The sequence below is a fragment of the Mesorhizobium sp. B2-6-2 genome (assembly GCF_006440615.1).
Classification (GTDB): Bacteria; Pseudomonadota; Alphaproteobacteria; order Rhizobiales; family Rhizobiaceae; genus Mesorhizobium.
Genome location: NZ_VFUG01000006.1, coordinates 168445 through 226115, shown reverse-complemented (window position 1 = coordinate 226115; position 57671 = coordinate 168445). Strand labels below are relative to the sequence as shown.

At 62.8% G+C, this 57671-nt stretch carries 49 protein-coding genes and 1 tRNA gene (2 of these 50 only partly in view); 19 read left to right on the top strand and 31 right to left on the bottom strand.

Translation table 11 applies throughout. The features are described 5' to 3' along the window. Together FJ419_RS15515 and FJ419_RS15510 are read right to left on the bottom strand one after the other, a co-directional pair. Positions 1–1047 carry the 5' portion of an ABC transporter permease gene (locus FJ419_RS15515; RefSeq protein ID WP_140694628.1) on the bottom strand. The gene continues 15 nt to the left of window position 1, outside the view, so the window shows 1047 of its 1062 coding nt (coding positions 1–1047); its start codon is at positions 1045–1047; the stop codon falls past the left edge of the window. Between the two features lie 162 nt (positions 1048–1209). Further along, positions 1210–2244 (bottom strand): sugar ABC transporter substrate-binding protein, encoded by a 1035-nt coding sequence (locus FJ419_RS15510; RefSeq protein WP_140635179.1) that lies wholly within the window; start codon positions 2242–2244, stop codon positions 1210–1212. A gap of 212 nt (positions 2245–2456) precedes the next feature. Here FJ419_RS15510 and FJ419_RS15505 point away from each other — a divergent pair, with 212 nt between their 5' ends. The 4 genes from FJ419_RS15505 to FJ419_RS15490 all read left to right on the top strand — a co-directional run bounded on the left by FJ419_RS15505 (position 2457) and on the right by FJ419_RS15490 (position 6436). Beyond that, positions 2457–3680 carry an ROK family transcriptional regulator gene (locus tag FJ419_RS15505; protein ID WP_140694625.1) on the top strand — a complete coding sequence of 408 codons (1224 nt, stop codon included), beginning with the start codon at positions 2457–2459 and terminating at the stop codon, positions 3678–3680. A 1-nt stretch (position 3681) separates the two neighbouring features. Next, positions 3682–4128, top strand: a complete 447-nt coding sequence (locus FJ419_RS15500; RefSeq protein WP_140541594.1) for an RbsD/FucU domain-containing protein — start codon at positions 3682–3684, stop codon at positions 4126–4128. Then, a complete protein-coding gene (locus tag FJ419_RS15495) occupies positions 4125–5048 on the top strand; it encodes a carbohydrate kinase (protein ID WP_140694622.1) in 924 nt (307 codons plus the stop codon). The genes FJ419_RS15500 and FJ419_RS15495 overlap by 4 nt, the downstream gene beginning before the upstream one ends. A 245-nt stretch (positions 5049–5293) precedes the next feature. Beyond that, positions 5294–6436 (top strand): DegT/DnrJ/EryC1/StrS aminotransferase family protein, encoded by a 1143-nt coding sequence (locus FJ419_RS15490; RefSeq protein WP_140694619.1) that lies wholly within the window; start codon positions 5294–5296, stop codon positions 6434–6436. Between the two features lie 20 nt (positions 6437–6456). Here the strand turns inward: FJ419_RS15490 and cysQ are convergent, their stop codons facing one another. Genes cysQ through cysD form a run of 3 tightly spaced genes read right to left on the bottom strand, consistent with a single transcriptional unit; the run spans position 6457 to position 10089 of the window. Beyond that, positions 6457–7236 (bottom strand): 3'(2'),5'-bisphosphate nucleotidase CysQ, encoded by a 780-nt coding sequence (gene cysQ, locus FJ419_RS15485; RefSeq protein WP_181170717.1) that lies wholly within the window; start codon positions 7234–7236, stop codon positions 6457–6459. Between the two features lie 7 nt (positions 7237–7243). Then, positions 7244–9181, bottom strand: coding sequence for a sulfate adenylyltransferase subunit CysN (cysN, locus tag FJ419_RS15480; protein ID WP_181170709.1), 1938 nt, complete (start codon positions 9179–9181; stop codon positions 7244–7246). A 2-nt stretch (positions 9182–9183) separates the two neighbouring features. Beyond that, the gene (gene cysD, locus FJ419_RS15475; protein WP_246679214.1) at positions 9184–10089 is read right to left on the bottom strand and encodes a sulfate adenylyltransferase subunit CysD; all 906 of its coding nucleotides are present in this window, start codon (positions 10087–10089) and stop codon (positions 9184–9186) included. Between the two features lie 454 nt (positions 10090–10543). Here cysD and FJ419_RS15470 point away from each other — a divergent pair, with 454 nt between their 5' ends. Both FJ419_RS15470 and FJ419_RS15465 read left to right on the top strand, forming a co-directional pair. Further along, positions 10544–11836 carry an O-antigen ligase family protein gene (locus FJ419_RS15470; RefSeq protein WP_140694610.1) on the top strand — a complete coding sequence of 431 codons (1293 nt, stop codon included), beginning with the start codon at positions 10544–10546 and terminating at the stop codon, positions 11834–11836. After that, the gene (locus FJ419_RS15465) at positions 11833–12777 is read left to right on the top strand and encodes an NAD-dependent epimerase/dehydratase family protein (protein ID WP_140694606.1); all 945 of its coding nucleotides are present in this window, start codon (positions 11833–11835) and stop codon (positions 12775–12777) included. The genes FJ419_RS15470 and FJ419_RS15465 overlap by 4 nt, the downstream gene beginning before the upstream one ends. Before the next feature lie 13 nt (positions 12778–12790). Here the strand turns inward: FJ419_RS15465 and FJ419_RS15460 are convergent, their stop codons facing one another. The 3 genes from FJ419_RS15460 to FJ419_RS15450 all read right to left on the bottom strand — a co-directional run bounded on the left by FJ419_RS15460 (position 12791) and on the right by FJ419_RS15450 (position 16367). Beyond that, positions 12791–13327 carry a sugar transferase gene (locus tag FJ419_RS15460; RefSeq protein WP_140694603.1) on the bottom strand — a complete coding sequence of 179 codons (537 nt, stop codon included), beginning with the start codon at positions 13325–13327 and terminating at the stop codon, positions 12791–12793. Positions 13328–13330: 3 nt separating this feature from the next. After that, positions 13331–14242 (bottom strand): glycosyltransferase family 2 protein, encoded by a 912-nt coding sequence (locus tag FJ419_RS15455; RefSeq protein ID WP_246679213.1) that lies wholly within the window; start codon positions 14240–14242, stop codon positions 13331–13333. A gap of 91 nt (positions 14243–14333) precedes the next feature. Further along, positions 14334–16367, bottom strand: coding sequence for a nucleoside-diphosphate sugar epimerase/dehydratase (locus tag FJ419_RS15450; protein WP_181170708.1), 2034 nt, complete (start codon positions 16365–16367; stop codon positions 14334–14336). Between the two features lie 572 nt (positions 16368–16939). On the opposite strand from FJ419_RS15450, the gene FJ419_RS15445 reads away from it, so the two are divergent. Genes FJ419_RS15445 through FJ419_RS15430 form a run of 4 tightly spaced genes read left to right on the top strand, consistent with a single transcriptional unit; the run spans position 16940 to position 20322 of the window. Continuing rightward, positions 16940–18070, top strand: a complete 1131-nt coding sequence (locus FJ419_RS15445) for a DegT/DnrJ/EryC1/StrS family aminotransferase (protein WP_140694597.1) — start codon at positions 16940–16942, stop codon at positions 18068–18070. Next, the gene (locus tag FJ419_RS15440; RefSeq protein WP_140694594.1) at positions 18055–19005 is read left to right on the top strand and encodes a glycosyltransferase family 2 protein; all 951 of its coding nucleotides are present in this window, start codon (positions 18055–18057) and stop codon (positions 19003–19005) included. The genes FJ419_RS15445 and FJ419_RS15440 overlap by 16 nt, the downstream gene beginning before the upstream one ends. Then, complete coding sequence (locus FJ419_RS15435) at positions 19002–19952, top strand: WxcM-like domain-containing protein (RefSeq protein ID WP_140694590.1); 951 nt, start codon at positions 19002–19004, stop codon at positions 19950–19952. Before FJ419_RS15440 ends, FJ419_RS15435 begins: the two co-directional genes overlap by 4 nt. Continuing rightward, positions 19942–20322: a hypothetical protein gene (locus FJ419_RS15430; RefSeq protein WP_140694587.1), complete on the top strand. Its 381-nt coding sequence runs from the start codon at positions 19942–19944 to the stop codon at positions 20320–20322. The genes FJ419_RS15435 and FJ419_RS15430 overlap by 11 nt, the downstream gene beginning before the upstream one ends. A gap of 380 nt (positions 20323–20702) precedes the next feature. Here the strand turns inward: FJ419_RS15430 and FJ419_RS15425 are convergent, their stop codons facing one another. The 13 genes from FJ419_RS15425 to FJ419_RS15365 all read right to left on the bottom strand — a co-directional run bounded on the left by FJ419_RS15425 (position 20703) and on the right by FJ419_RS15365 (position 34943). Continuing rightward, positions 20703–21566 carry a glycosyltransferase family 2 protein gene (locus FJ419_RS15425; RefSeq protein ID WP_181170707.1) on the bottom strand — a complete coding sequence of 288 codons (864 nt, stop codon included), beginning with the start codon at positions 21564–21566 and terminating at the stop codon, positions 20703–20705. Between the two features lie 46 nt (positions 21567–21612). Next, positions 21613–22659, bottom strand: coding sequence for a DUF6716 putative glycosyltransferase (locus tag FJ419_RS15420; protein WP_140694576.1), 1047 nt, complete (start codon positions 22657–22659; stop codon positions 21613–21615). Between the two features lie 45 nt (positions 22660–22704). Beyond that, positions 22705–23655, bottom strand: coding sequence for a hypothetical protein (locus FJ419_RS15415; protein WP_140694572.1), 951 nt, complete (start codon positions 23653–23655; stop codon positions 22705–22707). Continuing rightward, positions 23645–25063, bottom strand: a complete 1419-nt coding sequence (locus FJ419_RS15410) for an ABC transporter ATP-binding protein (RefSeq protein WP_140694569.1) — start codon at positions 25061–25063, stop codon at positions 23645–23647. The genes FJ419_RS15415 and FJ419_RS15410 overlap by 11 nt, the downstream gene beginning before the upstream one ends. Continuing rightward, on the bottom strand, positions 25053–25856 hold the full coding sequence (locus FJ419_RS15405) for an ABC transporter permease (protein WP_140694566.1): 804 nt from the start codon (positions 25854–25856) through the stop codon (positions 25053–25055). Before FJ419_RS15405 ends, FJ419_RS15410 begins: the two co-directional genes overlap by 11 nt. A 127-nt stretch (positions 25857–25983) precedes the next feature. Continuing rightward, positions 25984–26643, bottom strand: coding sequence for a class I SAM-dependent methyltransferase (locus FJ419_RS15400; protein WP_140694563.1), 660 nt, complete (start codon positions 26641–26643; stop codon positions 25984–25986). Between the two features lie 3 nt (positions 26644–26646). Then, positions 26647–27630 carry a glycosyltransferase family 2 protein gene (locus FJ419_RS15395; protein ID WP_140694558.1) on the bottom strand — a complete coding sequence of 328 codons (984 nt, stop codon included), beginning with the start codon at positions 27628–27630 and terminating at the stop codon, positions 26647–26649. After that, on the bottom strand, positions 27627–30599 hold the full coding sequence (locus FJ419_RS15390) for a glycosyltransferase (RefSeq protein ID WP_140694554.1): 2973 nt from the start codon (positions 30597–30599) through the stop codon (positions 27627–27629). Before FJ419_RS15390 ends, FJ419_RS15395 begins: the two co-directional genes overlap by 4 nt. Continuing rightward, complete coding sequence (gene rfbD, locus FJ419_RS15385) at positions 30596–31504, bottom strand: dTDP-4-dehydrorhamnose reductase (protein WP_140694545.1); 909 nt, start codon at positions 31502–31504, stop codon at positions 30596–30598. Before rfbD ends, FJ419_RS15390 begins: the two co-directional genes overlap by 4 nt. Continuing rightward, positions 31501–32679 (bottom strand): dTDP-glucose 4,6-dehydratase, encoded by a 1179-nt coding sequence (rfbB, locus tag FJ419_RS15380; protein ID WP_246679218.1) that lies wholly within the window; start codon positions 32677–32679, stop codon positions 31501–31503. The genes rfbD and rfbB overlap by 4 nt, the downstream gene beginning before the upstream one ends. A gap of 14 nt (positions 32680–32693) precedes the next feature. Beyond that, positions 32694–33248 carry a dTDP-4-dehydrorhamnose 3,5-epimerase gene (gene rfbC, locus FJ419_RS15375; protein WP_140694541.1) on the bottom strand — a complete coding sequence of 185 codons (555 nt, stop codon included), beginning with the start codon at positions 33246–33248 and terminating at the stop codon, positions 32694–32696. Then, positions 33241–34131, bottom strand: a complete 891-nt coding sequence (gene rfbA / locus FJ419_RS15370) for a glucose-1-phosphate thymidylyltransferase RfbA (protein WP_140694538.1) — start codon at positions 34129–34131, stop codon at positions 33241–33243. Before rfbA ends, rfbC begins: the two co-directional genes overlap by 8 nt. A 221-nt stretch (positions 34132–34352) precedes the next feature. Next, positions 34353–34943 carry a biotin transporter BioY gene (locus tag FJ419_RS15365; protein WP_140694535.1) on the bottom strand — a complete coding sequence of 197 codons (591 nt, stop codon included), beginning with the start codon at positions 34941–34943 and terminating at the stop codon, positions 34353–34355. 220 nt (positions 34944–35163) lie between these two features. On the opposite strand from FJ419_RS15365, the gene FJ419_RS15360 reads away from it, so the two are divergent. Next, positions 35164–36072 (top strand): MBL fold metallo-hydrolase, encoded by a 909-nt coding sequence (locus tag FJ419_RS15360; RefSeq protein WP_140694531.1) that lies wholly within the window; start codon positions 35164–35166, stop codon positions 36070–36072. Here FJ419_RS15360 and FJ419_RS15355 read toward each other — a convergent pair whose 3' ends face one another. Both FJ419_RS15355 and FJ419_RS15350 read right to left on the bottom strand, forming a co-directional pair. Continuing rightward, a complete protein-coding gene (locus FJ419_RS15355; RefSeq protein ID WP_140694528.1) occupies positions 36073–36858 on the bottom strand; it encodes a DUF1499 domain-containing protein in 786 nt (261 codons plus the stop codon). It lies immediately after the preceding gene. Between the two features lie 82 nt (positions 36859–36940). Next, on the bottom strand, positions 36941–38569 hold the full coding sequence (locus FJ419_RS15350; protein ID WP_140694525.1) for a fatty-acid--CoA ligase: 1629 nt from the start codon (positions 38567–38569) through the stop codon (positions 36941–36943). A 191-nt stretch (positions 38570–38760) separates the two neighbouring features. Between FJ419_RS15350 and FJ419_RS15345 the strand changes: the two genes are divergently transcribed. Further along, positions 38761–39117, top strand: coding sequence for a hypothetical protein (locus FJ419_RS15345; RefSeq protein ID WP_140694522.1), 357 nt, complete (start codon positions 38761–38763; stop codon positions 39115–39117). A gap of 201 nt (positions 39118–39318) precedes the next feature. Further along, on the top strand, positions 39319–39708 hold the full coding sequence (locus FJ419_RS15340) for a DUF427 domain-containing protein (protein WP_140694518.1): 390 nt from the start codon (positions 39319–39321) through the stop codon (positions 39706–39708). 82 nt (positions 39709–39790) lie between these two features. On the opposite strand, the gene FJ419_RS15335 is transcribed toward FJ419_RS15340, so the two are convergent. The 4 genes from FJ419_RS15335 to ppdK form a co-directional block, all read right to left on the bottom strand. Beyond that, on the bottom strand, positions 39791–40531 hold the full coding sequence (locus tag FJ419_RS15335) for a polysaccharide deacetylase family protein (protein ID WP_140694515.1): 741 nt from the start codon (positions 40529–40531) through the stop codon (positions 39791–39793). A gap of 134 nt (positions 40532–40665) precedes the next feature. Beyond that, on the bottom strand, positions 40666–41766 hold the full coding sequence (locus FJ419_RS15330) for a glycosyltransferase family 9 protein (RefSeq protein ID WP_140694829.1): 1101 nt from the start codon (positions 41764–41766) through the stop codon (positions 40666–40668). A 310-nt stretch (positions 41767–42076) separates the two neighbouring features. Further along, positions 42077–43180, bottom strand: coding sequence for a glycosyltransferase family 9 protein (locus FJ419_RS15325; RefSeq protein WP_140694512.1), 1104 nt, complete (start codon positions 43178–43180; stop codon positions 42077–42079). 118 nt (positions 43181–43298) lie between these two features. Further along, the gene (gene ppdK, locus FJ419_RS15320; protein WP_140694509.1) at positions 43299–45983 is read right to left on the bottom strand and encodes a pyruvate, phosphate dikinase; all 2685 of its coding nucleotides are present in this window, start codon (positions 45981–45983) and stop codon (positions 43299–43301) included. A 214-nt stretch (positions 45984–46197) separates the two neighbouring features. On the opposite strand from ppdK, the gene FJ419_RS15315 reads away from it, so the two are divergent. The 5 genes from FJ419_RS15315 to FJ419_RS15295 all read left to right on the top strand — a co-directional run bounded on the left by FJ419_RS15315 (position 46198) and on the right by FJ419_RS15295 (position 50499). Then, on the top strand, positions 46198–46542 hold the full coding sequence (locus FJ419_RS15315; RefSeq protein WP_140694505.1) for a VOC family protein: 345 nt from the start codon (positions 46198–46200) through the stop codon (positions 46540–46542). Positions 46543–46634: 92 nt separating this feature from the next. Then, a complete protein-coding gene (locus FJ419_RS15310) occupies positions 46635–48059 on the top strand; it encodes a phosphomannomutase (RefSeq protein ID WP_140694502.1) in 1425 nt (474 codons plus the stop codon). 99 nt (positions 48060–48158) lie between these two features. Beyond that, a complete protein-coding gene (gmd, locus tag FJ419_RS15305) occupies positions 48159–49142 on the top strand; it encodes a GDP-mannose 4,6-dehydratase (RefSeq protein WP_140694499.1) in 984 nt (327 codons plus the stop codon). Between the two features lie 95 nt (positions 49143–49237). Beyond that, positions 49238–50194 (top strand): NAD-dependent epimerase/dehydratase family protein, encoded by a 957-nt coding sequence (locus FJ419_RS15300; protein WP_140694496.1) that lies wholly within the window; start codon positions 49238–49240, stop codon positions 50192–50194. A gap of 230 nt (positions 50195–50424) precedes the next feature. Continuing rightward, a tRNA-Gln gene (locus tag FJ419_RS15295) sits at positions 50425–50499 on the top strand. Positions 50500–50586: 87 nt separating this feature from the next. Here the strand turns inward: FJ419_RS15295 and FJ419_RS15290 are convergent. Continuing rightward, the gene (locus FJ419_RS15290) at positions 50587–51096 is read right to left on the bottom strand and encodes an anthrone oxygenase family protein (protein ID WP_140694493.1); all 510 of its coding nucleotides are present in this window, start codon (positions 51094–51096) and stop codon (positions 50587–50589) included. A gap of 249 nt (positions 51097–51345) precedes the next feature. On the opposite strand from FJ419_RS15290, the gene FJ419_RS15285 reads away from it, so the two are divergent. Further along, positions 51346–53058, top strand: a complete 1713-nt coding sequence (locus tag FJ419_RS15285) for an HAD family hydrolase (RefSeq protein ID WP_140694487.1) — start codon at positions 51346–51348, stop codon at positions 53056–53058. Between the two features lie 31 nt (positions 53059–53089). Here the strand turns inward: FJ419_RS15285 and smc are convergent, their stop codons facing one another. From smc to FJ419_RS15270, 3 genes are all read right to left on the bottom strand, one after another. Further along, positions 53090–56548, bottom strand: a complete 3459-nt coding sequence (smc, locus tag FJ419_RS15280; RefSeq protein WP_140694484.1) for a chromosome segregation protein SMC — start codon at positions 56546–56548, stop codon at positions 53090–53092. A gap of 63 nt (positions 56549–56611) precedes the next feature. Continuing rightward, entirely contained in the window at positions 56612–57358 is a 747-nt protein-coding gene (locus FJ419_RS15275) for a DsbA family protein (protein WP_140694480.1), read from the bottom strand. 154 nt (positions 57359–57512) lie between these two features. Further along, a protein-coding gene (locus tag FJ419_RS15270; protein ID WP_140694474.1) for a DUF721 domain-containing protein crosses the window boundary here: on the bottom strand, positions 57513–57671 show its final stretch. 351 nt of this gene lie beyond the right edge of the window; the window shows 159 of its 510 coding nt (coding positions 352–510); its start codon lies off the right edge, out of view; it ends in the stop codon at positions 57513–57515.

Below are 57671 nucleotides of genomic sequence, written 5' to 3'. Positions count from 1 at the left end.
TCTGATCCATTGATCGATCGCCACGGCGCCGATGATCAGCACGCCGGTGAGCAGCACCTTCCATTGCGGATCGGCGCCCAGCATGTTGAGGCCCATCGAGACGACGCCGACGATCATGGCGCCGAACAGCGTGCCGAGGATCGAGCCGCGCCCGCCGAACAGCGAGATGCCGCCGATCACCGTCGCGGTGATGGCCTGCAGATTGTAGTCGGTGACAGCGGCCGACGGCGAGACCGAGCCGTTGCGGCCGATCGAGACCCAAGCCGCGAAAGCGGCGATCAGTCCGGCAAGGGCATAGACCGTCATCAGCACTTTCTTGGTCTGGATGCCCGACAGTTTCGCAGCCTCCTGATCGTCGCCGACGGCGTAGACATGGCGGCCCCATGCGGTGTGGTTGAGCACGTACCACAGGAGGATCACCAGCAGGACCATGGCAATGACGCCAAGCGTCAGCACGGCAGAGCCGACCCTGAAGCTCACCGCAAACAGATGCAGCAGCGGCGCCTGCACGTCGACATCGGTGTCGCGGATCGTCTCATTGGCCGAATAAATAAAATTCGTCGCCATGACGATGTTCCAGGTGCCGAGCGTGACGATGAAGGGCGGCAGCTTCATGTAGGCGACCAGGAGGCCGTTGAGCAGTCCGCAGGCGCCGCCGGCGGCAAGCCCAATCACCACAGCGAGAATGGCCGGCATCCCATAGGTCACCGCGCAATTGCCCATGATCACGGCCGAAATCACCATGATGACGCCGATCGAGAGATCGATGCCCGCGGTCAGGATGACCAATGTCTGCGCGGCACCGAGAATGCCGACGATGGCGATCTGCTGCAGGATCAGCGTCAGCGTGTAGGACGAAAAGAAACGCCCGCCGATGGCGATACCGAAGATGATGACCGACAGAACCAGCACGATCAGCGGCACCGCCGCCGGCGTGGAGTGCAGGAAGTGCTGGGCGCGCTTGACGGCCGATTTGTGCTCGTCGAAGGCGGCGACGCTGGTGTCGCTTCCCGTAAGTACTTTCTCGAATTCCTGTATCTGAGACATATGTCCTCCCGTCTGCATACGGCCTCTCATTGCCGCACACGCCGTCGACGCCTATTCCGGTCTTGTCGCCAGGATTGTCGCGCTTTGACGAAAGCGCATCGTCCACCCGATGCGGCCGGGGATCAAGCCCCCAGCCGCACGGTTCGTGGACCTCTCAGAGCATCAGCCCCAGCACTTGGCCAGGCCTTCCTTGGTGTCGATCGACTTGACGCCATTGGCCGGCTTGTCGGTGACAAGGTTGACGCCGGTGTCGAAGAAGTTCTTGCCTTCGGTCGGCTTGGGCTTGGTGCCGTCCTTGGCGAAGGCGGCGATCGCCTCGATGCCGAGCGCCGCCATCTGCAGCGGATATTGCTGCGAGGTGGCGCCGATGACGCCTTCGGTGACCGACTTCACGCCCGGGCAGCCGCCGTCGACCGAGACGATCAGCACCTGCTTCTCGAGGCCGACGGCCTTGAGCGCCTGATAGGCGCCGACGGCGGCCGGTTCGTTGATGGTGTGGATGACGTTGATGGTGTTGTCCTTCTGCAGAAGGTTCTCCATCGCCTTGCGGCCGCCCTCTTCGTTGCCGTTCGTCACGTCGTGGCCGACGATGCGCGGATCGGTTTCGTCTCCGATCTTGTTGGGGTCCTTCACGTCGATGCCGTAGCCCATCATGAAGCCCTGGTCGCGCAGCACGTCGACGGTCGGCTGCGAGGGGGTCAGGTCGAGGAAGCCGATCTTGGCGTCCTTGGCCTTGTCGCCAAGCGTAGCGGCGGCCCAGGCGCCGATCAGCTTGCCGGCTTCGAGATTGTCCGTTGCGAAAGTGGCGTCGGCGGCGTCGATCGGATCGAGCGGCGTGTCGAGAGCGATCACCAGCAGGCCGGCGTCACGCGCCTTCTTCACCGTCGGCACGATGCCCTTGGTATCGGAGGCCGTGATCAGGATACCCTTGGCGCCGTCGGCGATGCAGCTTTCGATCGCCGCGACCTGGCTCTCGCTGTCGCCGTCGATCTTGCCGGCATAGGTCTTGAGGTCAACGCCGAGTTCCTTGGCCTTGGCGGTCGCACCCTCCTTCATCTTGACGAAGAAAGGATTGGTGTCGGTCTTGGTGATCAGGCAGGCGCCTACGCCCGCGGCCGACGCGGACGAGGCAAATGCGAACAGGCCCAGCCCGGCCGCCGCGAATACGGTGGATTTCAGCAGCGATTTCTTGGTCACGATTTCCTCCCAGTGGAACCATTCCGGACGCCGGCCAACCCGGCGCCTCAAACGCATCCAACCATTTCTCCCAGCGTGGACGCCAGATCAAAAGACACCAGTCCGCAACGGCTGTCAATAATTAAATCACTCTTATTTATTATTGACAGCCTTGCGCTGTTCACCCATTCTGAACGAAAAGCATCGAGGGGAAACAGACGGGAGGAAACAGGGTGGAGACCGGCATTGCGAGGCACGGTTCGCCCGAGGCTTTGGAGAGCCGGCTGCACCGCGGCACCAACCAGAGCGGCATGCGCGACCACAATGAGCGGCTCGTGCTGTCCCTGGTGCGCCAGCACGGCAGCCTGGCCAAATCCGACATTGCGCGCATGACCGGACTGTCGGCCCAGACAGTGTCGGTGATCATGCGCGAGCTCGAGGAAGACAAGCTGCTTGTGCGCCAGGCGCCGCTGCGCGGCAAGATCGGCCAACCTTCGATTCCGATGGCGCTCAATCCGGAAGGCGCTTTTTTCATCGGCCTCAAGATCGGCAGGCGCTCGGCCGAGCTCGTGCTGATCGACTTCCTCGGCAATGTGCGCGCCATGCTGCAGCATTCCTACCGCTACCCCGCACCGCGCGAGACCGTCGAGTTCGTCACTGCCGGCATCAAGACGATGCGCGGCGAACTGACGCCGGCGCAGGACAAGCGCATTGCCGGGCTCGGCATCGCCATGCCGTTCGAGCTATGGAACTGGGCAGACACGGCCGGCGCGCCGCGCGAGATCATGGACGAATGGCGCCATCGCGACATCCGCGCGGACATCCAGGGGCAGTGCGAGTTCCCGGTTTACCTGCAGAACGACGCGACTTCGGCTTGCGGCGCGGAGCTCGTCTTCGGACGAGCGGGCGCAGCGCGCGATTTCGTCTATTTCTACATCGGCGCCTTCGCCGGCGGCGGTATCGTGCTCAATGGCCGCCTCTACAGCGGGCCGAACGGCAACGCCGGTGCGCTGGGCTCGATGCCGGTGCCCGGGCCGGACGGCAAGCCGACGCAGCTCATCGACGTCGCCTCGATCGCGATGCTGGAAAAGGCGCTCTCCGCCAAGGGCATCGACGGCTCCTATCTGTGGACCTCGCCGCAGGAATGGGGCGAGATCGGCGCCGAGCTCGACGAATGGATCGCCAGCGCCTCGCGGGCGCTGGCCTACGCCATTGTCGCTGCCTCGTCGGTCATCGATTTCGAAGCGGCGGTTATCGACGGCTGGATGCCGCTCGATGTGCGGCGCCGGCTGGTCGATGCCGTCACGGAAGCGATCGCCCGCGTCGATGCCGAAGGACTGAAACTGCCTGTCGTGCGCGAGGGAACGGTCGGCATTCACGCACGCGCCATGGGCGGCGCCAGCCTGCCACTCTCCGAGCGCTTCCTGATCGGACCTCACACGTCCGGGGGCGCCTGACATGCTGATCGGCATCCCGTCGCTGCTCGGGCCCCAGTTCCTGGCGACGCTCAGGGCAATGGGCCATGGCGACGAGATCGCGATCGTCGACGGCAATTATCCGGCCGAGGAACAGGCGCGGCGGCTGATTCGCGCCGACGGCCACCACGTCATAGCGGTCCTCGACGCCGTGCTCAGCGTCCTGCCGGTGGACGAGGCGGTGCCGCAGGCTTTGTTCCGTGCCTCGGTGAAGGGCGACCCGGCGCTGGCCGACGCCGTGCACCATGAGATGGAAGCGGTTTGCGCCAAGCGTGCGCCGGGCCACAAGGTGGTTGCGCTGGCCGGGCCCGACTTCTATGCACGCGTCAAGGCGGCGCACGCCATCGTTGCGACCAGCGAACCCAGGCTCTTTGCCAACATCATCATTCGCAAGGGCGTGATCCATCCGCCGGAGACCAAGACGACATGATCCTTTGCTGTGGCGAAGCCCTGATCGACATGCTGCCGCGCACCACGACGCAAGGCGAAGCGGCCTTCGCGCCCTATGTCGGCGGCGCGGTGTTCAACTCGGCGATCGCGCTCGGCCGGCTCGGCGCTCCGGCCGGCTTCTTCTCCGGCCTCTCCTCCGACCTGTTCGGCGGCCAGTTCCGCGAGGCGCTCGGCGCAAGCAAGGTGAGCTCCACCTATGCGCACACCTCGCCGCGTCCAACGACGCTCGCCTTCGTCCGTCTCACCAACGGCCAGGCGACCTACACCTTTTATGACGAGAACACCGCCGGGCGCATGCTGACGATCGAGGACCTGCCGAAGCTCGGGTCCGAGATCGAGGCGATGCTGTTCGGCGCCATCAGCCTGATCTCCGAGCCGGCGGGATCGGCCTATGAGGAATTCATGCGGCGCGAGCACCGGAGTCGGGTGATGATGCTTGATCCCAACATCCGGCCGAATTTCATCCCGGACAAGGCGAAGCATCTGAGGCGTATCCGCGAGATGATGGCGATGGCCGACATCGTGAAACTCTCCGACGAGGATCTCAAATGGTTCGACGAGGCCGGCTCGCATGAGGATGTGGTGCGCAACTGGCTGGAGCGTGGGCCGAAGCTGATCGTCGTCACCCATGGCAGCGAAGGCGCCGTCGGCTACAGCAAGGCGCACAAGGTCACGGTCATGCCGCAGAAGGTGAAGGTCATCGACACGGTCGGCGCAGGCGACACCTTCAACGCCGGCATTCTGGCCTCCCTGCACGAGCAGGGCCTGCTCACCAAGGCGGCGATCGGCGACCTGCCGGAAGATGCGATCCGCAAGGCGCTGGAGCTCGGCGCCAAGGCGGCCGCGGTGACGGTTTCGCGGGCCGGTGCCAACCCGCCCTGGAGGCACGAAATAGGCTGATCCGGCGCTTACACTGACGCGAATCCGCCCTTCGCGGCCGATCACTTTATGTTTCCCACCGGTGGATGACGCGATAGGAGGGGCCGGAAAACGCCTCTCGCAGCTCGGATTTTCAGGCATTGCGCCGGCAAAATCGGTAACAGGCTGCGACACCCTGAGCAATTTGCGCCGGCCGCCACCGGCTTTCTCAGCCGGTTCAAGTCTGTTACCAGCGGGCCGGTTTTACAGTCACTTTCGAGGCCGACATGCAGTTCATCGATCTTGGCGCGCAGCGCGAACGAATCCGCGACCGGCTGAAGGCCGCGATCGACCACGTCGTGGAGGACGGCCGCTATATCCTCGGGCCGCAGGTTGCGGAATTCGAGAACAAGCTCGCCGCCTATGTCGGCGTCAAGCATGTGGTCGCCTGCGCCAACGGCACCGACGCGCTGCTCCTGCCGCTGTTTGCCGCCGGCATCGGCCCGGGCGATGCCGTGTTCGTGCCGAGCTTCACCTTCGCAGCCACCGCCGAGGTGGTGGCGCTGGCCAAGGCCGAGCCGGTCTTCGTCGACGTCGACCGCGACACCTACAACATCGACATCGCCAGCCTCGAGGCGGCGATCGAGATGATCAAGAAGGAAGGCAGGCTGAAGCCGAAGGCGATCATCCCGGTCGACCTGTTCGGGCTCTCCGCGAACTACGAAGCGATCATGGCGATCGCCAAGCGCGAGAACCTGTTGGTGATCGAGGACGCCGCGCAGTCGATGGGCGGTTCCGCCGACGGCACCATGTGCGGCGCCTTCGGCCATGTCGGCTCGACCAGCTTTTATCCGGCGAAGCCGCTTGGCTGCTACGGCGATGGCGGCGCGATGTTCACCAACGATGCCGCGCTGGCCGAAAAGCTCCGTTCCTTCGCCTTCCACGGCAAGGGCGAGACGCAATATGACAATGTCCGCGTCGGCATCAATTCGCGCCTCGACACGCTGCAGGCGGCGATCCTGATCGAAAAGCTCACCATCCTCGAGGATGAGATGGTGGCCAGGCAGATGGTCGCGGACCGCTACGCCAAGGGCCTTGGCGACATCGTCAAGGCATCGCGCAATCTCGGCCACGGCCGCTCGGCCTGGGCGCAGTACGCCATCGAGACGCCGAAGCGCGACGGGCTCAAGGCCCATCTCGGCGAAAAGGGCATCCCGTCGGTGATCTACTACGTGAAGCCGCTGCACGAGCAGGTCGCCTACAAGCACTATCCGCGAACACCGACCGGCCTTGCCGTCTCGGAGCAACTGCCGAAGCAGATCCTCTGCCTGCCGATGCACGCCTATTTGAACGAGGCCGATCAGGACCGGATCATCGAGACGATCAGGAACTACATCGGCTCGAATTCGGCGCATGTAGCGGCGGCCTGATCTCGCCCCTCGAGGGAAGATTACGCGCCCTTCCCCGTCGCGATGAAATGCGGATTGGCGAAATCGCTGTCGCCGGCCTGGTTGCGCTTGCCGTAGATCAGCGGCTCGCCGTCCAGGGTCCGCGTCATGCCACCGGCGGCGCGCAGCACCGCGTCGCCCGCCGCCGTGTCCCATTCCATGGTGCGGCCGAAGCGCGGATAGACGTCGGCTTCCGCCGCGGCGAGCAGGCAGAATTTCAATGACGAGCCGATCGAGACGATCTCCGCGGCGCCGAGATCGCGGATGAATTCCTCGGTTTCCGGCGTATTGTGCGAGCGGCTGGCCACGACGGCGAGCGGCGTGCCCCCTGCCCGCACCTTGATCGGCCGGCGACCGGCGATGCGATAGTCGGCATCGACCTCCAGCGCCTCGGCCTTGCCGGGTCGCCCGGAGAAAAAGCGTCCCGTGCACGGCGCGAAAACGACGCCGACTTCCGGCACGCCATGGCGGACCAGCGCGATGTTGACGGTGAAATCGGTGCGGCGGTTGACGAATTCCTTGGTGCCGTCGAGCGGATCGATCAGGAAGAAGGCGCCGTCGAGATCGGGCGTTGCGGTTCCCGCCGCGACCTCCTCCTCCGCCACGCAGGGGATGTCCGGATAGGCGGCGCGCAGGCCGGCCAGGATGATCTTCTCGCTTTCGCGGTCGGCTTCCGTCACCGGCGAAGAATCGGCCTTGCTGTCGACGGCGCAGCCCTCATGGAAGACGCGCATCACCTCGCGCCCGGCCTCGAGCGCCAGGCGCTCGAAGACGCCGAGCATCGCCTCGTCAGATACCGCCGCCATTGTCGTACTGCTCCTCGGCAATGTCGCGCTCGGTCAACCAGTGCTCCAGAGCTTCCGCCATCTCCTGCGGGCTCCTGCCCAGAGTCTTCAGGTGAATTTCCGGATTCTGCGGCGCCTCATAAGGAGAATCGACGCCGGTGAAATTCTTGATCTCGCCGCTCAAGGCGCGCGCGTAGAGGCCCTTCGGATCGCGGCGGGCGCATTCCTCGAACGGGGTGTCGACGAACACCTCGACGAACTCGCCCTCGGCCATCAGCTCGCGCGCCATGCGCCGCTCGGCGCTGAAGGGCGAGATGAAGGAGACGATGACGATCAGGCCGGCATCGGCCATCAGCTTGGCCACCTCGGCGACGCGGCGGATGTTTTCCACACGATCGGCGTCGGTGAAGCCGAGATCGCGGTTGAGGCCGTGGCGGACATTGTCGCCGTCGAGGATGTAGGTGTGGCGGCCGGACGCGAACAGCTTCTTCTCGAACAAATTGGCGATGGTCGACTTGCCTGAGCCGGAGAGCCCGGTGAACCAGAACACGGCCGGGCGCTGGTTCTTCAGGTCTGAGCGGCCGCGCTTGCCGACATCGAGCGATTGCCAGTGGATATTTTCGGCACGGCGCAGCGAATGCAGGATCATGCCGGCGCCGACGGTGGCGTTGGTGATGCGGTCGATCAGAATGAAGGCGCCGGTGGTGCGGTTCTCGGCGAAGGGATCGAAAGCGATCGGCGCGCGCGTCGACAGATTGCAGACGCCAACCTCGTTGATGTCGAGCGACTTCGCCGCCTCATGCGCGAAATCATTGACGTTGACCCGGTATTTCAGGTCGGTGACGGTCGCGCTCACCTGGTCGGTTTCGGTGCGCAGGATGTAGGAGCGGCCGGGCAGCAGCGCCTGCTCGTCAAACCAGACGATGTTGGCGGCGAACTGGTCGGCGACCTGCGGTCGTGCAGCCGGCGACACCAGCATATTGCCGCGCGACACCTCGACCTCATCGTCGAGCACCAGTGTGATCGCCTGGCCGGCGACCGCCTGCTCGAGGTCGCCGCCTTGCGCAACGATGCGCTTGACCCTGGACGCCTTGCCCGACTTGGCGACGACGACCTCGTCTCCTTCAGAGACGGTGCCGGAGGCGATGGTGCCGGCAAAGCCGCGGAAATCGAGGTTCGGACGGTTCACATACTGAACGGGGAAGCGGAACGGCAGCTCGACGGCGGCCTCGTCGACAGACACGGTTTCCAGATGCTCGATCAGCGACGGCCCGGAATACCAGGGCGTGCGGTCCGAGCGGCTGGTGACGTTGTCGCCAAAGCGCGCCGACATCGGGATCGGGGCGACGCTCATGAAGCCCAGTTCCCTGGCGAATTCGCCGTAGTCGGCGACGATCCGGTCGAACACGGTCTTGTCGAAGCCGACGAGGTCGATCTTGTTGACCGCAAGCACGATATGCCGGATGCCGAGCAGCGAGGCGATGATGGAGTGACGCCGGGTCTGGCGCAGCACGCCCTGGCGCGCGTCGATCAGCACGATGGCGAGATCGGCTGTCGAGGCGCCCGTCGCCATATTGCGTGTGTACTGCTCGTGGCCGGGCGTATCGGCGACGATGAACTTGCGCTTCGGCGTGGCGAAGAAGCGATAGGCGACATCGATGGTGATGCCCTGCTCGCGCTCAGCCTCCAGCCCGTCGACCAGCAGCGCGAAGTCGATGTCGTCGCCGGTAGTGCCGTGCTTGCGCGAATCCCTTTCGAGCGCGGCGAGCTGATCCTCGAAAATCTGCTTAGTGTCGGAGAGCAGCCGGCCGATCAGCGTCGACTTGCCGTCGTCGACCGAGCCGCAGGTGAGGAAGCGCAGCAGCGACTTCTTCTCCTGCGCGGCCATGTAGTCGCGGATCGAATCGGTCGGAGCGAGGCTCTTGGCCATCATGTGGCGCATTATCAGAAATACCCCTCGCGCTTTTTCTTTTCCATGGAGCCGGCCTCGTCGCGGTCGATAAGGCGGCCCTGGCGCTCGGAGGTGCGGGCGGTCAGCATCTCGCCGACGATGGCGTCCAGCGTGTCGGCATCGGACTCGATCGCGCCGGTCAGCGGGTAGCACCCCAGCGTGCGGAAGCGCACCAGGCGGTTCTCGATCACCTCGCCGGGATGCAGTTGCATGCGGTCGTCATCCTTCATGATGAGCATGCCGTCGCGCTCGACCACCGGCCGCTCCTTGGCGAAATAGAGCGGCACGATCGGGATGTTCTCCTGCAGGATGTACTGCCAGATGTCGAGCTCGGTCCAGTTGGACAGCGGAAAGACGCGGATCGATTCGCCCGGCGCGATGCGGGTGTTGAAGATCTTCCACATTTCCGGCCGCTGGTTCTTCGGGTCCCAGGCGTGCTGGGCGTTGCGGAAGGAAAAGATGCGCTCCTTGGCGCGCGACTTCTCCTCGTCGCGGCGGGCACCGCCGAAAGCGGCGTCGAAACCGTATTTGTCGAGCGCCTGGCGCAGCGCCACCGTCTTCATGACATGGGTGTGGGTGTTGGAACCATGGTCGAACGGATTGATGCCGTCGCGCACGCCGTCCTCGTTGACGTGAACCAAAAGGTCGAAGCCGAGCTTCTGCGCCATCTGATCGCGAAAGGCGATCATCTCGCGGAACTTCCAGGTGGTGTCGACATGCAGGAACGGGAAAGGCGGCTTGGCCGGATAGAAGGCCTTCATCGCCAGATGCATCAGCACCGAGGAATCCTTGCCGACCGAATAGAGCATCACCGGCTTGGAGAAAGACGCCGCGACCTCGCGGAAGATGTGGATGGATTCGGCCTCGAGCCGCTGCAGATGCGTGAGCGCGATATTCATGGAGCGTCGAGCGTTCTCTCGTGCCGTGGAGCGGAAATCTTGCATCGCAGGGGCAATCCGATGCCGCCCAGGCGCAGATTTCACTTCGGACAAACTGTTTCGTGCGGGCGTTCTAACAGATCGGCGCCGCCGATAACAATGCAAGACCCGCGCGGCTCGCGGTGATTGGAGAACGAATTTTCCAAACACGCCCGGCAAAGCGGAAAATCCTGCCGGAGCCGTCGAAAGCGCTGAGCGGGGAAAAGCCGTAGTGCCCAGATAATTCCGGAGTTCCCCGATCCTCACCGGACCGGGGGATTTCTGTTGCAACATTGTCGACCGCACTATCGCAGGTCGGCGCCAGCCGCTATATGGGCTCGGGGAACGGGCAAGGCGCGGCAAACGGAGACCGGCGAGGCGGCCTTTGGCTGGCTCCATGGATCCGGGCGCAATATGGAAATTGCGAAGTAAGCATTTGAACCCGTCTACAACGCTCCGGCGCCACCTCACGCCCGCACAGATCAACATCTATTTCTCGATCGTCTGCTTTTTTTCGCCGCCGGTGCTTGGATCGCTGGTCAGCGTCGCCTTCAATGCCGGTGGCGTGTGGTCGGCGATGGTGGTGGCCGCGAAGCGGCGACGCTTCAATATCGACCGGCCGATGCTCGCCGTCACGGCGGCGATCTATGCCTATTGCGCGGCGATGGTTCTCGCTTCGATCGTCAACGGCACGCTGACTGCCGATTTGCGGTTCTTCCTGCCGTTGATCACCTTCCTGCTTTTCCCCCTCTCCTATTCGACATGGAGCATCACCGAGAAGACCGTACTGGCACGCATCGCCATTCTGGCCAGCACCGCGGCCTGCTTCGGCGCGCTGGCGATGGCCGTGTTCCAGTCTCACCGGCTCGGTGTGAGGGCGGAGGGCGGTGCCGGCAATCCAATCGTTTTCGCTACCGTCACGTGCCTTGCCGCCGTGACATGCCTTGCCGGCGCGCTGTCAGGCATCGAGAAACGCTGGAAGCTGCTGGTCCTGGCAGCGATCGCCGGAGCCATCGCGATCGTCTATTCGGGATCGCGCATGATCTGGGTGGCCGTGCCGATTGCCGGCATCGTCGTGCTTCTCATCAACCGCCGCCGGTTCACCGGCGCCAGCGTGGCACGCTTCGTGGCGATCGGCGTCGTGGTCGCCCTTGTGATTGCCGCCATCGGCTCTCGCGTCATCCTGGACCGGGCCGATTTCCTGATCAGCGACTGGGATGCGCTGAATGCCAATGGCGACCATTCGACCGCGCTCGGCTTGCGCGTGGCGATGTGGGAAATCGGTTTTGCCGCGTTTCGCGAGATGCCGATTTTCGGCCACGGCATCTCGGCGAGCCGGGCGCTGATGAAGCAAGGCTTGCAAGACCAGTTTGGCCTGCAGCAGGGTTTCAGCCATTTCCACAACGGCTTCCTGACGGCGCTGGTCGAGGCCGGCCTGCTGGGAGCATTGGCCCTAGCCTCGATCTTCGTCGTCGCCGCATGGAATGCGGCACGGACGCTGCGCCGCAGCGCCGATCCGGTGGAGCGGTTCGGCGCGACGATGATCCTTGTCGCGGTCATCACCTATCTCACCGGCGGAATGACCGGCATCCTCGTCGGCCACGACATCCTCGACGCGACGCTGATGGTGTTCTTGATTGCGGGAACTTACCTCGCATCCGGGCGGACGATAGCGCCGACCGGCAAAAGCGCGCCCACCATGGCGCCGGGCGCCAGCCCGCAACCATGAAGGTCCTGGTCACCGGCGCGACGGGCTTCATTGGACGCCGGGTCGTGAGCCGGTTGGGCGAGGCCGGATTCGACACACGGATCGCATCGCGCCTGCCGCAGCGGCTGGCAGGCGACGACGATGCCGTCGCGCTGCCCGGTACCGATGCACCCCAGGAAGCCTTTCTGGCCCTGATGCGTGACGTGACGCATGTCGTCCACTGCGCGGCGCTCAATAATGACCGCAGCGCCGGCACGGCCGACTTGCGAGCCGTCAACGCGACGCTGACCGGACGGCTTGCCCAGGCCGCCGCCACGCGCATCGACGGGCGCTTCGTCTATCTCTCCTCGATTCGCGCCGTGGTGGGCGCCGGTTTCAGCGGCATAATCGACGAAGCCACGCCCCCTGCCCCGCAATGCGTCTACGGGCGCTCCAAGCGCGAAGGCGAGATCGCAATGCTGGAGGCTTTTGCAACCGCCGGACGCGCCGGCGCGACGGCACTGCGGCTGCCGCCGGTCTATGGCGAAGGCATGAAGGGAAATCTGCGCGGGCTGATGCGGTTGGCCGCCACCGGTCTGCCGTTGCCGACAGCCGCTCTGACGGCGATTCGTTCGCTCATCTCGCATGACGCCGTGGCCGGCGCCGTGACGCATCTTTTGAGCCGTCCCACGGCGCCGCTCCCAACTTATGTGCTGGGCGATGCTTCTCCGGTTGCGGTGTCCGAAATCGTCACCGCGTTCCGGCGCGGATACGGCCGGCCGGCCCGGCTTCTTCCCGTGCCGGCCTGGCCGTTCCGAATGCTGGCCACGTTCAGTGGCAGACGGGCCGCGTGGCAGGCTCTGGTGGCGACGCAGGTCTGCGATTCGTCGTTGCTTGCTTCGGAAGGCTGGGAACGGGAGGCCGACACACTCGGCCGGCTTGAAGAACTGGCGCGACAGAGGAGCCGTTCGCCGCTTCCGTGAACGGTGAACCGCTCTATGCGCGGAAGAACGTGCCCAGCAATATCTTGAGGTCCAGGCCGGTCGAGGCGGCTTTGACGTAGGCCGCATCGGTTTGCGCGCAAAGTCTTGGATCGGACATATCGATGCCCTTGATCTGCGCCAGCCCTGTGATGCCCGGAAGTGCGGTGAGCACGCCCAGTTCCTTGCGCCGCTCGATCAGCTCCGCCTGCGTCGGCAGGCATGGACGAGGGCCCACAAGGCTCATCTCGCCCTTCAGCACATTCCAGAGCTGCGGCAGTTCGTCGATCTTGGTTGCGCGCAGAACCTTGCCGACCGCAGTGACCGAACGGGCCGGCGCCTCGTGGGTGGGCAAGGAAGGGGTTTCCCGATACATGGTGCGCAGCTTGTGGCAGGCGAAGAGGGCTCCTCCCCGGCCGACGCGAATCTGCGAGAAGATGGCGGGGCCCGCCGACGTCGCCCGGATCGCCAGCATCGCGACAAGCAGGACGGGCGACGTTACCGCCAGCATCGGAACAGCGACCGCCATGTCGAGCGCGCGCTTGGCCGTCATGGCTCAGATCCGGCGCCAGAGGAAAGCGACATAGAGCCCGAGCGTGCCCATGAATGTCTGCCGGTAGACACCGCTTTTACCGAGCAGGCCGAAGCGCCTGAAGACATTGCCCTTGCGCGCCCTGATGAACAGGCGAAGGCAAAGCGCTGCATCGCGCGCAATGAGGTCCCGATTGACGGCCAGGCCGCGCAGATTGGTGTCCGTCCAGGTGGCGAACTGGCCCTTGAACAGGCGGCCCAGCCTTGAAAACCTCGCTTTCCATGAAACGTTGGCGCCGACGAGGTTTGCCGCGTGCTGGCGGTATCTGACCAGCGGCCGCGGCTCGTAGCGGACTTTGCCGCCGGCGGCGGTGACGATGAGATAGGCCCACCAGTCATGGCTGACGAATTCGGTTCTGGCCGACGCTTTCGCCAGAAGGTCGCGCGCCTTGCGGTTGAAGAGCATGGTGTTGCCGCCGGCGATGCTTTGCACCAGCGCGTTGCGGAAGGACGGCGGGCGCCGGAAGAGCGGCGAGTAGCCGGCCGGAACGCCGGCCTCAGAGATAGTCGCCGTGCGCGAGCAGAACAGGAGCGGCGTTTCCATGTCCTCTTCCTCCATCCAGCGGATGGCGCTCTCCAGCCGATCCGGCTCCCAGACATCGTCCTGGTCGCAAAAGGCGTAGCAGTCGGCATCGATGCGCGGATCGAGGATCATGGAGCGGAAATTGGCGGCGAAGCCCCTTCGCGGGCCCTGCAAAAGTGTCAGCGACCCCTTGGTCCAGCGGGACCGCCACGCCTCGACGATCGCGGCCGTGGCGTCCGACGAGCCGTCGTCGGAGACCCAGAGATCAACGAGCGGCCAGGATTGCGTAGCCAAGGATTCCAATTGTTCGCCGATATAGGCCGCGCCATCCTTCGTGCCCATGAGAACGGCCACGCGCTGATCTTTTCTGGTCACGGCTTTGGAATCACTTGCCCGCGAGGTGCTTGGAGGGTTCAATAGCTAATTGCGGGCACGCGGCAAAGTTTTAACCGACCTGCCCGGCCGTTTTCGGTTCCGCTTCTTCGCGCACGCCGCCCATGTCTTCTTCCGCTCGGTAGAGCCCGGCCAGGATGGCAAGCGCGGCGGCCTTGTCGCGATCGTGCATCGCGGCCGCCAGCGCCGGCAGGGCCGCCTCGATCCTCGGCCATTCGACGACACCGGTCCTGAGGCCGAAGATCTTGGCGGTGTCGAGCTTGACCACCTCCTCGTTCTCGGCGTGCAGCGTCTCGTGCAGCTTCTCGCCGGGCCTGATGCCGGTGAAGCGGATCGGAATATCGGTGTATGGGCTTTTGCCGGCCATGCGGATCATGGTTTCGGCGACTTCGAGGATCGGCACCGGCTTGCCCATGTCGAGCATGTAGATGGCGTAGTCGTCCTTGCCCCGGCGCTGCTCGGCATCGGCGGCCGACATGATGACGAGATCGACGGCCTCGGCCATGGTCATGAAATAGCGGGTCATGCGCCGGTCGGTGATGGTGACCGGCCCGCCGGCCTCGATCTGCGCCTGGAAGACGGTCGCCACCGAGCCGTTGGAGCCGAAGACGTTGCCGAAGCGCACGGCGATGAATTTCGTGCCCGCATGACGCAGATCGGCGGCGCCGGCATGGCCATTCGCCGCGCCGGCACGCGGCGGCGGCGAGGCCGCCTGGGCCTCATGCAGCGAGGAGACGATCTGTTCGGCCGCACGCTTGGTGACGCCCAGCACCGAGGTCGGGTCGACCGCCTTGTCGCTGGAAATCAGCAGGAACCGCGGCACCCCGCATTCGGCGGCGATCTCGGCGCAGGCAAGCGTGCCGAAGACATTGGTCTCGATCGCCGCTTCCCAGTTCTCCTCGAGCAGCGGCACATGCTTCAGCGCAGCGGCATGAAAGATAATCGCGGGTTTGAACTCCTTGACGAGGCGCGTCATGTGGGGCCGGTCGGTGACGTCGACGATGCGGCTGGTCAGCCGGTCGCGGTCGGCGTCGTCGGTCTGCTGATCGAGCTGGAAAATGCCGAATTCGGAATTGTCGGCCACCAGCACCGCCTCGGCGCCCAGCTCCAGCGCGCGCTTGACGAGCACGCGGCCGATGGAGCCGGCGCCGCCGGTGACCATCACGCGCTTGCCGCCGACGAAGGCGCCGATGCGCGTGGTATCGGTGGCGACCGCCGAACGGCGCATGATGGTTTCCATCTCGACGGCATCGAGAACCAGCTTGCCGCCCTGCCCCAGTTCCGACAGCCCGGCAAACTGGACGACGGCGATGCCGCTGTGGCGGGCGACGCGCACCAGCTCGGCATAGTCCTCGATCTCGCGCTCGACCCCCTGGCCGAAGATCAGCAGGTCAAGGCTTTGCGTGCCTTTGACATAGTCTTCCAGCACCTCGACCAGGCGCGGTCGCAGCGCCACCACCGGAACGCCCTGGATGCGCGTGCCGAGCGGCGCGTCGCCCTCGGTGGCCATGATGCCGGCGATTGCGTATTCGGCGGGCTGAGCCGTGCGGGTGAAGCGCACGATCAGATCCGCCTCGCCCAGCCGGCCGATGAACAGCGCCTGCTTGGTCGAGGCATCGCCGGCGGCGCGGCGCAGGATGCGCCAGCTCGCGCCGTCGCGCAGGAAGCGATAGTAGAGCCTGGGCGCCGAGATGATGGTGAAGGAGACCAGGAAGAAGACGATGAACTGGCGCTCGTTGAGCCCGGCGACCGGCTGGAAGAGGAAGCGGAAGGCAAGCGAGGCCAGATAGAGCACCACCGTCAGGCTGCCGCAGCCCTTGAGGATGTTGAAGAAGTCGGGCGTGGAGGCGAAGCGCCAGACGGTGTTGTAGAGGCCGCTGGATCGGAACAGCAGATGGGCGATGAGCACGATGAGCGCCCAGCAGGCCAGCCCGCCGACGGAGAACGCGTCGAAGGAAAGCCGCGACTGCGACAGGATGAGACTAAGCGCCACCGCGACCAGGACCATGACGAGATCCTGGACCATGATGATGGCGCGCCGCATCCTCGGTCGGAGTTCCGATACGGCTTCTACGTATGCGGTCATTGGGCAGTACTGACTCCAGGCGCGTGATACTATCAGAACGGCCGCGGACAAAACATCGCCCACCGCCACTTCAGATTGCAGTCCCCAGCCCCGTCACCCGGTTACCGCCTTAGCGCGGAGAGGGCGGGAGGGCTAGAGGTTTTTTGGGGATATTTGATTGTGCGAATGATTTGACTAGGAACGGCAATAACTCGGAGCGGACTGTCAGTCGTTCAGAGAACCTGTCGGGCGCCCAAAAGGGAAAGCTAATAGATGTCACGATGTGACGATCCGGCTTCACTACGCCGCAGCACGCTGCAACAAGCTTGTCGCAATAGCTATGAGTCGCTGACGGCGGTGCCGATCAGGTCTGCCGAAGCGGTTTTGGCCAGCCCCTAGGCTCACAGCGTTCCACAAATGACGCCAGCCTGTCGCGACCGAGCCGAAATCTCAATAGTTGGGCACGTGGTTTTGGCTTTCCGCTGTTTCTGCGGTGCAAGTATTCTTAACTGAGTCATGCCAGAATCATCTGAATTTCCGAATGTTTGCGGGCGAAGACGCCGGAACGAACAAGACACGCTGTCGAGTTGTTGATGACGAAGCCGAATGCCGTTCCGATGAATGATCTCAAGCGTCTGTACCAGCGCTATGAGGTTGAAATCGCGCGCGAGGTAGCAAGCACGCTGCGGTCCGGATGGTGGCTCAATGGCGCGGCAGGGAAGCGATTCGCAGCGAACTTTGCGACGTTTGCAGGAGTTTCGGATTGCATCCTCGTCGCCAACGGAACGGACGCCCTTGAACTCGCTTTACGCTCTATCGTCGGGCTTGGCGATGCGCATGGACGCGAGGTGATCGTGGCGGCGAATGCCGGGGGATATGCCAGTTGTGCGTGCTGGCACGTCGACCTCATTCCACACTACGTCGACATCGAACCATCTAGCCAGCTTGCAAGCGTCCAATCAGTGCTGGAAGCGGTGAGTACCGATACCGCTGCGATTGTCGTTACCCATCTTTACGGCGGCGTGGTCGATGTACCCGCTATCCGGGCAGGACTTGTCAATGCCGGCATGTCGCACATACCAGTCATCGAGGATTGCGCCCAGGCACATGGTGCTCGCATCAGGGGTGAAACGGCTGGGTCACTTGGAGACATCGCCACCTTCAGCTTCTACCCGACCAAAAATCTCGGCGCGATGGGTGACGGCGGCGCAGTCCTCACCTCCAACCCAAGACTGGCGGAGCGCGTTCGTCAGCTTCATCAATATGGCTGGAGTTCCAAATACCACGTAGCCCTGCCGGGAGGGCGCAACTCTCGCATGGACGAGGTCCAGGCCGCAATTTTGGATGTACTTCTTCCGGACTTGAACAGCCGCAACGAAAAACGCCGGGCCATCCTTGGCCGATTTAAGGCTGTTACCGGGCGCCGGCTCAAATTCCTCGACGGCGGCAACGGCGCCGTCGCACACCTCGCGGTCCTGCTGTGTGACGACCGGGACGCGTTCCGCACCTTCATGAAGGAACGCGGCGTCGATACCGATGTCCACTATCCCGTGCTCGATTGCGATCAGGTTGGTTGGGCTGCCCTGCCCATGAAAGGGACCGAAAATCTTGCGATCTCCCGGGCAAGCATCAGTCGTCTCTGTTCCGTCCCGTGCTACCCGGACATGACGAATGATGAGGTCGAGCAAGTGTGCGGGGCCCTCGGCGAATGGGAGGCAATGTGACTGCGCGCTCTCTTGTTTTTCCCATTTACCGCAATGAGCCGAACATCCCTTCCCTGTTGCAGGCCGTCGCCGATTTCGACGCCATGTATGAGGGCGACATCGAGTTTGTCTTCGTCATCGATGGGTCGCCCGACCAGTCGGGCGGCCTGCTGGTCAGGGCTTTGAAGGACGCCAGCTACAGGTACAAAATCATCTTCCACAGCCGGAATTTTGGTTCCTTCACGGCCATTCGGACGGGGCTCGAGCACGCGTCCGGCAAACATGTGGCCGCGATGGCGGCCGACCTGCAGGAGCCGCCCGAACTCATTGTCGAATTCTTTTCGATGCTGGAAAAGGATACGGCCGACGTCGTGTTTGGCCGCAGAACCGGCCGCGACGACCCCCTTCTGACGCGTTTCCTGTCCCGAGCCTTCTGGAGCGTTTACCGCAGGCTGATTTTGCCCAGCATGCCGGGCGGCGGCGTCGATATATTTGGCTGCAACCGCCAGGCGCTCGATGCGATCCTGTCAATCGAGGAGCCAAACAGCTCGCTTGTGGTTCAGCTGTTCTGGGTCGGGTTCAGGCGGGAGTTCGTGCCTTACCGGCGGCGCGAGCGCGAGCATGGGAAGAGTGCCTGGGGCATTGGGCGCCGGCTCAGATATATGATGGATTCGATCTTCTCGTTTTCCGATTTTCCGATCGTTTTCATACTCTGGGTAGGAATTGCGGGCTGCGTGCTCAGCCTTGTGTTTGCCGCGATCACCGTCGTCGCCCGCTTGCTGGGCAAGATCGATCCGGCCGGATACACGACCCTGGTGCTGCTGATCGTGGGGTTTGGATCAGCGATCCTCGCGGTGCAAGGCATCCTTGGCTGTTATCTTTGGCGGGCGGTTGAAAACACCAAATCGCGCCCGTTGCGGATAATAAGCCGCATTGTCGACGGGACGTCCGCATGAACGACAAACCGTTTTTTGTCCATGACCGCGGTATTTGCGAAAGCACGCGCGTCGGCAATGGGACGCGCATATGGGCGTTTGCCCATGTCCTCCCAGGCGCCGCGATCGGCGCGAACTGCAACATCTGCGATCACGTCTTCATCGAAAACGACGTGACCGTCGGCGATGACGTCACGATAAAAAGCGGCGTCCAGCTATGGGACGGCGTCCGGCTGGGCAATCGCGTGTTCGTCGGCCCGAATGCAACCTTCACCAACGACCGCTTCCCGCGTTCGAAACACTATCCCGAGCAGTTTCTCCAGACGATCGTCGAGGACGGCGCGTCGATCGGCGCCAACGCAACGATCCTGCCGGGCATAACGATCGGCCGCCAGGCGATGATCGGCGCCGGCGCCGTGGTGACCAAGAACGTGCCGGCAAACGCCGTGGTGGTTGGAAATCCGGCCGTCATCGTTGGCTATCAGACCGGTCCACAGGTCGAGCCTGTGATGGCGCAAGCGGCCCCCGGCGCTGCAGGCGACAGGATGGCGCTGGGCGTCGGCGGATGCGAGCTCTGGCGGCTGCCGCACTTCAGCGACCTTCGCGGCGAGCTGGCCCCGCTCGAGTTCGGACACAACCTGCCGTTCAAGCCCTTGCGCTCGTTCCTCGTCTACGGCGTCCGTTCCGACAAGGTCAGGGGCGAGCATGCGCACCGCCAGTGCCAGCAGTTCCTGATTGCCACCCATGGCCGCCTGTCGGTGGTCGTCGATGACGGCCACGACAGAAAGGAAGTGTCGCTGGCGGATCCCTCGGTCGGGCTCTATCTGCCGCCCGGCGTGTGGGGCATCCAGTACAAGTTCCAGCCGGACACGGTCTTGCTGGTCATGGCCTCGCAGCCCTATGACGCAAGCGACTATATCAGGGACTATTCGGATTTCCTCGCGACGGTCGGGCCGGATGACCGCTGACCGGATAGGCTCGGATGCGCTCCGTTTTCTTGCGGCGGGAGGACTGAACACCGCGCTGACGAGTGGCGTCTACTTTGCCGGCCTGACGATGCTGTCGTCGGGCATGTCCTACACCATTGCCTGGCTGGCAGGCCTCGCATTCGTGATGGTGTTCTATCCGGACCGCGTCTTTCCCGGCGGACGCACCGGCTTGACGGACCGGCTGGCGGTCGGCGGCTCGGTCGCCGCGGTGTTTGTGGCAGGCTTGGTAAGCCTTCATCTCCTCGAGCGAGCGCTGCAAAGCCGAGCGGCGGCATTCTTTGCAACGCTTGTCGTCACGACGATGCTCAATTTCGCGGTTTCCCGATGGATACTGCGCAGACGATACTGATACGCCCCTCCTCGAACCGGGCGGCGCTCTCGGTGGCCATGATGCCGGCGATGGCGTATTCGGCGGGCTGGGCCGTACGGGTGAAGCGCACGATCATGGCCCGCCCGCATCCCCGGTCGGAGTCCGATACGGCTTCTACGCATACGGCCATTGGGTAGCACTTACTCCAGGCGTGAGGACATGCATACCAAAACCGCGCCGGACCGACCATCGTTCGCCACTACTTTAGATTGTAAGATCCCCAACCTCCGTCACCGGCTACCGCATCAGCGCGGAGCGGGCGGGAGAGCCATAGATTTTTTGGCCTCCCACCCATGCAAGATTTGCAAGATTACTGCGTACCTATGGCTGGCGGTCCGTTGAACCGCGTAGTTGACGCCTCATCTTGCCGCAGAAAAGCCAGGCGGAGAGCGCGCCGGCATCTCAAGGTCGGCAATAGCTTGCTTAGACCGATCGATGAAGAGATGCTCCTTGCGGGGCATCGAGGTGTCCCAATCCAGTCCTTGAATTCGTTCGGACATTTGCTCGCGACGCGGCAAACGCACCATTTCGTCGCGAAATTCAGCCCGCCACCCGTGCCAACCACGGTCACGAACTTCTTCTTCCGAATATTTCCGTTGAACGGAATATTTTCGCCGGGCATGAGCCGAGCTCAGCACAATGTAATGTCTAAGAGCAAAGTTGTGGGGGAACAGCGCCTTGCCATGGAAGCTTGCTCCATGCCCGCCAGAGTTAGCCAGTTCAATGTCGGGAGCCTTTTTCCAGCAGCGGACGAGCCTCACAGGATGAGGTTCGAAAAAATAGTAATAGCGCATTCGCTCGACATAGTCCGTGCCTTCAAAGGACTCGGATTCATCGGTCGGAACGAAGACGAACTCGTTGAAATTAATGGCATTGAAGCCGGCCGCGTCGACGGAGGCGATTGCCTGGGCAAGAGAGACATCCGGAACGGGCGCCTCCATGATTTCGTCCGCATCATGGTGGATGAACCAGTCGGCCTCGATCTCCACCGCGAGTTGCTGTTTCAGCCTCAGCAGCCCTACCCAATCATAGAAGCCAGGATATTCGACAGGCACGATACGGGCCAGCCCTCGACCTAAATAGGTTTTGGCTATCTCCACAGTCCGGTCGGTGGAGCCATTATCGATGAGGCAAAATTCGATGCCATGCCGGCACAAATGCTCCAGGCAACGGCCGATATAGAGTTCTTCGTTTCGAACGGCTATGAGAGCTACAATACGCAAAGATCGTTCCTTTGAATCACTCACCAAGTTGCCGTGTCACGCCTCTTCACACCTCTTGCGGTGACGCCTGGGGCGGCCCTACGAGGATCGCCTCTATGCAATCAGCGCAGACAACGGACCGCTCGGCGTGGCTCGAACCGGTTGTTTGTTGCAGGAAATCTCGCACACGCAGGCGCCATTGCGGGCCAGATTGCAACGAGGCAAGCCGCAATATATCCGCCGCGTCCACGCGATCCGTGACGATGCCGAGGTCCTGGTAGAAATGCCCTCTTTGCTCGGGCAGGACAACGACCGGAATGCCGGCGGCCAGGGCTTCAAGCGCGACAGTCGACCCGGTGGTTACCAAAAGCGAGCATCGAGCAATCTGCTCGTCCAACGCTTCTTCGACATCCAGGATTCTGAAGCGCTCAGCCAACTTACGAAAAGATTCGCGAAATTCAGGGTGGGGCCGGACAACTATCTCCCGGTCTCCGATTGCCGCCAAATCAATCAGCGTTCTGTGAAGCTCGGCCGTAAAGATGCTTTGAGCGGCGAACAGAATTGGCCGCTGATCGATAGTAAAATCGGGCCGCGGCGCCGGCGTCACGGAATCGAGCTTCGAAAGCCCCGCCGCTAGGACCCTTTGTCTCAGTGTGTCGGGAACGAACCTCTGGAAATATTGGCCGAACACGAGGAAATAGTCGAAATGGAAATTGCTCCAATAGACCTCCCAATTCTGCACGAAACCGTGTTGGCAGCCGACGATTGTCGGCCGAACCGACAGTTCCATGAATAGACCTGCAAGTTCGGCTTCGGGGCCTGCGTGGCATGTCGTAAGCAGCAGCATGTCCGGTTCAGCCGTTTGGATGATGTCACGCGCTCGGATGGCCAGCGAGCGTGACTCGGCCGGATCGATCCGGGAAAGATGTTCCGTGATCGGTAGAACGCCAATCCGCTGATAGCCATGCCTGTCCAGATTTTGACTGTCTGGATCCGGGAGGTGCGGCAACAGCATCGCTTCGACCCGGTGGCCACGGTTCTTTAAAATCTCTAGCGCCGGGTACCAGTTCATGATGGACCGCGCAGATATTCCGGTGAAAACGATGTTTGCCATGTTACGTCCGCGGAGCCATGGATGATCGATCTGGCCGCAGTGTCGCTAAACCACGTACCATTGCCGGATTTGTTCCTGCCGGCTCCGTCTGCGCTGGGGATTATCCCTGAGCATGCGAATGCCCTTGAACAACCTCTCTGAAACGAGGCGTTCGGCGAAATCGATGTTCATCTGTCGGAACAGGTTTCGAGTCTGCTCCGGGGCGTCGAGGCGCAGATAAAATTGGCCGCTTATCGCCTTCTCCACGGCTCGCGCTAGTTCGGCGCTGTTTCCACGCTCATATCCCAACACCACTGGCGGGAGGCCGAAGAGATCGAGCAGACTTGAAAATTTCGAGGAATAGCCGACCAATGCGACGCTCCGTCCGGAAAGCAAACTCCAGTACGCGATGTGGTAAGAGTTGGTAACAACCTGCCCAACAGGCGCCAGACGCTCCCTGAGAGCAACCTCGCTCAGTGCATTCGTTCCTGTAATCGTGACCCCATGCCGCCCGAGCTTATCGCCCATGTCGAAACCGCTCGCCGCCGAGTTCTGATTCAGAAAAACACCTGTCTGCGGCCCGGCGGGAATTTCGACGATATCATTCAAAACGCTTACGCATGGCACCAAGCTCCCTTCCGGGAGCGTGATGTCTCGGTCACGCCACCCACAAATGTTGAAGATACCGGTCGAAACATCGGCCCTGTCAGTTGCGGAGGAATAAGGGAAACTGCGCCCGACACCCCAAATTATGTTCCGCTGGGCGCCGACCTCGGAAGCCACCCCAACGCCAAGATCGTTGAAGGCACCGCCGCCAACGATCGCTATATGGTCAATCCCGTTTGCGCGCGACGGATGGCATTCAAACTCGAAATAATGCCGGGGACTGCAGAGATAATCTCCTACATTAAAGGGGGCCGGCCAATTGTGGATGAAGCTTACGGTTGTGCCCGCGCTCTCGAGCGTAACGACGGGACGCCTGCCGTCGCCCACCGAGCGGATGAATTCAGCGACCATCGACAGACTGCGAGTTAGCGGCCACCGAAACGATCATCGACAGATCCACGGCGCCGGCTGGCAAAACATCACCTTGGAAAGGCACGCGAAACATGGCCGCGTCGATCACACGATGCAGCGGCACTTCCTCTGCATCGGCAACGCCGCGCACGTGACAGGTGATGAAATAGTGACCTGGCAGAAAACTGCAGAGAAACTCGAATCGAGAGACCACCGAATTTCCGGCCCGCACGCTCTTCACGCGCGACGCGCGGCATCGCGCTCCGGCCAATTGAATTCCAGTGATGGTCGTTATGCCGATACCAAATCCCACATCGCGGGCATCCTCCGAAAAATCGGTGCGATATTCGATAACGTACCGCTTGCCGGTGCTCAACACATTGACCTGTTCGCCCGAGAGCGTGACAACTCTCACATCCCGGATTGAGCCTCCCCTTTGTTCTTGCCGAACGGTCGATTGAGGCACCATCCCTGGATCAAATGAATCGGCGCTCAGGTTTTCTGGCGCCGACCTCGGCGAATGCGCCACTAGCGTTTCGGTGCCGCCCGATACATGCTCTTGCGAGCCGTCTCGCATGGCGAGAATCGCTTTTCGAATTGCCGGGGCGGCCTCGGCGCTGGCATTGACTAATTTCTGATACTGCCCGACGATCGCCCTCGGTTTACCTTCAAGTATTTTCTCGCCACCGTCGAACAGGATTGCACGCGTGCACAGCTGCACGATGGCTTGGGCGCCGTGACTGACGAACAAAATGGTGCCGCCCCTATCTTTTATTTCTTCGATGCGGGCAAAACATTTACGCTGGAACGCCTCATCACCGACAGCCAAAGCCTCGTCCACCACCAGAATATCAGGGTCAACATTGATGGCTGTGGCGAAGGCTAGGCGCACATACATGCCCGACGAATAGGTCTTCACCGGCTGGTTTATAAAAGGCCCGATATCGGCGAAGCGAGCGATCTCGTCGAAACGCCATTCCATCTCTTTGCGCGGAACGCCGAGGATGGCGGCATTGAGAAAGACGTTTTCGCGACCTGTGAATTCGGGATTGAAACCAGCCCCGAGTTCGAGCAGCGCGGCGATGCGGCCATTGACCTCGACTGTACCGCTGGTCGGTTGAAGGGTGCCACAGATGATTTGCAGCAGCGTCGACTTGCCAGAACCGTTTCGGCCGATGATGCCGATCGTCTCGCCGCGACCGACTTCGAACGAAACGTTGGACAAGGCGGCGAAATCACGAAAGTAACGGCGCGGTGGCCGTCCTATCAAACGCTCAAGGCGGGGCACGACCATCTGCTTGAAGCGATCTTCAGGCCGGTCGAACATGACGTAGTGTTTGGACACGCCACGCACGCGAATGGCAACGTCCGAATTGCCGACGTCGCCAGCTGAGTTTTTAGAGTACATCGGCAAAGCCTCGGCGGGTCTTCTGGAAGAATTGATAGCCGAGAACCGCGATCGCCACCGCTACGACCGAATAGTATCCTAATGACGGCCAGTCCGGCTGTACGCCAAAGATAACCACGTTCCGGAAGCCCTCAACCGGTATCGCAAGCGGGTTGAGCGAAAGCCAGGGCTGCAACCAGGCCGGCAGTGCTGTTCTCTGGAAGAACACAGGCGATAGGAACAAGGTCGCGGTGACCAGAGGTGCCACGATCTGACTCATGTCCCGAAAATAAACGCCGATCGACGCTAATATCCAGCCGATCCCGAGTACTACAATAATCAGGGGCGCGAACACCACTGGTGCAAGAATCGCGGTAAACGGGATGCGGCCGAACGCTGCATACGCAAAAGCAAACAAGACCAGCAGACTGATCGCCGCGTGAAACAGTGCCGCCCCTGCATAAACAACAGGCAGTATCTGGATCGGAAAGACGATCTTCTTGACATAGTTGGCGTTGGCGACAACTACCCCCGGCGCTAACGAAATCACCTCCGCGAAAAACTGAAAGACGATTAGGCCACAAAACAGGATAACGGCAAACTCGCCAGTCGAATGTTCAGCCGCTTGTTGACCTGGTACCGTCCACCGCGATTTCATCACCACGCCGAAAACAAAGGTGTAGACGGCCAGCATGAACAACGGATTGAGCAGAGACCACAACAACCCGAACGCCGAGCCACGATAACGACCGGCCACCTCGCGGCGGATGAGTGAGATCGCCAAAGAAAAAAGAGAGCGCAATTCAAACGACAAGACCTATCCTTTCTCGGACAACTGATAGAACCCACCCTTACCGCTTCCGATTGCCAATTACGTCCAGCCCTCTGTGGCGCAAACAGTCGGTTCGCATTTTTCCAATTAACCGAGATAGAAGATCAGGTTAAATCGGCCTAACACAGGTTGTCAGGCAGTCTATTTTCTCAACACCGCCCCATCCTATTACGTCCTGCGTCAACACCTTCAATCCAGACCTTGTAGCCAAGTGTTTAAATAATTCTGCGCTCATGAAATTTCGCCAATGAGGATTAGACCGAAAGTCAGCTCCAGGTGATGCTGAATAATTTGAATGGTGGATAAATGCCTTGCCGCCAGGTTTAAGGACCCGGCAAAATTCTGGAAGGTAGCCCAATATGAGTTCAACGTCGAAATGGACAACCGAATCAAACGTGTAAAAGAAGGTAAATGATTTGTCTGGAATATTTGACAAATCGTATCCATTACATTGAAAAAACTTCACAGAGCGTTCTCGTCCAAATACCTCCTTACAATATGAAAGGTTCTCTTCGTTTACATCTATTAGAGATATCTCTTTCGCTAATGAGATAAGTTTTTCTGTATTTCTTCCTCGACCGCACGCGAAGTCGGCCGTTGAGGAAAAATCAACGGATTGGGTTTCTAATACTGGCCAGATAAGATCATTCCAGTGCCTATCCATGTCACGGTGTGCCGCGCCGTGATAAGCCTCTGCGACGTCGTCGCCCCACAACAGACTTTCGCTCTCAACGATTGAGGCACGTCTTTGGTCATTTCCCATAGTCATCTTCTATCTCCCTACTGAAGCAATTGTCTGCAACCGCTCATCTCTCGAAAGCTTCTTCTGTACAAATACCGGCAGAGACGAATACCGTGTACCAATGTAGTGACCCAGTGCGAGCATGCAGTTCACAATTATCTGCCTTACTAGCTGTATATTTGAGATCTTGCGATTCTCCATCGCATATTTAATATCTCTTATAGATAGGCCAGCGGCTGATTTTGCTGCTCTGATCAGATTTGGCGCGAGCTGGTATGAGAAGTATTTACGGAAATTCCTCGACTCATCAAAGCTTCTCTGTAAGCATTCGAATATTCTGTAGTTATGTGAATGGTACACCGTGGCCTCATGAGCGTAGGCTTTGGCGTATCCAGCCTCTATTATTAATTTCGCCCAGAGTTGATCCTCCGCGAATTCGACGTCCGGGTAGGGAATCTTCTCCCAAACTGAGCGGCGCAAGCAGCTATTGTTGTCGGAATAAAAATGTAGGAACTGGCGCCATCCCTCGTCAGCCGCATACTTCTCCCGATTAACGTCGCGATCGACGACGGGCGGATGTGTTAGAAATCCCTCGAAGTGTCGGTCGAGATCACGTTTTGTGAAGGGTGAAGCGTTACTGTACGCGACATGACGCCCGAAGGCGCCGGCAACTCGGTCGTCCTGCTCGACGGCCATCACGAGTTTAGCCAACCACGATTCGTCCAGCGGCTCTGCATCATGTGTGATGAGCGCGACAAATGGTGCGTCACTCGCCGCGATCGCCTGGTTGCGAGTGCGGCCATGACCGAAAGTCTTCGGATCAATGCTGATCAATCGAACATCTGGGAACTGGCCGGCATATTCGGCAGTGCCATCGTGCGATCCCGAATCGATTACGATAATTTCGTACGGCCAGGGCGTTCTCTGCCGCCGCACCATTTCGAGCACCCGAGCGAAGCCAGGCATAGCGTTCTTTGTCGGTATGACGACGGCGCAATGATATACGGGCATCATGCCACCTCAGCTGTTACTGCCAAGGCGATGCGTTCTTTTAATGCTGCTTCGACGATCCGGGCGGAGGCTTCCCAGCTGAAGTCTGAGACATAATCGAGACCGCGCCTACTCATCCGATGGCGTTCGGCCGGCCGCTCCAGCAGATGCTGGATCGCGTTTGCTATGCCCACTGGAGTGGGCTTTGCAAAGGTCATCGAATCAGCAGGGAAGATGGCACGCGTGCTTTCAACGTCCAAATCGACTACCGGAAGTCCGCAGCCCATCATCTCCTTGTTGACGAGAGAGTGATTCGTGGCAGAGAAAACGACACCGACGGCGGCTCTCCGATAAAGCTGCGCAAGGCGTTCTGCATCTAGCACCCCATGGTCTATGCAGTGATAGCCGCGCCTGATGGGCCCCAAATCCACACCGAAGAAGTCGACCTCGAAATTCACTCCACGCTCACGCAAGATGTCCAGCGCTACCATACCTAGCTCCACCGCCCGTCGCGGGGTAGCGAAACGCGCGTAAAACGCGACTCGGTTTGTTGACCGCTCGACGCTTTCATCAAGCTTGTAAACGGATCGATCGTAAGCGAGCGGCCACGACACGGCCCACCGGCCAAACCGCTCCCGCATCAGACCTGACAGCCATTCGCCCGCACAAAGACAGTCGAAATCGAACGTATATGTCGCGTCTGTTAGCAATCCTTCTGATCCAGCAGGGTAGAACAACGTTTCGTAGTCCTGAACGAAATAGAACTTTCGTGCGAACCCGCTCATCGCATTGACCGGATAGCAGGTGAAGCGATCCGTCGCAATTAAGGCATCTCCGGTCAACCTAGGCGTTTCCGACGAGAAGAGATTGATCGCCCCTGAGAACGGTTGAAAGTGATGGTTGACCGTCCGTTTGGCGTCGTCGCCGCTGCTGTGGTGCACTGGATTTTGGATCAGTATTTCTACTTCATGCCCGAACACTTCAAGATAGCGGGCAATGCGAAAAATCGTCATATGCCCGCCGGCGCCAGGTTGAAAATCAGGAATGACCCAAGTGATTTTCAGGCGATCGAAGTCAGTAGGTTTGCGTGTCGATGGCTCTGGCGTTGATTCGTAGTCAACGAATTTCAACAAATGGTCGACACGGCGTTCGATTTCCGCCTTGCCGGCATTGCGCGCTCGATCGATCACTTTCAAGCCAAATCGCGTCATTTCCCGGAAAGCTGTCATGTCGCTCGCTTTTTTTTCGGGGTTGCGATTTTGCCGGTCAGGACCATGCCGATCAGGCGCGATGCGGCGGCCTTCGCGCGCACCGTGACGTATAAAATGAACAAGAGGGTTCACCCCCGCGACAGCGACGTCTGGATACTTAGTCAGGTAAAATAATGAATCGAAAAATGGCGACGGATCACGCCCCTCGTAGGCGCCATGCCGAAGATAGTGCGAAGCCGGATCTACTCCAGCCGTTGCTACATCCGGGTTCCGCTGTCGGTACCATTCTTCGTCGAAAAGACGCGAACCTACAATCAGGGCCCTCTCGCGCGAGAATCTCATTCTGTTTGGTAAACCAGTGAGCAGGTCCACCGACGCGGCGGCCAGCCAAGCCGGGCTCCGTCTCCTTTGAAGAAGCTGCAATCCCCGGTGATCTGCCAAAAACTGAATGATTTGTGCCTGTCGTCGGACGGTATTGAGCTCCTCAACGGCGAGCGTACTTTCTCTACGCGCTGCGTCGGATTCCGTGCGGGCGAGTTCCAACGCACCGGCCAATGCCGCCTCCCTCTCACGGGCGGCAGCGTGATCCCGCGCAAGACGATCCCGTTCCTTGACCCAGTGCACCTCGCGCTCAGTCCAGTCAGCGACCCTTTGTTTAGCCTCGATTGTCAGCCTTTCGATCTCAGCGGCCATTTGCGTAGTCTCGATCGTCAGCCTTTCGATCTCAGCGGCGCGTTCCTTGGCCAAACGCGCGTTCTCACTTGCAACTTTTTGCAGACGAGACTGTGCCTGTGTAGAGATTTGCTGTCGTGCCTGCAGTTCAGGAAAAAACGCTTCGCCGAAGACCGGGGCGACGGCGTCAAACTCAGACTTGATGCGATCAAGAACTTCCATGGCCTCGGAGTCATTCGGGTCTGCCTCCAAAGCCCTGAGTGCCGAATAAGCATCTTTGACCCAGCTAGCGACACGTTCGTCGGCGAACAGCGCGCCATCAGTCGCCGCATGGTGTTGATGGTCCTGGGATATATGGGCATCAATCTCAGCTGCGGCCTGTTCTACCGGCCTTGGCCACGTAACCGAAAGCGCCTTCGCAATCCTGTCCAGCCTTAGCCGCCAGTCCTGCATTATCCCCTCGTAGGAAACGAACGCACGCAGCGAATCTCGCGTCGAGCGCTCCGCGTCCAGTTCATGGCGAAGCCAAAGCAGGGCACCGAAGCCTGGTGTTGAGCGATCCCGTTTGCCAAGCGAAGCGATGACCGCAAGCGGATTGCGACTTGCCAGAACGTACCTCACGTCGATTTTCATCGACTTTAAGATGCTGGCGTAGAGCGGCACGAAACGTGAGATGCGCGGCTCCTTGAGCACCAAAAAAGACGCATCACCATATTCCTCATCGATGAGGCGTGCGATCTCGGCTCTGTAGAATTGGGCTCGTGCGTTCGGCAAGTTGCCGAGATCGAAGCTCCGCCAGTCATCCCACCTGCTGCCCGCTTCTTCCAACATCTGGTCGTGCAACTCGATCAGTTGCGAGGGTTCCCAGTGGCCCGTTGGGTTCGTCGGATTGGCCCCGAGCAAATTCTTCGGCAGTTCCGCGCCAAGCAGGCTGATCGCCCTCGTGAGCGCGCTCGTCCCCGAGCGGTGCATGCCGAGCACCATGATGCAGGTGCGCTTCGCCGGCTTGGTCTTCGGTGACTTAGCCTTCGCGCCCTTCTGCGGCGCCGCTTGATCGGCCGACTGCGCGCTCGCTTCGCGCAGTTGCTCCGGTGCTGGATGCTTGTTCATGCACTCAATGCCTGTTTCGTCTCGCCGCTCCCCAGCCGGCGAACCACCCTCTCAGCCGACACCCGCCACCCCGGCGCCTGCCACCCGAATGCAGCCTCAAACTTCGCACTCGACAGCCGCGAATTTTGCGGGCGCCTGGCCTTGGTCGGATAATCCGCCGTCGCGATCTCGCGCACGCTCGCGTGCGGGCCACCAAACGCCCGGCTTGTGTCGAGGATGTGACGGGCAAAGCCGCTCCAGTTGGTGTCGCCCGCGCCCGCCAGGTGATAGATGCCGAAGGCGGCGAAATTGCTGTCGCCCACCAGCTTCGGCGCCGCATGCAGGATCGCGTCGGCGATGTCGAGCGCCGAGGTCGGATTGCCCCATTGGTCGGCGACGACCGATATCTCGTCGCGGTCGGCGGCCAGCCTCAGCATGGTCCTGACGAAGTTCCTGCCGAAGGGGCTGTAGACCCAGGCCGTGCGCAGGATGAGGTGGCGCGGGTTGGCCGCGGCGACCGCCTCCTCGCCGGCGAGCTTGGAGGCGCCGTAGACGCCGAGCGGCGCGGTCGGGTCGGTCTCGACATAGGCGCCGTGCTTGGCGCCGTCGAAGACATAGTCGGTCGACAGATGGATGACGGGAACGCCGAGCCTTGCCGCGGCTTGCGCCACCTTGCCGGCGCCGGTTGCGTTCACGGCGAAGGCAAGGTCGTTGTCGTCCTCGGCCTGGTCGACGGCGGTGTAGGCGGCGGCGGACACGACGATATCGGGCCTTGCCGCTTCAAGGGCTGCGAGCACCGTGTCGGGCCGCGCAAGGTCGAGCGCCGGCCGGCCGACGGCGACGACCTCGACATCGTCGCGGCCCCGCGCCGCCTCGACCAGGCTTGCGGCGACCTGGCCTTCGCGTCCGGTGACGGCAAGCCTCACGTGGTCACCTTCCGGCTCTCGGCCGCGTTTTCAGCCGGGCTACGTTCGGTCCTTGCGTCGCCGATCGGGGCGTTGCCGACCAGGGCGTTGCCGACCGGGGCGTTCTCGACCGGGCGCACCGTAGCCCGGCCCAGCCGCGCGCCGTCGTAGCGCTGCTCGCGGATCGGCCCCCACCACCATTTGTTGTCGAGATACCAGTCGACGGTCCGGGCCAGGCCGCTGTCGAAATCCTCCCGCGGCGCCCAGCCGAGGTCGCGCGCGATCTTGGAGGCGTCGATCGCATAACGCCGGTCATGGCCGGGGCGGTCGGTGACGAAGGCGATCAGCTCGCGATGGCGCTTGCCGCCGGCGCGCGGGCGCCTCAAGTCGAGCAGGTCGCAGATCGCCTCGACGACGCCGAGATTGGTGCGCTCGGAATTGCCGCCGACATTGTAGCTCTCGCCCGGCCGTCCCCTGGTCGCCACCAGCTCCAGGGCGCGCGCGTGATCCTCGACGAACAGCCAGTCGCGCACATTGGCGCCGGCGCCGTAGACGGGCAACGGCTTCTCGTCGAGCGCGTTGAGGATGACCAGCGGGATCAGCTTTTCCGGGAAATGATAGGGGCCGTAATTGTTGGAGCAGTTGGAAAGCACCACCGGCAGGCCGTAAGTCTCGTGCCAGGCCCGCACCAGATGGTCGGAGGCCGCCTTGGAGGCCGAATAGGGCGAGGACGGCGCATAGGGCGTCTCCTCCACGAACATGCCGCCGTCGAAAGGCAGGTCGCCGAAGACCTCGTCGGTCGAGACATGATGAAAGCGGAAACCGGCCTTGCGCTCGTCGGACAGGCCGCGCCAATATTCCAGCGCGGCGTTCAGGATGCGGTAGGTACCGACGATGTTGGTCTCGATGAAGGCGCCTGGACCGTCGATCGAGCGGTCGACATGGCTCTCGGCGGCGAGGTTCATGACGATGTCGATATCGTCGCGGCGCAAGATCTCCAGCACCGCGCGCTCGTCGCAGATGTCGGCCTGCTCGAAGCGGTAATTATGCGCGTTCTCGATCGGCCTTAGCGAAGCGAGGTTGCCGGCATAGGTGAGCTTGTCGAGATTGGTGACGCGGTAGGCCGGATTGGCGCACAGATGCCGGCACACGGCCGAGCCGATGAAGCCGGCGCCGCCGGTGACCAGGAAATTCATGCCGCCGTCCCTCCTCACGCGAACACCTCCGCCGCGCCCAGCAGCGGCGCGTTGCGGTCCTTGTCCGAAAGCTGGAAGCCGCCCGCGATCTCCGGCCATTTTATGCCGATCGCCGGGTCGTCGAAGCGGATCGAGCGGTCATGTTCGGGCGAATAGGTGTCGGTCACCTTGTAGAGCACCTCGGTATGCGGCACGAGTGTGACGAAACCATGCGCGAAGCCATTCGGCACCAGGACCTGGTTGCCCTTCTCGGCCGATATCTCCAGCGCTTCCCATTTGCCGAAAGTGGGCGAAGAACGGCGGATGTCGACCGCGACATCGAGCACGCTGCCGCGGATGACGCGCAGCAGCTTGGCTTGCGCGCGCGGCGGCAGCTGGTAATGCAGGCCGCGCAGCACGCCGGCCGCGGCGGAATAGGAATGATTGTCCTGCACGAAGGCGAGATCGATGCCGGCTTCGGCGAAGCGCTCCGCATTCCAGGTCTCGCTGAAAAAGCCGCGCGCGTCGCCATGCCGCTTCGGCACGATCTCCAGCACGCCGTCGAGGCCGAGCCGCCTGACCTCAAGCACCGCGTTCCTCCATCAGATCGGCCACCCGCCGGCGCAGATAGGCGGCATATTCGTTCTTGCCGAGCCGCGCGGCACGGTCCAGAACCTTGTCGGCGCTGATCCAGTGCTGTTCCAGCGCAATCTCTTCCGGGCACGCGATCTTGATGCCCTGGCGATGCTCGATCGTGCGCACGAAAGACGATGCCTCGAGCAGGCTGTCATGCGTGCCTGTATCCAGCCAGGCATAGCCGCGGCCGAGGCGGTGGACATGCAACTCGCCACGCTCGAGATAGACATTGTTGACCGCGGTTATCTCGAGCTCGCCGCGCGCCGAAGGGCGGATCGTCGAGGCGATGTCGACCACGTCGTTGTCGTAGAAATAAAGACCGGTCACCGCCCAGTTGGACTTCGGCCTTTGCGGCTTCTCCTCGATCGTCAGGGCCTTGCCGGTGGCCTTGTCGAAGGAGACCACGCCATAGCGCTCGGGATCGTCGACATAATAGGCGAAGACCGAGGCGCCGCCGTCGCGCTTCGCCGCCTCGCGGCAGAGTTGCGACAGGCCGCCGCCGAAATAGATGTTGTCGCCGAGAATCATCGACACGCTGTCCTTGCCGATGAAGTCGCGGCCGATGATGAAGGCCTCGGCGAGGCCGTTGGGCTGCGCCTGCACGGCATAGGACAATTCCAGCCCGAATTCGGAACCGTCGCCCAGCAACGCCTGGAAAACCGGCAAGTCGCGCGGAGTTGAAATGACCAGAATCTGGCGAATTCCCGCGAGCATCAGCACGCTCAGCGGGTAATAGATCATCGGCTTGTCGTAGATCGGCAGTATTTGCTTAGAAACCGCTAATGTTAGCGGATAGAGACGTGTTCCGCTGCCACCCGCAAGGATAATTCCTTTCAAAAAGCTCTCCTTGAACTACCGCGGCCCCCGCCTCGACGCCAAGTTGCCCGTGCTTAGTTTTCGGGCGCTGGCTTGTCAATGTCGGCTTTGACTGCTTCCCGACGTTACTTCATCGCTTTCTATCATCCGGCATAAGGCGGTTTCGAGCGAAATCCGACAGCGCCATGAAAAAGGGCCGGCAGGCGCCTGTCGCCCGCCGGCCCTTTTCTCGTCGATTGTTCTCAGCCGCGCTTGAGCAATGTCCACACGGCCGGCACCAGGCTGGCGGCCAAAGCCACCTTGATCAGGTCGCCGACGATGAAGGGCAGGACGCCGAACTGCCAGGACTTTTCCGGCCCGATGAGCGTGGCCAGCCAGGCAAAGCCCATGGCCATCATGACGACCTCCGCCGCCAGCATGGCGCCGAACAGCTTGAACGGGTTGCGGTCCCAGCCGCGGTCGGCGGCCCAGCCGGCGATCGCCGCCATGACCACGAAGCCGGCGAGATAGCCGCCCGTGGAGCCCAGCATATAGACAATGCCGATGCCCTTTTCCGGCGTGCCCTGGAAGACCGGCAGACCAAAAGCGCCCTCGGCGAGGTAGAGAAGGAGCGTCGCGACGGCAAGGCGCAGGCCGAATGCCGAGGCGATCAACAGCACGGCCAGCGTCTGCAGCGAGATGTCGACCGGGCCGAGCACCACTTTGGTCTTGGCCGAAAGCGTCAGCAGCAGGGTTCCGGCGAGCGCCAGGAAGAGCTGGGTCGCCAGCCGGGCAACACCCCGATCCGGCAGGGTGAGAGAAACAAGCGGGCGCATCGTGGTTGCAGTTGCCATGGTCTTCCCCATTCTGGCTGATTTGCCGGGCGGCTGATTAGCTGGCTCTTAAGGCGCATCGCGTAGAAACGCATTCAGCCGACGCGCTTTAAAATTGTCTCGATGCATGGCGTTCTCCCAAAACCGCTGCGCAGTTTTGGGCGACATGCATTGATTTTCCTATATTGGCTTCCGTATCGGACGGCAATCATTTTGCCGCATCGCAACGGAGCCCGCAGGCATGGCCCTTGAATTCGACACCAGCTTCGATCCCGCCTACGGCCGGGCGGTTTCGGTCGCGCCGGATGTGCTGCGCATCACCGCAAGAAATCCGGGCCCTTTCACCTTCCACGGCACCAACAGCTATCTCGTCGGCAGCGACACGCTGGCAGTGATCGATCCAGGGCCGGAAGACGACGCCCATCTCGAAACACTGCTCATGGCGATCGGCGGCCGACCGGTCAGCCACATCTTCGTCAGCCACACCCATCGCGACCATTCGCCTTTGGCGGCGCGGCTGAAAGAGCGCACCGGCGCGCCAACGCTTGCCGAAGGCCCGCATCGGCCGGCGCGCCCCTTGCGCATCGGCGAGGTCAATCCGCTCGACGCCAGCGCCGATCTCGCCTTCGTTCCCGATGTCGTGCTGGCCGACAATGCGCTGACCGAGGGCGACGGCTGGGCCATCCGCACCGTGCTGACGCCCGGCCACACCGCCAACCACGCCGTGTTCGCGCTCGAGGGAACCGGAACCCTGTTTTCAGCCGACCACGTCATGGCCTGGTCGACCTCGATCGTCGCGCCGCCGGACGGCGCCATGGCCGACTATATGAGCTCTCTCGACAAGCTGTTGGCGCGCGAGGATCACTTGCTGTTGCCGGGCCATGGCGGAGCTGTGACCGCGCCCAAAAGCTTCATGCGCGGCCTGAAGACGCATCGCAAGATGCGCGAAGGGGCGATCCTGGAGCGCATCCGCGCCGGAGACCGGACGATCGCGGAGATGGTCGCGGCGATCTATCGCGACACCGACCCGCGGCTGCACGGCGCGGCCGGTCTTTCGGTGCTTGCCCATCTCGAGGATCTGGTCGCGCGCGGCCTCGTAGCCACAGAAGGCGATCCGGCGATCGACGGCATTTTCAGCCCCGCCGCGTGATCACTCAGCCGGCGCCGCGCCGACCTGCCCGGCGACCTCCTGGTCGAGCTCGCCGAGGAAATCCGTGATGCGGGCGGCGTTGTCGCCAAGGTCGTAGCGGCCGTAGCGCGAGGCCGAGCGCATGTCGACGATGACCTGCTCGCCGTCGTCGGTGATGCGGATGGCGACGTCGGCCGGCAGTCCGAGCACGAAGCCCTTGGCCAGCGCGTTGATCGTCGCTTCGCTCTGGCCGTTGATGTCGGGATAAGGTGCCGTCAATTGCCAGTCGCGGCGGTCGAGCACGGTTTCGACAGCGTCGACGACGGTTTCGAAAGGCAGATTGTAGCTGCGCCCGCTGACCAGCGGATAGGCATCGGCCTGCAGACTCTGCTCGCCCGGGGTCGGCGGCGACAGCTGATTCATGTCGGCGGTGCGGTCGCTGGTGTCCAGCACCGGCGGATCGTCGAGATCGGTCGAGATGTCGCGCAGCGGCGGATAGATCGTCGCCCAGTAGACGGCGACGCCGTAGGGTGCCAGCACCAGCAGCGCCAGCAGCGCGCCGATGGAGAGATCGCGGCCGCCGCGGTCGCCGAAGCTCCAGACCCTCGCCAGGCCGAGACCGGACAGCAACAGAGCAAGCGCGGCCAGCAGCGCCACGAGCGCCAGCACCCACAGGAAAGGCGGCGTCTCGACGAGACCCAGCCGGTAAGCGGCAACGGCGGTGAGTAAAAGGACGAGCGAAAATGCGCCGATCCGCCGCGACCAGCCGGCCGCCCTTGACGTCTGCCGTTCAGGAATAGATGCCATTCTTTGCCGTGTCGCCCCAACCCGGGCCGAGAGTTAGCGGTTTTTGGCGCCGGCTTGAAGCCGAAAGATCGAACATTTTTCGTCAATCCGTCGGCAGGCGGTAATCCTTGAACTGGTCGCGCAAACTGGTCTTCTGGATCTTGCCGGTGGCGGTGTGGGGAATTTCGCCGACGAAGGCGACGTCATCGGGCATCCACCACTTCGCCACCTTGCCGCTCATGAAGGCGAGGATGTCGCCCTTGGTCGGCTCCTTGCCGGGCTTGCGCACGACGACGAGCAAAGGCCGCTCGCCCCATTTGGAGTGCGGGATGCCGATGGCCGCCGCCTCCGCCACGTCCGGATGGCCGACGGCAAGGTTCTCGAGATCGATGGTCGATATCCACTCGCCGCCGGACTTGATGACGTCCTTTGCGCGATCGGTGATCTGCATATAGCCGCTGGCGTCGATATGGGCGACATCGCCGGTGTCGAACCAACCATCCGCGTCGAACTGCTCGGCGCCGGCGCCGCCATAATAGGCGCGGGCAACCGCGGGGCCGCGCACCTTGAGATGTCCGAAGGTCTTGCCGTCCCAGGGCAGCGCGTTGTTGTCGTCGTCCGTCACTTTCATCTCGACGCCGAAGGGCGGGAAACCCTGCTTGCCCTGGACATCGAGCCGCGCCTCGCCGGTCAGCACCTCATGTTGCGGCTTCAAGGTGCACAGCGTGCCCAGTGGCGACATCTCGGTCATGCCCCAGGCATGCACCACCTGCACGTCGTAATTGTCCTGGAACTTGGCGGTTATGGCGCGCGGACAGGACGCCCCGCCGATGACGACCTTCTTCAGGTGAGGCAGCGTCTTGCCGGTTTCCTCTAGATATTGCAGCAGCATCATCCAGACGGTGGGCACGGCCGCGCTGAACGTCACCTTCTCGGTGTCGAGCAGCTCATAGACCGAAGCGCCGTCCATCTTGCAGCCCGGCATCACCAGCTTGGCGCCGATCATCGGCCCGCTCTGGCCGAGCCCCCAGGCGTTGGCGTGAAACATCGGCACGACAGGCAGGACGACATCGCGGGTCGACAGGCCCATGGCGTCGGGCATCGCCGCCATCATGGCGTGAAGGACATTGGAGCGGTGGCTGTAGAGGACGCCTTTCGGGTCGCCCGTCGTGCCCGACGTGTAGCACATGCCGGCGGCTGTGTTCTCGTCGAACGTCTTCCAGGTGAAGGCGCCGTCGGCTTCGGCCAGCCATTCCTCGTACGCGACGGCATTTGCCAGAGACGTTTGCGGCATATGCGCCTGGTCGGTCAACACGATCACCCGTCGTAGCGATCGGACCGCGCCGGCGATCTTTTCCAGGAGCGGCACAAAGGTCAGGTCGACGAAGATCGCCTTGTCTTCGGCATTGTTCATGATCCAGGCGATCTGCTCGGGAAAAAGCCTCGGGTTGAGCGTGTGGTAGATCGCGCCGATGCCCATGATGCCGTACCAGGCCTCGATATGACGGGCCGTGTTCCAGGCGAGAGTCGCGATGCGGTCGCCCAGCCTGAAGCCGTCGCGCTCCAGCCGTTGCGCCACCTTGAGCGACCGATGATGGATCTCGGCAAAGGTGGTGCGCACGATCGGGCCTTCGATCGAACGCGACACGACCTCCCGGCTGCCGTGCTGGCGTTCCGCATGATCAAGCAGCTTATGGCAAAGCAGCGGCCATTCCTGCATCAATCCGAGCATCAATTCCTCCCCTTTGCGCATTCGCGTCATTTGTTTCACGCATTGTGGAACGAACCGGCGGATTGTCCAGCCGTCATAAGTCGAAGCCGGTGGATGGATCGAAGGGCCAGGCAAAACCGCCATAATCCGGCCATCGTCGCCGTTAAGGTTCATTAACGGGCTGGGTGAGATTGGCGGATGGAGAGGTTCGCATGGACGCGCAGCTCGACGATAAGGCCCTCGAAAGCACGCTTGCCGAAAGTCTGGACGATCTGACGCCGGACACCAAAACCGTTTCCGAAGATGAATTTGCCGAAGTCGTCGGCGGCGCGCTCGAGGCCGTCGGCGGAACGCTGCTGTTCAAGATGCGCGTTGAAAACGGCGCCGAGGGAGAGCATGTCGCCGCGGCCTGCATCGGCAACGCCGACAATCGTCAGTTCCTGCTGCTCACGCTGCCGACCACCGGCGGCGCGCTGAAGGTCGAGACGGCGGCGAGAAGCACCAATCCGGTCGCGGGCATTGCTGCCGCCTATGCCGGCCTCATGGATGCCTTCAAGACGGCCGCCTGACGACCTGAAAGCTGACGTTCAATGAATGGTGATGACGCCAAGCGGGACGCGCGCTTGCGCGACGCGCCTGGCCGACACATGTAAGTCTCCCTCGAGAACATTTCACCGTTTCGCGGAAACGACGAAACGTTCTCTCTTCGTTTTGATGCAATTCCTGACGGAAAAACGCACTTTTCCTGGAATTGCTCCAGGAGACCCTTCATGGACAAGCTTGCCAACCCAGCCCCCGGTTTTCAACGCAATCCCGACAAGGTGATCACGGTCGAACCTTATCACGGCACCGTCACGGTCCGCGCCGGCGACAGGATCATCGCCACATCGACTGCGGCAAAGGTTCTCTCGGAGCCCCCTTACCCGGCCGCCTTCTACATCCCGTTCGACGATATCGATTTCGGCAAGCTCGCCCCGACCGACCATTCGACACATTGCCCATACAAGGGCGATGCCAGCTACCGGAGCGCCCAGCCGGCCGGCGAAGCCGGCGAGAATGCGATGTGGGCTTATGAGCATCCGTTCGACGAAATGGTCGAGATCCGCAATCACGGCGCGTTCTACACGAACAAGGTGACGGTCGAAGCCACGCCGGACTGAGCCGCAAAGGGAGGGGCGGTTAGGTCGATCTCGGAAGCATGTGGCCGCCAAATTCAGCCGTCGCCACCCTCGCACCGCGCTCTCAATCCGTGGTGCCGTCATTGCCGACGCCCTCGGCATCGTCGAGGCGCACGAAGGTCATGCCCTTCTGCTTCAAGGCCAGCAGCCCCTGAACCACGCCCTCGCCGGCGGCATGGGTCGGCTGGTTGATGTGGGCGATGATGACGTCGCCGTCCTTGGCGGCGCCGATGCGGCGCGCCGTTTCCTTTGCACCGAGCAGCGAGCCGCCGTCGCCATTGACCGAGAAGCCTGCGATCTTGAAGCCCAGCCCGCGGATCATGGCGATCGCCGAGGGACTGTATTCGGCGGTGGCGCCGCGAAACCATTTTGCCGCAGGGCCGCCCGCGCCGGCCAGGGCGGCGGCGCCGGATTCAACCTCGGCCTGCACGGCGTCCGGACTGCCGGCGCTGCGGATGCCGAAGATTTTCCGCGGCGTATCGACCGCCGGAATGTGGCGGCCGCCGTGATTTTCCAGCTCGAACAGGTCGGGATGCGCCCGCATGATCTCGACGGCCTCGGCATTGCGCTTCAGCCAGATGCCGGTAACGAAGATCGTCGCCGGTATCCTGTTGTCGACAAGCGCCGAAAGTATCCTTGTGTCGGTCTTTCCGCCGCAGGCATCGAGCGTCAGGGCGACGCGACCGCCGCCGCCTTCAACGTCGCGCGGTTTCAAGTGCAGCGTCGGCTCGAGCAGCGTCGCGGCATTGCCCGCCGACGCCGCGAACAGCGCCATCGCGCAAAGGGAGTTTCGAAGCAGACCCATCATTCATTCCAAACCGGCACGCCCGGCATCATCTTCGCGCCGCGCCAAAAACTTGTCTCTAGAAGACCGGCATCTAGGCGAAAATCGGGACGGCAAACAGCGTAAAAACAGCAATCGCGAAAATTTGCTTTCGCCTATACCGCTGCTTCCAGAGACATCTCGGTTCGGGCCAGCAACTGGAGCGCTGACTCGACGACCGCGTCGACCTCCAGGCGCCAGACGCAACATGCCTTGTTGGGGTCGGGCCGTTCGCACAGGTCGCCACCGACGCAGTCACAAGGCATGGACGGGCATACCGCGATGCTCGGCGCGCCGACTGGCCCCCAGTGGATCGGGCTCTGCAGGCCGAACAGGCCGACGACGGGAGTGCCGACCGCGGCTGCCATGTGCATGGGGCCGCTGTCGTTGCCGAGAAACAGCCGCGCCTGCTTGAACAGCGCCGGCAACGTTTCGAGCGGGAGCGCCCCGACCAGGTTGACGATCGGCGTCTTCGCAGTCGCCAGAATCTTCTCGGCCACCTCGTTCTCGTCCGGGCCGCCGACCAGGGCGACGTCGAGACCGGTTTCGGCCGCTATCCGATCGATTGCAGCGGCAAAGCGCTCGGGCTGCCAGCGGCGCCCAGGGAAGCTTGCCCCGGCATGCACCGCGACAAAGGCGTTCGGCCGAAGGTGCAGCTTGTCCAGCAGCGCCAAGGCTTTCGTCGTCTCGAACGGCAGCGGCCGGAAGGCGGGAGCCCGCACGCGCAAGTCGACGCCAAGCGCCTCCAGCGGCGAAAGATAACGATAGAGAAAGTGCTGCTCGCCATAGCCGAACGGCTTGGCCTTCACATTGGCAGGTTGGCGCGCAAACCAATGCAGGGGCCTCTCGGACGGGTGATATCCCACGCGAACCCGTGCGCCGACCAGCCCCAAGATGAACCGCGACGTCTTGGTGTCGGTGATGTCGATGGCCATGTCGAAATGGTGGCGGCGCAACTTAAAGAGCGTGAGAACGAGTTCCTGCAGGCGTAGCAGCGGCGTGCCGCGCATATGGGAACGGCGGAAGGTCACAACCTCCGAGGCGATGCCGTTGGCGGTGAGGAGACCGCCGAAGCGGGCGTCGCAGAGGAAGACGACGCGGGCGTCGGGATATTCGAGCTGCAGGTTCTTCGCCAGCGCGGAGGCAAGAACGAGATCGCCAATGTGCTTCGTCTGCAGGATCAAGATCGAGCGGACCGCGGAAATAGCCCGCAACATCGGTGTCCGGGCGCCGGACGGATCGGAGTTCGCGAAGCTGGGTTGAGATGTCGACATGTGGAACCATCACGCGCATTTTCACGTGATCTTATACAAGACGACACGGTCGCGGACCATCGGACTCTCGCGCGCCGATAGAGCGTTTCATCGTTTCTCGGAACCCGCGAAGAATGCGCTATTTCGTCGTCTTTGACGCAATTCCGGACGCAAGGCTAAGGCGAAGTCGCAGGACCTGACCGTTTCACACGTTTTCCTGGCTTGCGCAAAGAGAGGGACGCGGCCGACGGGCGGTCCGGAATTCCGGCGAATGTCAGACCGCGGCTTCCAGGACTATCTCGGTGCGCGCCAGAAGTTCCAGCGCCGCGTCCACCACCGGATCGACCTCCAGGCGCCACACGCAGCATGCCTTGCTCGGGTCGGTCCGACGGCACAGGTCGCCCCCGACGCAGTCGCAGGGCATCGATGGCCGCAAAGAAATGCTGGGCACGCCGACCGGCGCCCAAAGGACCGGGTTGGTCAGGCCGAACAGTCCGACGACCGGCGTTCCGGCCGCTGCTGCCATATGCATCGGTCCGCTTTCGTTGCCGAGAAACAGCCGCGCCTCCCTGAGCAGCGCCAGCAGCGTTTCCAGCCGCAGCGTGCCCGCCAGGTTGGCGACAGGCGTCTTCGCCGCGGCCATGATCCTGTCGGTCGCCTCAACCTCGTCCGGACCGCCGACCAGGACCACGCGCAGGCCGGTTTCGTGGGCGATCCTGTCGATTGTCTCGGCAAAGCGCTCCGGCTGCCACCGCCGCCCCGCGAAGCTTGCTCCGGCATGGACCGCAACAAAGGCGTTTGGCTGGATCCGGTGCCTGGCGAGCAGCGCCAAGACGCGCGTCGTCTCGAAGGGCAGCGGCCGGATGGCCGGCGCCCTGACGCGCAGATCGATGCCCAGCGCCTCCAGCGGAGACAAATAACGGTAGAGATAGTGCTTCTTGCCGAATCCGAAGGGCTTCATCCTGACGTTGGCGGGTTGACGCTCGTGCCAGCGCAAAGGCCGCTCCGTCGGAAAATAGCCGACCCTGACCGGAGCGTTGACCAGCCCGGAAATGATCCGCGAGGTCTTGGAGTCGGTGATGTCGACGGTCATGTCGAAACGGTGCCGCCGCAATGTGCGCACAATGCGGAAGAGCTCGCGCCCCCGCTCGAGCGGCGAGCCACGCATCCTGGCGCGGCTGAAGGGGACGACCTCGGAAGCTATGCCATGGCCAGTCAGGAAGCCGGCGAAATGGGCTTCGCAGAGAAATACGATGCTGACGCCCGGATATTGAAGCTGCAGGTTCTTCGCCAACGCCGAGGCAAGCACGATGTCGCCGATGAACTTGGTCTGCAGGATCAGGATCGATCGGTAAACGGATGGGGAAATCTGCAACATGGGTTTCCGACACAAATAAATTCGGTGCCGGAAAGTCGCTTGGAACGATGTCGAGATTCAGGGCCGTCACGCGCACGTTCGCGTGACATTGCATACAAAACCGTAAGGTGTCGGGACGTCAGGCGCGTTTTGCCGCGCCCTTCGCCGCCGCCACGGCCGCCTGCGCGGCCGCCAGCCTGGCGATCGGCACGCGGTAGGGCGAGCACGACACGTAGTCGAGGCCGACCTCCTCGCAGAAACGGATCGAGGCCGGGTCGCCGCCATGCTCGCCGCAGATGCCGAGCTTGATGCCCGGCCGCGTCGCCTTGCCCTTTTCGGCCGCGATCCGCACCAGCTCGCCGACGCCGTCAATGTCGAGCGACACGAACGGATCCTGTTCGATGATGCCCTTTTGCCGGTAGGTTTCGAGGAAGGACGCCGCATCGTCGCGCGAGATGCCGAACGTGGTCTGCGTCAGATCGTTGGTGCCGAAGGAGAAGAATTCGGCCGCTTCGGCAATGACATGCGCGCGGATCGCCGCGCGCGGCAATTCGATCATCGTGCCGGTCAGATAATCGATCTTGGTGCCGGTCTCCTGCATGACGCTTTGCGCGACCGCATCGATGCGCGCCTTGACGTATTGCAATTCCTTCACCAGGCCGACCAGCGGCACCATGATCTCCGGCACGACCAGCGCGCCGGCCTTGTGGCCGGCCTCGACCGCCGCCTCGAAGATGGCGCGCGCCTGCATCTCGGCGATCTCGGGATAGGAGACGGCGAGCCGGCAGCCGCGATGGCCGAGCATCGGGTTGAATTCGTGCAGCGCATCCGTGCGCTGCCTGAGCTTGTCGGCCGACACGTTCATGGCGGAGGCGACCTCGGCGAGCTCGGCCTCGGTCTTCGGCAGGAATTCGTGCAGCGGCGGGTCGAGCAGGCGGATCGTCACCGGCAGGCCGGCCATGATCTCGAAAAGCTCGAGGAAGTCCGAGCGCTGCATGGGCAAGAGCTTGTCCAGGGCCGCACGCCTGTCCTTCTCGGTGTCGGCCAGGATCATCTCGCGCATGGCGACGATACGGTCGCCATCGAAGAACATGTGCTCGGTGCGGCAAAGCCCGATGCCCTCGGCGCCGAAAGAGCGCGCCATGCGCGCGTCGGGCGGCGTTTCGGCGTTGGTGCGCACCTTCATGCGGCGCGTGGCGTCGGCCCATTCCATGATGGCGGCGAAATCGCCCGACAGCTCCGGCTGCAGCATGGCGACCGCCCCTTTGAGCACCTGGCCGTTGCCGCCGTCGATGGTGATGATGTCGCCTTTGCGGAAGGTCTGGCCCATCGAGAGCAGCGTGCCGGCCTTGTAGTCGACACGCAGCGAGCCGGCACCGGACACGCAGGGCTTGCCCATGCCGCGCGCCACCACCGCCGCGTGGCTGGTCATGCCGCCGCGCGTGGTGAGGATGCCTTCGGCGGCATGCATGCCGTGAATGTCCTCCGGGCTGGTTTCGATGCGCACCAGGATTACCTTGCGACCTTGCGCCCTGGCGTCCTCGGCATCGCTGGAGGAAAAAACGATCTCACCGGTGGCGGCGCCGGGCGACGCCGGCAGGCCCATGCCTATGACATCGCGCGCGGCATTCGGGTCGATGGTCGGATGGAGCAGTTGATCGAGCGAGGCCGGATCGATGCGGGCGACCGCCTCCTCCCTGGTGATCAGCCCATCCTTCGCCATCTCGACGGCGATCTTTAGCGCAGCTTTGGCGGTGCGCTTGCCGGAGCGGGTCTGCAACATCCACAATTTGCCGCGCTCGATGGTGAATTCGAGATCCTGCATGTCGCGGTAGTGCTTTTCCAGCCGGTCGGAGATGTCGACGAAAGCCTGGAAGGCGTCCGGCATAAGCTTCTGCAGCGACGGCTTGTCGGAGCCGGCGGCAATGCGCGCCGCCTCGGTGATGTTCTGCGGCGTGCGGATGCCGGCCACCACGTCCTCGCCCTGGGCATTGACCAGGAATTCGCCGTAGAGCTGCCTTTCGCCGGTCGAAGGATTGCGCGTGAAGGCGACGCCGGTGGCCGACGTGTCGCCCATATTGCCGAACACCATGGCCTGGACGTTGACCGCCGTGCCCCAGCTTTCCGGGATGTCGTGCAGGCGCCGGTAGGTGATGGCGCGGTTGTTCATCCAGCTCGAGAACACAGCGCCGATCGCGCCCCAGAGCTGTTCCTGCGGATTTTGCGGGAACGGCTTGCCGAGCTCTTCCTCGACCTTGGCCTTGTAGAGCGAAATCACGCCTTGCCATTCCTGGGCCGTCAGGCCGGTGTCGAGCTCATGGCCGAGACTGGCTTTCTGGTCCTCGAGGATTTCCTCGAACACTTCGTGGTCGAGGCCCATGACCACGTCGGAATACATCTGGATGAAGCGGCGGTAGCTGTCATAGGCGAAACGCGCATCGCCGGAATCGGCGGCCAAGGCCTCGACCGTCTCGTCGTTGAGGCCGAGATTGAGCACCGTATCCATCATGCCGGGCATCGAGGCGCGAGCACCGGAGCGCACGGAGACCAGAAGCAGCTTCGATGGGTCGCCAAACCGGCGGCCGGTAATCCGGCCGATATGGTCGAGAGCGGAGACGACATCCGTCTCGAGCCCGCCGGGATAGGTGCGGCCGTTGGCGTAATAGGCGTTGCAGACCTCCGTGGTGATGGTGAAACCGGGCGGCACCGGCAGCCCGAGGCTGCACATCTCGGCCAGATTGGCACCCTTGCCGCCGAGAAGGTTGCGGTCGCCGGCACGGCCCTCGGCGGCGCCGTCGCCGAAGGTGTAAACCCACTTGGTCATGCTTGCCCTCCAGTTCGTGGAAGATAGAAACATCCGGATGATGGCCGTTTCCCGCCTTCCCCGCTCCGAGCGATAGGATGCTGCAGTGCGAAAGGCAAGGCACCGGCAAGCAACCACTGCGGCTACAATCGATTAAGCAAAAGCTGCGTCAAAAAGACTTGCTGGGGGGAAACGACCGATATAGAACATAACGGGAACGCAGTGGAGTAGCGTGATGAAACTCAACGGAAAACTCGACTATCTTGAACTGCCCGCGACGGGCGGCGCGCTGGACAGCGTCAAATCTTTCTACAGCGCCGCCTTTTCATGGTCGTTCACCGACTACGGTCCGACTTACGCCGCCTTTGCCGAAGGGCTCGACGGCGGCTTCCAGGCGGATGCCGGCGAGGCGCCGGCCAAGCCGCTTCCGGTACTTTATTCCGAGAGCCTCGAGGAAACGCTGGATGCGGTGGAGAGCGCCGGCGGCATCATCGTCAAGCCGATTTTCGCCTTTCCCGGCGGCAGGCGATTCCATTTCACCGATCCGGCCGGCAACGAACTGGCCGTTTGGGGACATTAGGAACGACGCGGCTGTTTTTGCTGTTGACAGCCGGGGGGCAGCCGCGCTCATTCCATTGAGCGGCGGCAATCTTCCAACAGCAAAGCAGACTGATGAAATTCGGCTCAAGCGGCGTTCGGGGTTTGGCTTCCGAATTGGTGGGAAGGCCAAGCGGACTTTATACCGAGGGTTTCGCCCGGCGCTTGCGGTCGACCGGATTTCAGCAAGGCAAGGTCTTCGTCGGGCGCGATTTGCGCGACAGCAGTCCAACGATTGCCGAAGACTGCATGGCGGCATTGGCCGCGGCCGGCTTCCAGCCGGTCGATTGCGGTCCCATCCCCACGCCCGCGCTCGCCTTTTACGCCCGCCTGCACGGCGCCGCGGCGCTTATGGTGACCGGGTCGCATATTCCCGCCGACCGCAACGGCATCAAGTTCTATGGGCCGAAGGGCGAGATCGACAAGGCGGACGAGGCCGCGATCACCGCTCATGTCGCGGAACTGTCGGATCGATATCCCTGGCCTGCGGCCCATGCGGACCGGCAAGCCGGCCATGAACAGGCGCTCGCGGCCTTTCGAGATCGTGTCGACGGCATTCTGCCCCCTGGCGCCCTTTCCGGAATGAAGCTCGGCGTCTACCAGCACAGCACGGTTGCGGCGGGGTTGCTGGTCGAGGTCCTGCGGTCCTACGGCGCCGAGGTGATCCCCGTCGGGAAAACGGAAACCTTCGTTCCCGTCGATACGGAGGCCGTCGACCAGGAAACGATGGCGAGGGTGAAAGACTGGGTGCGCGAATTCAAATTCGACGCCGTGCTCTCGGCTGACGCCGATGCCGATCGCCCGCTTGTCATCGACGACAGTGGCGAGCTGTTCCGCGGCGATCTGATCGGGCTGGCCACGGCGCTGTTCCTCAACGCCCACATTGTGGTGACGCCGATCACCTCCAATTCAGGCATCTCCGAGGCTTTCGGATTCGGCGTCAGGAGAACGAAGGTGGGATCCCCTTTCGTCATAGAGGGAATGGACGCCGCGCGGCAGGCAGGCGGCATTATCGTCGGCTTCGAAGCCAATGGCGGGGTTCTTCTGGGGTCGGACTGCGTGGTGAACGGCAAGGTCTTGTCGGCGCTGCCGACACGGGATTCATTTTTGCCGATCCTGGCGGTGCTGGGCACGATGGCATCGTCCGGAAAATCGCTGTCCGGCCTGCGCGAAACCTGGAGGCTTCCGGTCTGCGCCAGCGAACGGCTCGAGAACTTCCCTGTCGAGAAATCGCGCGGCTTGATGCGAAAGCTCGCCGACCGCGACGCCTTGCAGCACTTCCTTGCCCCCTTCGGCAGCGTCTTGGACGTCGATGAGACCGACGGTCTCAGGGCACGGATGACCAGCGGCGAGATCATCCATCTGCGGCCTTCCGGCAACGCTCCCGAATTTCGGTGCTATGCCGAGGCCGCCAGCCATGACAGGGCGCGCGAAATTGTGGCAATGGCGCTGGAACGAGCGCGCGACACCACACTGGCAGATGAATCAGAAGCCATATAACGAAGATGGAGCCAGCGATCGCCGCAGGCTTGGGGCGCGGCCCGCTCTACAATAACGGGGACTCGTGCCCCACGTTTCGCTCGAGCCCTGAGAGCATCGATGACAAGAACGGCGTTGATAACCGGCATTACCGGGCAGGATGGCGCCTATCTGGCCCAGCTCCTGCTTGCGAAGGGTTACCGAGTCCACGGACTGGCGCGGCGGTCGAGCACAGCCGACGTCAACACCACGCGCCTGAAATGGCTGGGGATCGAAAACGACGTGCGGATCGTGGACGGCAACCTGACGGACCTGTCGGGTCTTAGTCGAACCATGCGCGACGTAAGACCGGACGAGGTCTACAACCTTGCCGCACAGTCTTTCGTCAAATCCTCATGGCAGCAGCCGATTCTGACCGGAAATGTCACCGGTATCGGCGTCACCAATGTTCTGGAGGCGCTGCGTCTCGAGATCCCCGAGGCGCGTTTCTACCAGGCGTCGTCGTCGGAGATGTACGGCCTTATCCAGGAGCCGGTGCAGTCGGAGACCACGCCTTTCCATCCCCGCTCTCCCTATGCGGTGGCGAAGGTCTACGGTCACTGGATCACCATCAATTATCGCGAGAGCTTCGGCCTGCACGCTTCGAGCGGCATCCTGTTCAATCACGAATCGCCGCTTCGCGGCATCGAATTCGTGACACGCAAAGTCACGGACGCCGTCGCGCGCATCAAGAAGGGCATGGCCAAGGAACTGCGCCTGGGCAACATCGACGCCAAGCGCGACTGGGGCCACTCCAGGGACTATGTCCGCGCCATGTGGCTGATGCTGCAGCAGGATCAGCCCGACGACTATGTGGTCGCCACCGGCAGGACGACGACGGTGCGCGATATGTGCAGGATCGCGTTCGAGCATGTAGGGCTGGAGATGAATGACCATCTTGTCATCGATCCCGACCTGTTCAGGCCGGCGGAAGTCGAAATCCTTCGCGGCAATCCGGCCAAGGCAAAGGCGAAGCTCGGATGGGAAGCGACGATCTCCCTGGAGGATATGATCCGCGAAATGGTGGACGCCGATCTGGCGCGCCACTCGGCTGCCAGGAATTGAAAGGATACTCTTGCATATACGGGTCGATGACTTGACGCACCATCTTCCGCCACGCATCCGCATGCGGACAATTCGTCGTGATCCGTGAGGCCGGCATGCGCGTTTTGATAACCGGCGCCAACGGTTTCGTCGGGCCCTATGTGGGCGACGCGCTGCGCAGGATTTGCGGCCGCGAAATTGTCATTGCCGCGACCTCCAAGGATGGTGGTCCGCATCCCGCCTTCGGCCAGGTCGAAGAACTGGACGTGACCGATCCGGCCGCCGTCCATGATGCCATTGCCCGTCACCGGCCCACCCATGTCATTCACATGGCGGCGGTCGCGGCCCTGGGTGCTGCCAAGGCCGATCCCCGCAACGCATGGCGCATTCATGTGGGCGGCGCGCTCAACGTGGCCCATGCCGTCCTCGACAAGGCTCCCGACTGCTGGCTGGTTCATGTCGGATCGGGCCTGGTCTATGGCGAAAGCGCCAAGACCGGACGCCCGCTCGACGAAGGCACCCTGCTTGCTCCGGTCGACGACTACGCCGTGACCAAGGCCGCGGCCGACCTCGCGCTCGGCGCGCTTTCAGGCCAGGGGTTGAAGTGTGTCCGAATGCGCCCCTTCAATCATACGGGCCCGGGCCAGACCGAGGCATTTGCCGTGCCGGCCTTCGCCATGCAGATCGCCCGGATCGAAGCGGGCTTGGCTCCGCCGGTGATCCGCGTCGGCAATCTCGATGCGAGGCGCGATTTCCTGGATGCGCGCGACATAGCCAACGCCTATGCGCGCGCGGTTCTGAAGAGCCGCGATCTTGCGCCGAACGCCATTTTCAACCTTGCGTCCGGCCTCTCCTGGCGGATGGGAGACATCCTCGATCGGCTGCTGGCCCGCAGCAGCGTCAGGATCGTCACGGAGCAGGATCCGCTGCGGCTGCGGCCGAGCGATCTGCCATGCATCATTGGCGACGCGACCCGCGCACGGACTCTGCTCGGCTGGGTGCCCGAGCATTCTTTCGAGGATACGCTTGCGGCCGTCCTGGAGGATTGCCGCGCACGCGTGGCCCAGGCGTAGGCAAGGATGCATCGCCTGCTTCCCTGAAGCCGGAGCTGAGCCGCTCCCGCCAGCACTGCCCCAAGCTGCCGCGCGAAGCGTGCGGCTTACGATCCACCGCCGGGCGATCGGCGACGAACTGGCCGGAAATGGCGGCCCCGCCTCACTGCCGATTTTAGTTGATCTCCCGGCATTGAGCTTTGCGCCGCCTCGTCCTATAAGGCCGCGCGCAGCGCGGCATGCCCGCCTGCTGGGGCGTCGCCAAGTGGTAAGGCATCGGTTTTTGGTACCGACATTCCCAGGTTCGAATCCTGGCGCCCCAGCCAACCTCCTCAATCAGCGCCGAGCTCGAACGGATGATCGGCCAACGCGTTTGAAGCATCGCGTGGTTCGACCGGAAAGCCGGTCGGATATCAGGCGCCTTGAATGGCGATTGCGGTGGTGAGCAAGATCAGGCTCAGCATCGCCAGTGCCGCGCGAATAACGTGCGACAGTTCCCAGCGGTTGCGCAACGCCGTCCACTCCTGCGCTGGTGGGAGCGGAGCTCCGTCGCTGCCTTCAGTCGCGAAGAAGCGCTTTGCCGGCGCGTTCAATTCCACGTCCTGCAGCCAGTGCTTGTTGACCGGCTGGGTCATGAACCAGAAGACAAACTGCATGGCGAGGAGCGCGATCAAGGCGCCGGCGATCAGCCAGACATGGAGCGCACCGCTCGAGGTCAGCATCAGCGCAAAAGTCGCGAGGATCCCACCGATCTCCGCGATGCCGCCTCCAATCGTGAAACCCGGGTAGTAGATGCGTTGGACAACGAAATACTCTTGCCTACCGAGTAGCAACTTGCCCGGTAGCTCCAGCGCGTGGGCGAGCGCCATGGCCATCGCACCGGCCACAAGGACGACGGTCAGGACCTCCAGAAAGACATACATTGGATCGGCCTCTCACTCCAGCTCGAGCGCTTGTGCGGGAGCAACCTCGTCAAGACGGAACGTGATCCTGCCGACCGGGTTCCCATCGGCGCACGCTCCAATTCCGCTGGGCGGCGCGCCGGATGCGCCGTCAGCTGCTCGAAGCGCCGCGATCGTTTCGACGCCAACCATCGGCCTAAACCTTTTCCGCCGACAGGCGTTGTTCGTTCCAGACGGACCGACAAACACCGTTCGGAGAGGTTTCAACCGATGTATTTCATGGCATTGGCCACCGACTATGATGGCACGCTGGCGCATGATGGCCTGGTCGCGGCCAGCACGATCTTGGCACTGGAGAAGCTAAAGAAGTCCGGGCGCAAGCTGATCCTGGTCACCGGGCGGGAACTGCCCGATCTCAAGGAGGTGTTTCCCGAACTTTCCCTGTTCGACAAGGTCGTCGCCGAAAACGGCGCGCTGGTCTACACGCCGGCCAGCGAGGAAGAGCGCACGATCGCCCCATCGCCTTCCGCGGATCTTGTCGACAGGCTCAAAAAGCGCGGCGTGAAGCCGCTGTCCGTCGGCCGCTCGATCGTCGCCACCTGGGAGCCGCACCAAGCCACCGTGCTCGACGTCATCAAGCAGCTCGGGCTGGAGCTGGAGATCATCTTCAACAAGGGCGCGGTGATGATCCTGCCTTCCGGCATCAACAAGGCGACCGGGCTGGCGGCGGCGCTAGACGACCTGAAGCTGTCGCCGCACAATGTGGTGGCCGTCGGCGACGCCGAAAACGACCACGCCTTCCTCAGGGCTTCGGGCTGCAGCGTCGCGGTGGCCAACGCGCTGCCCGCCGTCAAGGAAACTGCCGACCTCGTCACCGGGGAGGCGCGCGGCACGGGCGTCGAGGAACTGATCCGCAAGCTGATCAAGCACGATCATCTGGTGGCTAAGAAACGCTTGCGCGGCGTGCTGCTCGGGACCTCGCGCGGGAAAGAGATCTATCTGTCGCCGATGGAAACGGTGCTGATCGCCGGCAGCTCGGGCATCGGCAAATCGACCTTGGCCACGGCGCTCACCGAGCGGCTGGTCGAAAAGGGTCTGCAATTCTGCATTTTCGACCCCGAGGGCGACTATGACGAACTGAAAGGCGCGGTGCCGCTCGGTAACGGCTCGACCGCGCCGAACAAGGAACAGTTGCTGGAATTGATCGAGAAACCGCAGACCAATATCGTGGTCAACGGCCTGGCGCTGAAGGTCGATGAAAGGCCCGATTTCTTCGCCGAATTGCTGCCCGGGCTCGGCAATATCCGCTATCGCACGGCAAGGCCGCACTGGCTGATCATCGACGAGGCGCATCATTTGATGCCCAAGCGACGCGGGGATACGCGATCCGTGCTTTCGATCGAGCTGCCCGGCACGGTGCTGATCACCGTCCATCCGGAAGCGATCTCGACCGATGCGCTCGGCCTGGTGACAGCGGTGATTGCGCTTGGGCCCAAGGCAAAGGGCGTGATCAAAACCTTCTGCAAGGAAACAGGGCTCCAGGCTCCAAAGAACATTCCGTTGCCCAAGGGCGACCGGGTGCTGTTCTGGCGGCCGCACGACGGCAAGAAGCCGTTCACGGTAAAGGCAATCGAGCCCGACCAGTCGCTGAAGCGCCACAGCCGCAAATATGCAGAAGGCGAACTCGACGAGGCGGGCAGCTTCTACTTCACCGGTCCGAGGAAGGCGATGAACCTCAGGGCCCACAATCTCATCATCTTCGCGCAGATGGCGGAAGGCATCGACGACAAGACATGGGAATACCATCTGCGCGCCGGCGACTATTCCAAATGGTTCCGCCAGCAGATCAGGGACGAGGACCTCGCCCGAGAAACGGCTGAAGCGGAGAAGAACAAGACATTGTCGGCCGACGAGAGCCGCAAGCTGGTGATCGACGCCGTGCGGCGGCGCTACACGGCGCCTGCTACGGCTGCGGAGAAGTAGATCGGTTCGCCAGCCTGAACCGGCCGAGTTCTCAGCTCGCCTCGCGCATCGCCTCGGCGGCCTGCAGATCGACCGAGACCAGTTGGCTGACGCCCTGCTCGGCCATGGTGACACCGAACAGCCGGTCCATGCGCGCCATGGTGATGGGATTGTGGGTGATGATGACGAAGCGCGTCTCGGTGGTCTTCGACATCTCGTCCATCAAATTGCAGAAGCGCTCGACATTGTGGTCGTCGAGCGGCGCGTCGACCTCGTCGAGCACGCAGATCGGCGCGGGGTTGGTGAGGAACACCGCGAAGATCAACGACATCGCCGTCAGCGCCTGCTCGCCGCCGGAAAGCAGCGTCATGGTCTGCGGCTTCTTGCCGGGCGGGCGGGCGAGGATTTCCAGCCCCGCCTCCAGCGGATCATCGGACTCGATCAACTGCAGCTCGGCCGTGCCGCCGCCGAACAGATGCGAGAACAGCCGCTGGAAATGGCCGTTGACCACCTCGAAGGCCGACAGCAGCCGCTCGCGGCCCTCGCGGTTGAGGCTCTGGATTGCCTGGCGCAGCTTGCGGATCGCCTCGATGATATCCTCGCGCTCGGAAACGATGGTTTCCAGGCGCTCCGACAATTCCTTCTGCTCTTCCTCGGCGCGCAAATTGACGGCGCCGAGCCGCTCGCGCTCGATCTTCAGCCGGTCGAGCTGGCGTTCGATCTCGGCCATGTCGGGCATCGGATCGTCGGCTTCGAGGCCGGTATGCTTGATGACCAGATGCGGCGGCGTGTTCAGCGCCTCCTGGATACGCGCCTCGATCTCGGCGCGGCGTTCATCCGCTGCGGTGAGCCGCTCCTCGGCGCGAACGCGGGTTTCGCGCGATTCGGCGAGCGACTGGATGGCGGCGGTGGCCGCCTTGTCGAGCTCCGCCTGCTTGTTTTCCGCCTCCTGCAGGCGGTCGCCGGCAGCCTTGCGCAGCGCCTCGGCCTCGGAAAGCTGCGTCAGCAGGGCGCGGCGCTTGGCGTCGATCTCGTCGGGCGCATCGGCCAGCTGCTCGCGCTCGGCTTCGGCCTCCGCCTTGCGCTCGCCAAGGGCGGCGATCTGCGTCGAGGCATTTTCGGCGCGCTCCAGCCAGCTCCTGCGCTCGGCACCGATGGCGTCCAACCGGCGAATGCGCGCCTCGGCCTCGCGCCGCAGCCCTTCATGCACGGCGCGTGCATCGGCAAGCGTGGCGCGGTCGCGCGAGACGTTGGCGGAAGCCTGTTCGAGCTGAAGCTGCAGGTCGCCGAGATCGGGCGCGTCCTTCAGCATCTCCTCGGCTTCGAGGAAGGAGGCCTGCGTCTCCTCGTGGCTGTCAACGATGCGAGCGCGTGCCTCTTCTAGCGCGGCGCGCCGGCTCAACAGCTCGCCGCCGGCCTTCTCGGCCTCGGCCAGCGCGTTGCGCGCGGCATCCAGCGCATGCTGGGCATCGCGGCCGGCTTGGCGCGCATTGCGCTCGGCCTCGCTTGCCTGGCGCATCGCCTGCTCGGCGCGAGCCAGCGCTTCCTCGGCCTCGCGCACGACGCGCGTCGCCTGCACGGCTTCGGCGTCGAGCTCGGCCAGACGGTTCTTCTGCGCCAGCCGCTGCGCGGCGGCGGTCGGGGCATCGGCGCTCGCGGTCAGGCCGTCCCAGCGCCAGAGCGCGCCGTCGCGGCTGACCAGCCGCTGGCCAGGCGCAAGCTGCGCCTGGAGACGACGGCCGTCGGCGCCGTCGACGATGCCGATCTGCGCGAGGCGGCGGGCAAGCTGCGGCGGCGCGCGCACGACGCTGGCAAGGCTCTTGACGCCTTCGGGCAGCGCCGCATCGCTGGGCTGCACCACGCTTTCGCCCCAATGCACCGGGGCGCTGCGGTCGAGCGGGACGTCGAGATCCTCGCCGAGGGCTGCGCCAAGCGCGGTTTCATAGCCGCGCTCGACATTGATCTGCTCCAGCACGGAGGGAAAGAGATCGCCGCTGGCGGCGTTGAGGATCTTGGCCAGCGTGCGCGCTTCGGTCTCGATGCGCGCCAGTTCGGCCCTTGCATCCTGCATCGGAGGCCTTGCGGCGCTTTCGGCCGCGCGAGCCTCGGCGACTGCCTGCTCGGCGGCAATGGCGCCGGCCTCGCTCTCTTCCAGCCGAGCCAGCGCGTCCTCGACCAGCAGGCGCTTTTCGGCCGGATCGGGCAGGCCGGAAATCCGCGCGACGATATCGGAAAGCTCGCGGTCGACCTCGGCGAGCTGGCGGGCGAAGCGGTCGCGGCGCTCGGCGGTCTCGCGCAGCGTGCGCTCGATCTGGTGGCGCGAGGCGGCCGCCTCGGCGCGCCCGGCGGTCAGCGCGGCAAGTTTTGCCTCGCTTTGCGACAGCGTCGCGCCGGCCTGCTCGAAGGCGGCGCGCGTGGTCGCCTCGCGCTCGGCAGCACCTGCGTTTTCCGAATTGAGCTCGGCCTCCTCGGCGCGCAGGCGCTCGAGGATGTCGGCATTGTCGCGCACCATCCGCTCCTCGCGGGCAATGTCGGCGTCGAGCTGCTGCAGCCGGCGTTCGAGCTCGGTCTGGCGCGCACGGATGCGGCCGGCCTCTTCCTCGATCTGGGTCTTGGCGATCGACAGGCGCTGGAAGGCGGCTGCGGCGGCAGCTTCCGCATCACGCAAATCCGGCAGCCGGTGCGCGGCTATGCCCTGCTCCCTGGCCGCCGCCATCTGCGCGGCGGCGCGGTCGCCGACCAGCGTGGTGGCAACGGCAAGTGCTGAACGCGCCTCGCCTTCCTGCGTCTTGGCCAGCGTCCAGCGCAGATGCAAGAGCGTTGCCTCGGCCTTGCGAATATCGGCCGACAGGTTCTTGAAGCGCGAGGCCTGGCGCGCCTGGCGCTTCAGGCTCTCGATCTGGCCTTCCAGCTCGCCGACGACGTCGTCCAGCCGCTCGAGATTCTGCTCAGCACCCTTCAGTCTGAGCTCGGCTTCATGACGGCGCGTGTGTAGGCCGGAAATGCCTGCCGCCTCTTCGAGCAGCGCGCGACGGGCCTGGGGCTTGGCCTGGATCAGCTCGCCGATACGGCCCTGCCCAACCATCGAGGGCGAGCGCGCGCCTGTCGACTGGTCGGCGAACAGAAGCTGCACGTCCTTGGCGCGCGCTTCCTTGCCGTTGATGCGGTAGAGCGAGCCCGCCTCGCGCTCGATGCGGCGCGACACCTGCAATTCGTCGGCATCGTTGAAGGCCGCGGGTGCCGTGCGGTCGGTATTGTCAAGGAAAAGCGTGACTTCGGCGGTGTTGCGCGCCGGCCGCGCACCCGAGCCCGAGAAGATCACGTCGTCCATGCCGGACGCGCGCATGTTCTTGTAGGAGCTTTCGCCCATCACCCAGCGCAGCGCTTCGACGAGGTTCGACTTGCCGCAGCCGTTCGGCCCGACAATGCCGGTCAGCCCGCGTTCGATGACGAACTCGCCGGGCTCGACGAAGGACTTGAAACCGAGGAGGCGAAGGCGCGAAAACTTCATTCGCGCCGCCCAACACTACAGGCGTGCACGCCAAAGCCGGACCGCTTCGGCGCGGCCTGGATGTCAGAGCAGAGGGTCGATGATGGCCGACATTTCCTCAATCGACATCGCCCCTTTGTAGGTCTTTCCATTGATGAAGAAGGTCGGCGTCGAGTCGACCTTGAACTCGTCCGCTCCGCGTTTCTGGACTGCTCTCACATCGTCCAGAAGTTTCTGGTCCGTCAAGCAGGACTCAAAGGACTCCTGTGTAAAACCGGCGAGCTTGGAGATCTGCAGCAGCGCTTCCTTGGTGTTGCTGACGCCAACCCAGCTCGGCTGCTGCTTGAACAGCACGTCGACCATGGCGAAGTAGTTGTCCTTGGAGCAGCGCGCCAGCATGAAGCCGGCCTCGGCGCTCGGGTCGAACGGGAATTCGCGCAGGATGTAACGGGCCTTGCCGGTGTCGATATATTTGGTCTTCAGCTCAGGGAAGGTGGTCATCGCGAAATGCGCGCAATGCGGGCAGGTCATCGACGCGTATTCAACGATGGTGACCTTGGCGTCGTCCTTGCCGAGCTGCTTTTCGGGCAGCGCGCCGGGCTTCAGCAGCTCCGCCATGTCGACGGTGCCCTGCGCCTCGGGCACCTGGGCCGCCGCCGGCGTGGCGGCCGGCTTGGCAGGCGTCGACGGGTTGGTCGGCTTCACATCGGCGGCCTTGGCCTGCTCGCCGGAGTCGCTGCATGCGGCAAGCAGCGCCACCGCAGGAACAGCAGCCAGCGTGGTCAGAAGGTTTCTGCGAGACAGACTTTTGCCAAACGGGGCACGGTTCATGCGAATCACCTGATATCGGTTGGATTTTGCAATGCAAGGGCTAGAAAAGGCGAGAGTTGGCGCGAATTAAGGCATCGCGATCCCCAATCCAATCGGGAAACTCGATCATAAGCATCACGAATGCGCGAGATCGGGAACGCATTCATGACGCTTCTTACGACCCTTTGGGCTTCCTTTCACCCATAATCGTGGCGCCGAGCCGCTCCAGCGAAGCGCGCAGGCCGTCGTCCTCGATCTTGCCGACCATGCGCGAAAGCTTCGATTTCTCGGCCTCGCTCAAAGGCCGCGGCGCGGGCTTCGGCCGCGCCTTTTG

Coding starts and splice junctions, on each gene's coding strand:
- FJ419_RS15500 (WP_140541594.1), top strand. CDS start 3,682: ATGCTGATCGGCATCCCGTCGCTGCTCGGGCCCCAGTTCCTGGCGACG.
- FJ419_RS15495 (WP_140694622.1), top strand. CDS start 4,125: ATGATCCTTTGCTGTGGCGAAGCCCTGATCGACATGCTGCCGCGCACC.
- FJ419_RS15490 (WP_140694619.1), top strand. CDS start 5,294: ATGCAGTTCATCGATCTTGGCGCGCAGCGCGAACGAATCCGCGACCGG.
- cysQ (WP_181170717.1), bottom strand. CDS start 7,236: ATGCTCGGCGTCTTCGAGCGCCTGGCGCTCGAGGCCGGGCGCGAGGTG.
- cysN (WP_181170709.1), bottom strand. CDS start 9,181: ATGCGCCACATGATGGCCAAGAGCCTCGCTCCGACCGATTCGATCCGC.
- cysD (WP_246679214.1), bottom strand. CDS start 10,089: ATGAATATCGCGCTCACGCATCTGCAGCGGCTCGAGGCCGAATCCATC.
- FJ419_RS15465 (WP_140694606.1), top strand. CDS start 11,833: ATGAAGGTCCTGGTCACCGGCGCGACGGGCTTCATTGGACGCCGGGTC.
- FJ419_RS15460 (WP_140694603.1), bottom strand. CDS start 13,327: ATGACGGCCAAGCGCGCGCTCGACATGGCGGTCGCTGTTCCGATGCTG.
- FJ419_RS15450 (WP_181170708.1), bottom strand. CDS start 16,367: ATGACCGCATACGTAGAAGCCGTATCGGAACTCCGACCGAGGATGCGG.
- FJ419_RS15445 (WP_140694597.1), top strand. CDS start 16,940: ATGACGAAGCCGAATGCCGTTCCGATGAATGATCTCAAGCGTCTGTAC.
- FJ419_RS15440 (WP_140694594.1), top strand. CDS start 18,055: ATGGGAGGCAATGTGACTGCGCGCTCTCTTGTTTTTCCCATTTACCGC.
- FJ419_RS15435 (WP_140694590.1), top strand. CDS start 19,002: ATGAACGACAAACCGTTTTTTGTCCATGACCGCGGTATTTGCGAAAGC.
- FJ419_RS15430 (WP_140694587.1), top strand. CDS start 19,942: ATGACCGCTGACCGGATAGGCTCGGATGCGCTCCGTTTTCTTGCGGCG.
- FJ419_RS15420 (WP_140694576.1), bottom strand. CDS start 22,659: ATGGCAAACATCGTTTTCACCGGAATATCTGCGCGGTCCATCATGAAC.
- FJ419_RS15415 (WP_140694572.1), bottom strand. CDS start 23,655: ATGGTCGCTGAATTCATCCGCTCGGTGGGCGACGGCAGGCGTCCCGTC.
- FJ419_RS15410 (WP_140694569.1), bottom strand. CDS start 25,063: ATGTACTCTAAAAACTCAGCTGGCGACGTCGGCAATTCGGACGTTGCC.
- FJ419_RS15400 (WP_140694563.1), bottom strand. CDS start 26,643: ATGACTATGGGAAATGACCAAAGACGTGCCTCAATCGTTGAGAGCGAA.
- FJ419_RS15395 (WP_140694558.1), bottom strand. CDS start 27,630: ATGATGCCCGTATATCATTGCGCCGTCGTCATACCGACAAAGAACGCT.
- FJ419_RS15390 (WP_140694554.1), bottom strand. CDS start 30,599: ATGAACAAGCATCCAGCACCGGAGCAACTGCGCGAAGCGAGCGCGCAG.
- rfbB (WP_246679218.1), bottom strand. CDS start 32,679: ATGAATTTCCTGGTCACCGGCGGCGCCGGCTTCATCGGCTCGGCCGTG.
- FJ419_RS15365 (WP_140694535.1), bottom strand. CDS start 34,943: ATGGCAACTGCAACCACGATGCGCCCGCTTGTTTCTCTCACCCTGCCG.
- FJ419_RS15360 (WP_140694531.1), top strand. CDS start 35,164: ATGGCCCTTGAATTCGACACCAGCTTCGATCCCGCCTACGGCCGGGCG.
- FJ419_RS15355 (WP_140694528.1), bottom strand. CDS start 36,858: ATGGCATCTATTCCTGAACGGCAGACGTCAAGGGCGGCCGGCTGGTCG.
- FJ419_RS15350 (WP_140694525.1), bottom strand. CDS start 38,569: ATGCTCGGATTGATGCAGGAATGGCCGCTGCTTTGCCATAAGCTGCTT.
- FJ419_RS15345 (WP_140694522.1), top strand. CDS start 38,761: ATGGACGCGCAGCTCGACGATAAGGCCCTCGAAAGCACGCTTGCCGAA.
- FJ419_RS15340 (WP_140694518.1), top strand. CDS start 39,319: ATGGACAAGCTTGCCAACCCAGCCCCCGGTTTTCAACGCAATCCCGAC.
- FJ419_RS15335 (WP_140694515.1), bottom strand. CDS start 40,531: ATGGGTCTGCTTCGAAACTCCCTTTGCGCGATGGCGCTGTTCGCGGCG.
- FJ419_RS15330 (WP_140694829.1), bottom strand. CDS start 41,766: ATGTTGCGGGCTATTTCCGCGGTCCGCTCGATCTTGATCCTGCAGACG.
- FJ419_RS15325 (WP_140694512.1), bottom strand. CDS start 43,180: ATGTTGCAGATTTCCCCATCCGTTTACCGATCGATCCTGATCCTGCAG.
- ppdK (WP_140694509.1), bottom strand. CDS start 45,983: ATGACCAAGTGGGTTTACACCTTCGGCGACGGCGCCGCCGAGGGCCGT.
- FJ419_RS15315 (WP_140694505.1), top strand. CDS start 46,198: ATGAAACTCAACGGAAAACTCGACTATCTTGAACTGCCCGCGACGGGC.
- FJ419_RS15310 (WP_140694502.1), top strand. CDS start 46,635: ATGAAATTCGGCTCAAGCGGCGTTCGGGGTTTGGCTTCCGAATTGGTG.
- gmd (WP_140694499.1), top strand. CDS start 48,159: ATGACAAGAACGGCGTTGATAACCGGCATTACCGGGCAGGATGGCGCC.
- FJ419_RS15300 (WP_140694496.1), top strand. CDS start 49,238: ATGCGCGTTTTGATAACCGGCGCCAACGGTTTCGTCGGGCCCTATGTG.
- FJ419_RS15290 (WP_140694493.1), bottom strand. CDS start 51,096: ATGTATGTCTTTCTGGAGGTCCTGACCGTCGTCCTTGTGGCCGGTGCG.
- FJ419_RS15285 (WP_140694487.1), top strand. CDS start 51,346: ATGTATTTCATGGCATTGGCCACCGACTATGATGGCACGCTGGCGCAT.
- smc (WP_140694484.1), bottom strand. CDS start 56,548: ATGAAGTTTTCGCGCCTTCGCCTCCTCGGTTTCAAGTCCTTCGTCGAG.
- FJ419_RS15275 (WP_140694480.1), bottom strand. CDS start 57,358: ATGAACCGTGCCCCGTTTGGCAAAAGTCTGTCTCGCAGAAACCTTCTG.